The sequence below is a fragment of the Psychrobacter sp. ASPA161_6 genome (assembly GCF_051970285.1).
Lineage (GTDB): Bacteria > Pseudomonadota > Gammaproteobacteria > Pseudomonadales > Moraxellaceae > Psychrobacter > Psychrobacter glaciei.
Genome location: NZ_JBEFNJ010000004.1, coordinates 346,029 through 403,699 on the forward strand (window position 1 = coordinate 346,029; position 57,671 = coordinate 403,699).

The 57,671-nt window shown below is 43.9% G+C and carries 44 protein-coding genes (2 of these 44 cut by a window edge); 22 read left to right on the plus strand and 22 right to left on the minus strand.

From position 1 onward, the window contains the following. Positions 1-1,332 carry the 5' portion of an aminopeptidase N gene (gene pepN, locus ACTQ9T_RS12430; protein WP_440465317.1) on the minus strand. 1,269 nt of this gene lie to the left of the window's left edge, so the window shows 1,332 of its 2,601 coding nt (coding positions 1-1,332); it begins with the start codon at positions 1,330-1,332; its stop codon lies off the left edge, out of view. A 480-nt stretch (positions 1,333-1,812) separates the two neighbouring features. Here pepN and ACTQ9T_RS12435 point away from each other — a divergent pair, with 480 nt between their 5' ends. The 3 genes from ACTQ9T_RS12435 (at position 1,813) to ACTQ9T_RS12445 (ending at position 4,112) form a co-directional block, all read left to right on the plus strand. Further along, the gene (locus ACTQ9T_RS12435; protein ID WP_440465269.1) at positions 1,813-2,457 is read left to right on the plus strand and encodes a DUF6231 family protein; all 645 of its coding nucleotides are present in this window, start codon (positions 1,813-1,815) and stop codon (positions 2,455-2,457) included. A gap of 169 nt (positions 2,458-2,626) precedes the next feature. Then, on the plus strand, positions 2,627-3,145 hold the full coding sequence (pal, locus tag ACTQ9T_RS12440) for a peptidoglycan-associated lipoprotein Pal (RefSeq protein WP_194619911.1): 519 nt from the start codon (positions 2,627-2,629) through the stop codon (positions 3,143-3,145). 172 nt (positions 3,146-3,317) lie between these two features. Then, complete coding sequence (locus ACTQ9T_RS12445) at positions 3,318-4,112, plus strand: 4'-phosphopantetheinyl transferase family protein (RefSeq protein ID WP_440465270.1); 795 nt, start codon at positions 3,318-3,320, stop codon at positions 4,110-4,112. 121 nt (positions 4,113-4,233) lie between these two features. Here ACTQ9T_RS12445 and ACTQ9T_RS12450 read toward each other — a convergent pair whose 3' ends face one another. Further along, positions 4,234-5,106, minus strand: coding sequence for a hypothetical protein (locus ACTQ9T_RS12450; protein WP_194619913.1), 873 nt, complete (start codon positions 5,104-5,106; stop codon positions 4,234-4,236). A gap of 590 nt (positions 5,107-5,696) precedes the next feature. Between ACTQ9T_RS12450 and ACTQ9T_RS12455 the strand changes: the two genes are divergently transcribed. Beyond that, positions 5,697-6,455: an IclR family transcriptional regulator gene (locus tag ACTQ9T_RS12455; RefSeq protein ID WP_194619914.1), complete on the plus strand. Its 759-nt coding sequence runs from the start codon at positions 5,697-5,699 to the stop codon at positions 6,453-6,455. Positions 6,456-6,544: 89 nt separating this feature from the next. Here the strand turns inward: ACTQ9T_RS12455 and mmsB are convergent, their stop codons facing one another. From mmsB to ACTQ9T_RS12500, 9 genes are all read right to left on the minus strand, one after another. Further along, a complete protein-coding gene (mmsB, locus tag ACTQ9T_RS12460; RefSeq protein WP_440465271.1) occupies positions 6,545-7,480 on the minus strand; it encodes a 3-hydroxyisobutyrate dehydrogenase in 936 nt (311 codons plus the stop codon). Positions 7,481-7,616: 136 nt separating this feature from the next. Continuing rightward, positions 7,617-8,849, minus strand: coding sequence for an enoyl-CoA hydratase/isomerase family protein (locus ACTQ9T_RS12465; protein WP_440465272.1), 1,233 nt, complete (start codon positions 8,847-8,849; stop codon positions 7,617-7,619). 57 nt (positions 8,850-8,906) lie between these two features. Beyond that, positions 8,907-9,689 (minus strand): enoyl-CoA hydratase, encoded by a 783-nt coding sequence (locus ACTQ9T_RS12470; RefSeq protein WP_440465273.1) that lies wholly within the window; start codon positions 9,687-9,689, stop codon positions 8,907-8,909. A gap of 105 nt (positions 9,690-9,794) precedes the next feature. Then, positions 9,795-10,955: an acyl-CoA dehydrogenase family protein gene (locus ACTQ9T_RS12475; RefSeq protein ID WP_440465274.1), complete on the minus strand. Its 1,161-nt coding sequence runs from the start codon at positions 10,953-10,955 to the stop codon at positions 9,795-9,797. 176 nt (positions 10,956-11,131) lie between these two features. Continuing rightward, positions 11,132-12,616, minus strand: a complete 1,485-nt coding sequence (locus tag ACTQ9T_RS12480) for a CoA-acylating methylmalonate-semialdehyde dehydrogenase (RefSeq protein WP_189584786.1) — start codon at positions 12,614-12,616, stop codon at positions 11,132-11,134. A gap of 532 nt (positions 12,617-13,148) precedes the next feature. Next, positions 13,149-14,537 (minus strand): GntP family permease, encoded by a 1,389-nt coding sequence (locus tag ACTQ9T_RS12485; protein ID WP_440465275.1) that lies wholly within the window; start codon positions 14,535-14,537, stop codon positions 13,149-13,151. A 161-nt stretch (positions 14,538-14,698) separates the two neighbouring features. Then, the gene (locus ACTQ9T_RS12490; protein WP_440465276.1) at positions 14,699-16,744 is read right to left on the minus strand and encodes a propionate--CoA ligase; all 2,046 of its coding nucleotides are present in this window, start codon (positions 16,742-16,744) and stop codon (positions 14,699-14,701) included. A gap of 246 nt (positions 16,745-16,990) precedes the next feature. Beyond that, a complete protein-coding gene (locus ACTQ9T_RS12495; RefSeq protein WP_194619924.1) occupies positions 16,991-18,661 on the minus strand; it encodes a fatty acid--CoA ligase in 1,671 nt (556 codons plus the stop codon). Between the two features lie 209 nt (positions 18,662-18,870). Then, positions 18,871-20,004, minus strand: coding sequence for an MFS transporter (locus ACTQ9T_RS12500; RefSeq protein WP_440465318.1), 1,134 nt, complete (start codon positions 20,002-20,004; stop codon positions 18,871-18,873). Positions 20,005-20,621: 617 nt separating this feature from the next. Between ACTQ9T_RS12500 and ACTQ9T_RS12505 the strand changes: the two genes are divergently transcribed. The 3 genes from ACTQ9T_RS12505 to ACTQ9T_RS12515 all read left to right on the plus strand — a co-directional run bounded on the left by ACTQ9T_RS12505 (position 20,622) and on the right by ACTQ9T_RS12515 (position 23,605). Beyond that, on the plus strand, positions 20,622-21,608 hold the full coding sequence (locus ACTQ9T_RS12505; protein WP_440465277.1) for a dienelactone hydrolase family protein: 987 nt from the start codon (positions 20,622-20,624) through the stop codon (positions 21,606-21,608). A gap of 161 nt (positions 21,609-21,769) precedes the next feature. Beyond that, positions 21,770-22,525: a hypothetical protein gene (locus tag ACTQ9T_RS12510; RefSeq protein ID WP_440465278.1), complete on the plus strand. Its 756-nt coding sequence runs from the start codon at positions 21,770-21,772 to the stop codon at positions 22,523-22,525. Between the two features lie 333 nt (positions 22,526-22,858). Next, the gene (locus ACTQ9T_RS12515; RefSeq protein WP_440465279.1) at positions 22,859-23,605 is read left to right on the plus strand and encodes a hypothetical protein; all 747 of its coding nucleotides are present in this window, start codon (positions 22,859-22,861) and stop codon (positions 23,603-23,605) included. Positions 23,606-23,693: 88 nt separating this feature from the next. Here ACTQ9T_RS12515 and ACTQ9T_RS12520 read toward each other — a convergent pair whose 3' ends face one another. The 4 genes from ACTQ9T_RS12520 to ACTQ9T_RS12535 all read right to left on the minus strand — a co-directional run bounded on the left by ACTQ9T_RS12520 (position 23,694) and on the right by ACTQ9T_RS12535 (position 27,712). Next, a complete protein-coding gene (locus ACTQ9T_RS12520) occupies positions 23,694-24,206 on the minus strand; it encodes an Rrf2 family transcriptional regulator (RefSeq protein ID WP_440465280.1) in 513 nt (170 codons plus the stop codon). Positions 24,207-24,276: 70 nt separating this feature from the next. Next, complete coding sequence (locus ACTQ9T_RS12525; RefSeq protein ID WP_440465281.1) at positions 24,277-25,518, minus strand: NnrS family protein; 1,242 nt, start codon at positions 25,516-25,518, stop codon at positions 24,277-24,279. A gap of 304 nt (positions 25,519-25,822) precedes the next feature. After that, positions 25,823-26,260, minus strand: a complete 438-nt coding sequence (locus tag ACTQ9T_RS12530; RefSeq protein WP_440465282.1) for a DUF3429 domain-containing protein — start codon at positions 26,258-26,260, stop codon at positions 25,823-25,825. A 69-nt stretch (positions 26,261-26,329) separates the two neighbouring features. Continuing rightward, positions 26,330-27,712 carry a DASH family cryptochrome gene (locus ACTQ9T_RS12535; RefSeq protein ID WP_440465283.1) on the minus strand — a complete coding sequence of 461 codons (1,383 nt, stop codon included), beginning with the start codon at positions 27,710-27,712 and terminating at the stop codon, positions 26,330-26,332. 213 nt (positions 27,713-27,925) lie between these two features. Between ACTQ9T_RS12535 and ACTQ9T_RS12540 the strand changes: the two genes are divergently transcribed. Further along, positions 27,926-28,174 (plus strand): hypothetical protein, encoded by a 249-nt coding sequence (locus ACTQ9T_RS12540; RefSeq protein ID WP_010201084.1) that lies wholly within the window; start codon positions 27,926-27,928, stop codon positions 28,172-28,174. 125 nt (positions 28,175-28,299) lie between these two features. Here the strand turns inward: ACTQ9T_RS12540 and ACTQ9T_RS12545 are convergent, their stop codons facing one another. Next, entirely contained in the window at positions 28,300-29,784 is a 1,485-nt protein-coding gene (locus tag ACTQ9T_RS12545) for an aldehyde dehydrogenase family protein (RefSeq protein ID WP_415196396.1), read from the minus strand. Positions 29,785-30,159: 375 nt separating this feature from the next. Between ACTQ9T_RS12545 and ACTQ9T_RS12550 the strand changes: the two genes are divergently transcribed. The 7 genes from ACTQ9T_RS12550 to ACTQ9T_RS12580 all read left to right on the plus strand — a co-directional run bounded on the left by ACTQ9T_RS12550 (position 30,160) and on the right by ACTQ9T_RS12580 (position 38,370). Continuing rightward, positions 30,160-30,762 carry a TetR/AcrR family transcriptional regulator gene (locus tag ACTQ9T_RS12550; RefSeq protein ID WP_189584752.1) on the plus strand — a complete coding sequence of 201 codons (603 nt, stop codon included), beginning with the start codon at positions 30,160-30,162 and terminating at the stop codon, positions 30,760-30,762. Between the two features lie 271 nt (positions 30,763-31,033). Further along, positions 31,034-32,245 carry an iron-containing alcohol dehydrogenase gene (locus ACTQ9T_RS12555; protein ID WP_189584749.1) on the plus strand — a complete coding sequence of 404 codons (1,212 nt, stop codon included), beginning with the start codon at positions 31,034-31,036 and terminating at the stop codon, positions 32,243-32,245. 308 nt (positions 32,246-32,553) lie between these two features. After that, on the plus strand, positions 32,554-33,603 hold the full coding sequence (locus tag ACTQ9T_RS12560) for an NADP-dependent oxidoreductase (protein ID WP_440465284.1): 1,050 nt from the start codon (positions 32,554-32,556) through the stop codon (positions 33,601-33,603). A gap of 174 nt (positions 33,604-33,777) precedes the next feature. Then, positions 33,778-34,455 carry a type 1 glutamine amidotransferase domain-containing protein gene (locus tag ACTQ9T_RS12565; protein ID WP_010201076.1) on the plus strand — a complete coding sequence of 226 codons (678 nt, stop codon included), beginning with the start codon at positions 33,778-33,780 and terminating at the stop codon, positions 34,453-34,455. A gap of 30 nt (positions 34,456-34,485) precedes the next feature. Then, positions 34,486-35,121: a glutathione S-transferase family protein gene (locus ACTQ9T_RS12570; RefSeq protein ID WP_010201074.1), complete on the plus strand. Its 636-nt coding sequence runs from the start codon at positions 34,486-34,488 to the stop codon at positions 35,119-35,121. A gap of 193 nt (positions 35,122-35,314) precedes the next feature. Continuing rightward, positions 35,315-37,003 carry an MFS transporter gene (locus ACTQ9T_RS12575; RefSeq protein ID WP_440465285.1) on the plus strand — a complete coding sequence of 563 codons (1,689 nt, stop codon included), beginning with the start codon at positions 35,315-35,317 and terminating at the stop codon, positions 37,001-37,003. Positions 37,004-37,092: 89 nt separating this feature from the next. Continuing rightward, a complete protein-coding gene (locus ACTQ9T_RS12580; protein ID WP_440465286.1) occupies positions 37,093-38,370 on the plus strand; it encodes an HlyD family secretion protein in 1,278 nt (425 codons plus the stop codon). 225 nt (positions 38,371-38,595) lie between these two features. On the opposite strand, the gene pdxH is transcribed toward ACTQ9T_RS12580, so the two are convergent. The 5 genes from pdxH to cysS form a co-directional block, all read right to left on the minus strand. Then, complete coding sequence (gene pdxH, locus ACTQ9T_RS12585) at positions 38,596-39,249, minus strand: pyridoxamine 5'-phosphate oxidase (RefSeq protein ID WP_440465319.1); 654 nt, start codon at positions 39,247-39,249, stop codon at positions 38,596-38,598. Positions 39,250-39,316: 67 nt separating this feature from the next. Beyond that, positions 39,317-40,684 (minus strand): phosphoglucosamine mutase, encoded by a 1,368-nt coding sequence (gene glmM / locus ACTQ9T_RS12590; protein WP_440465287.1) that lies wholly within the window; start codon positions 40,682-40,684, stop codon positions 39,317-39,319. Positions 40,685-40,914: 230 nt separating this feature from the next. Next, positions 40,915-42,387: an IMP dehydrogenase gene (guaB, locus tag ACTQ9T_RS12595; protein WP_189584734.1), complete on the minus strand. Its 1,473-nt coding sequence runs from the start codon at positions 42,385-42,387 to the stop codon at positions 40,915-40,917. A 696-nt stretch (positions 42,388-43,083) separates the two neighbouring features. Next, positions 43,084-45,078, minus strand: coding sequence for a mechanosensitive ion channel family protein (locus ACTQ9T_RS12600; protein ID WP_440465288.1), 1,995 nt, complete (start codon positions 45,076-45,078; stop codon positions 43,084-43,086). A gap of 313 nt (positions 45,079-45,391) precedes the next feature. After that, complete coding sequence (cysS, locus tag ACTQ9T_RS12605; RefSeq protein ID WP_440465289.1) at positions 45,392-46,852, minus strand: cysteine--tRNA ligase; 1,461 nt, start codon at positions 46,850-46,852, stop codon at positions 45,392-45,394. A gap of 239 nt (positions 46,853-47,091) precedes the next feature. On the opposite strand from cysS, the gene ACTQ9T_RS12610 reads away from it, so the two are divergent. After that, positions 47,092-47,733 carry a cob(I)yrinic acid a,c-diamide adenosyltransferase gene (locus tag ACTQ9T_RS12610; RefSeq protein ID WP_440465290.1) on the plus strand — a complete coding sequence of 214 codons (642 nt, stop codon included), beginning with the start codon at positions 47,092-47,094 and terminating at the stop codon, positions 47,731-47,733. A 142-nt stretch (positions 47,734-47,875) separates the two neighbouring features. Here ACTQ9T_RS12610 and ACTQ9T_RS12615 read toward each other — a convergent pair whose 3' ends face one another. Next, positions 47,876-48,847: a hypothetical protein gene (locus tag ACTQ9T_RS12615; RefSeq protein ID WP_440465291.1), complete on the minus strand. Its 972-nt coding sequence runs from the start codon at positions 48,845-48,847 to the stop codon at positions 47,876-47,878. Positions 48,848-49,274: 427 nt separating this feature from the next. On the opposite strand from ACTQ9T_RS12615, the gene ACTQ9T_RS12620 reads away from it, so the two are divergent. The 6 genes from ACTQ9T_RS12620 to ACTQ9T_RS12645 form a co-directional block, all read left to right on the plus strand. Beyond that, positions 49,275-50,003: a glycerophosphodiester phosphodiesterase gene (locus ACTQ9T_RS12620; protein ID WP_440465292.1), complete on the plus strand. Its 729-nt coding sequence runs from the start codon at positions 49,275-49,277 to the stop codon at positions 50,001-50,003. 450 nt (positions 50,004-50,453) lie between these two features. After that, positions 50,454-51,632, plus strand: coding sequence for an acyl-CoA desaturase (locus ACTQ9T_RS12625; RefSeq protein WP_189585261.1), 1,179 nt, complete (start codon positions 50,454-50,456; stop codon positions 51,630-51,632). Positions 51,633-51,908: 276 nt separating this feature from the next. Continuing rightward, positions 51,909-53,375 (plus strand): protein adenylyltransferase SelO, encoded by a 1,467-nt coding sequence (locus tag ACTQ9T_RS12630; RefSeq protein WP_440465293.1) that lies wholly within the window; start codon positions 51,909-51,911, stop codon positions 53,373-53,375. A 352-nt stretch (positions 53,376-53,727) separates the two neighbouring features. Then, a complete protein-coding gene (locus ACTQ9T_RS12635; protein ID WP_240215910.1) occupies positions 53,728-56,052 on the plus strand; it encodes an NADP-dependent malic enzyme in 2,325 nt (774 codons plus the stop codon). Positions 56,053-56,216: 164 nt separating this feature from the next. After that, entirely contained in the window at positions 56,217-57,419 is a 1,203-nt protein-coding gene (locus tag ACTQ9T_RS12640; RefSeq protein WP_440465294.1) for a tRNA nucleotidyltransferase, read from the plus strand. A 33-nt stretch (positions 57,420-57,452) separates the two neighbouring features. Then, positions 57,453-57,671, plus strand: partial view of a pteridine reductase gene (locus ACTQ9T_RS12645; protein WP_440465295.1) — the start only. The gene runs 588 nt beyond the window's last position; only the first 219 of its 807 coding nucleotides appear in the window; it begins with the start codon at positions 57,453-57,455; the stop codon falls past the right edge of the window.

The following is a 57,671-nucleotide window of genomic DNA, read 5'->3' on the forward strand; positions in this document are numbered from 1 at the left end:
AAAGTCTTCAATTTTATCATCAGTAATACTGAGCGCAGACAAGAAGTCCTCAACGGTAACCGCTTGCCCATCGTAACGACGGAAATACTCATCCGTGCCTTTACGGAAGTTATCTGCCCCCAAGGTATTCGCAATCATACGGACGATTTCAGCGCCTTTTTCATAGACGGTCGTCGTGTAAAAATTATTAATCTCGACGAAACTTTCAGGGCGTACAGGATGTGCAAGTGGCCCTGCGTCCTCAGCAAACTGATGGGCACGCAAAGTCGCGACATCATCGATACGCTGTACGGCACTCGACTGCTGATCGGCTGAAAAGGATTGATCACGGTAGACGGTAAAGCCTTCCTTCAAGCACAGCTGGAACCAATCGCGGCATGTGATGCGATTGCCTGTCCAGTTATGAAAGTACTCATGCGCGATGATGGCTTTCACACTAAAGCTACGCGAGTCCGTCGTGGTCTCAGGGCTAGACAACACACAAGCAGTGTTAAAAATATTGAGACCCTTGTTTTCCATCGCGCCCATATTAAACTGACTAACGGCAACAATCATATAGCGGTCTAAATCATAAGCTCGACCATAATTGACCTCATCCCATTTCATTGAATCTTTTAGAGCTTGCATACCGACATCACACTTATCGATATCGGCAGACTTAGCGTATATTTCCAGCAAAACGTCTCGACCTTCGCTGGTAGTATAAGAATCCGTCAATACATCCAAATCAGCGACGACACAGGCAAACAGATAGCTTGGTTTATTAGTTGGATCGTGCCAGATCGCATAATGACGGTCTGGCGCATCTGCGACCTCGCCTGCTTCAACCAAATTACCATTGGCTAGTAGTATCGGATAGCGCTTATCCGCCTCAAGACGGGTGGTGAATATCGCGAGCACATCAGGGCGATCTGGATAAAAAGTAATCTTACGAAAGCCTTCTGGCTCGCATTGAGTCACAAACATGGTGTCGTCACCGCTACCCGCCATATAAAGTCCTTCTAGGGCGGTATTGGTCTGCGGGCAGATGCGTACTTGAATCTCTAAAACAACCTCATCAGGTACATTCGCAATCGTCAACGTGCCTGCTTGCTGTTGATAATCTTCAACCGTTAATGGCTTACCATTCATCGTAACGGCGATTAGATCCAACTCCTCACCGAATAATACGAGATCTCCTGCTGTTTGACGTACCATTTTTAGGGTGCTGTCTACCTGCGCATGATCTTCGAACAGCTTGATATCTAAATCAACCGTTTCAACATCAAAGCTTGGTTTTTTATAATCTTTTAAGTTGATTTTACTTGGTGCATGCGGTGGCACATCTGGCATGTCAGGATTGATAATTTGAGCATCGGTTTCAGCAGTAGACATAGAGATTCCTATTATTATTTATGGTAAAAAGCATGATAAATTACGTTGTAACGGGTAATCAACTAGCACAATTTTTATGATTGTTAGAATGATAGCGACATTTAGGGCCTATCATCAATTAGCACATTGATACATTTAGTGGTCTTAAAATAGCTAAATTTTGCCAAACATCGTCAGCAATCTTGTCAATATATTCATATTTATGGCAATTCCTTTCTTGTTTGACTGCAATTTTCCTCATTTTAAGCCTCACAATCTAAATGATGACACAACCTAGCTACATTGACCTAAACAGCCAAATTTCAAGAGCCACCCTTCAGGTTATTACGCCTATCATCCAAAACAAAGATCAAAAACGTCAATCATCAATTGGATAGTATCAATGAAAATGATTTAATAGAGGCACTGATCACCAACAATCGATAAACGGCCTATTTTATGACAACGCAACCTACTAGTCGCGCAACCATTACCTTACCACTTTTGATGGATTACATTGATGTACTATTGCCATCGTTAGCAATACAGGTAGACACACCAGAAACACCTGAGCAAACTACTGCTATTAAACAAACTAGTGCTAGCTCTGATGGTAGCTCCGATGATAGCTCCGAGCTGTTATGGGTTGTGCAAGATAAAGCTGAACGTTTAGCACTACAGACATCCCTAAAAAATCTCGATAATAAAAAAGGGAAAACACATTTATCAACGTTGTCAGAACTCACCCAGCAGCAACTCTCTGAACGTTATGAGCTCGCTTGCTTTTGGCTACCAACCTTATCAGCAGAGCTGCTACCCCAATATATCCCATTGCTCATGCGCTATCGTGATCTTTATGCCGCGCACCTACTGATTGCACTCGATAGCACCCTAGACTTAAAAGCTTATGGCTTTACGCCATTTGATATTTTAAGCGAACCTTCTTTGAAAGACGCTGGTAGACGTGCTATTCATACCTCTTCTACACCTGACTCATTGCCAACACTGTGGCAGTTTAATTTGTACGATTATAAGCAATTACCCAACTGGCTGAACGCTGACTACTGGGCCAATCCCGAAAACTGGGGCAAGCATCGCTGGTGATATAGGTAGGATTGTTAAAACCATATAAAAGCGCTCAGTAATTCATAGCCTATTTACAGTAATACTACTTACATAAAGTAACATTTAGTATATGATAGATGATAATTGCCTAATTTTTATCATTAGCAGTTCAAAAAAACAAATTTTATTAAAATTTCAGGAGCTCATCATGTCAATCAGTTTTTCTAAGATCGCTGTCCTCGCTGTACTCTCAAGCGCCGTTGCAATAACCACTGGTTGTGCGACTAAACGTACTACTTCTGAAGTCGTGGTTGCGCCATTAGGCATCCCAGGTGGCCAAGTCGGCTACAATGGTGCTGTTATTGTAGACAATTCAAGCGCGGTTATTACTGGTGCTGAGAATCTACAAGCGGTTGTTTACTTTGGCTTTGACAGCAGTGAAATCACCTCACAAGCGGCCAGCGTCTTGAACCAACACGCAGGCTTGTTGAGCTCAAACCCAGCCGCTGGTGTTGTTATCGCTGGTCATACCGATGAGCGCGGTAGCCGTGAATACAATATCGCCCTTGGTGAACGTCGTGCCCAAGCAGCACGTAACTACCTTGCTGCGCAAGGTGTTGCTGTTAACAATATCCGTGTCATCAGCTATGGTGAAGAGCGTCCTGCTGCTGCCGGCAATACTGAAGATGCCTATGCACAGAACCGTCGTGCTGAATTGTCTTACTAAGACCGGTACAACTGATAGTAATAGATAAAGCGTCATTCGCTTTATAAAAGCCCAGTAATATTAATATTGCTGGGCTTTTGAGTTTTTATTGCGCTAAGATAATGGAATCACTCATTTCCAAGCTTTTTATGCTAAAAATAGCTAACCCATTACTAATTATTAAATATAAACAATGCCAACCTTACCGTTAACTCATATTCAGTACACTCAGCTCGATCCGATGACATGGTGTGCAACCGCACAAGTGAGCGAACCGCTGTATGTAAACACTAAAGCTATATGGGGTAAACCAACACGCTTATCGGTTCCTCATGTCCTAGATACGGATTTTCATAAGATACCTCGTATTAACTGGTATTGCCGTCCATTGCAAAGCCAGTTATCCGTAAAAGAAGTTGCTCACAACCAACGTCAACGGCAGCGTAAAGGCGTTCGGTTACTGCTAAAAGCCTTACTCAATAAGTTAGAAATCACTGATATCTTAAATGAATCAAGCTTCCCCTATCGACTGGTTAAGAGTCAACATTATGTATGTTTCAGTCATACAGATTTGGGTAATCGAAGTGATAGCGGTAAAGATTCTGAGCATAACAACAGTAGAACCCCAAGCAATCATATCGCAGTAGTCATCAGTCGTCGCCATGCCGTGGGGATTGATATAGAGACCAATAAGGTTGCATGGCATGTGGCGCAGCGTTTTTATCATCCTCATGAAACTGCTGCATTACAAGCATTACCCACAAATGAACGTAGTGCTATCACTAAACTGCTATGGCAAATAAAAGAAAGTTTTATCAAGGTTTATCAGTATAAGTTGGCACAAGGCTTAGGAATAGATTATTCCTACTTAATACCTAGCCTGATCAACATCATCAATGAAAACGCTGCTTTATCTGTCATCAGCGATAATAAGGCTAACTATCACATTGTCGTTTTGCCCTCTCAGCAAACTGTTATTGTTTTTTAAATGATATTTGCCAATACTCTCCGTAGATAATCATTCCTCTTTATTTTAAACGAAAAAAAGCGACCCGAAGGTCGCCTTTTTTTACGCTTAATCTAAATACAGTGCTTAGACTGTGATTAGATTAGAAACGGTAAGTTGCACCAAGTTTAACAATTGGGAACCACTCTAACCAATCTTTATCTTCAAGTTCTTGCTCAGCGATATTAGCAACTTCGCTGCCTTTGATGGTTTGAGTAACGCCTTGCTCATCTGTGTAATTTACGTCTGCATCTGGGTTAGTTGAACGAACCTTAGCATCTGTTTTACCCATATATGCTGCACCGATTTCGCCGAATACACCCCAGTTGTTGCCGATGTTAGGACGGAAGCCGATAGTACCATAAGGTGCTAGCTTGTTACGATGCTCTAAGCTACCTTCTAAGTTACCAGTTTGAGCAGCATTGTATTGAATACCGTCAAGCTCGAAGAAGTCACCATCAGCATTAGCAGTTACGTCGATATCGTTGTCAGGAACGATGATACCAGCACCCATAGTGAACCAGTTAGCTACAGGACGGTATTGAACACCTAGGTACGGGTTGCTGAAATCTGCATCAACTTCATAGTTTACGTCGTCAGCGTCAAAATCACCGCCGAAAAGGTCAGCTACATCACCACCTGCCCAACCGGCTTGTAGTTCAGTTTTGTCATTCATTGCCCAAGCAACGTTAGCGCCATAACCTAGTGTACCAACTTCAGCACTAACAGCGGCTGGATTAACAGCTGTTTGAAAGAAAGTTTTAGTACCACCAACAACTGCACCAGTCGTGTTACGTACTATGCCAGCATCAGCGTTGTATGCATAAGCAGGCTCAGCTTGGTAAGCAACAGCTACAGGCTCAGCTTCGTATACGACGGCATCAGCACTATCAACAACGATAACAGGTTCAGCAGCTAAAGCCGCAGTTGATGCTAAGATAGCAGCAGAGATTGCAGATAATTTAATAAGTTTCATAATTACTCTCCTAAAGTGTGAAATAACTCGCCCGTAAAAAATGATAATTTAGCTTTTTTTAAACCACCATTTTGTTGAGCAGATTAAAACAATTTTGACTCAAAAAGTCACCCCTATTGACGCGCTTTTTATTTGCCATTATGTAAAGATTGCATAGAAATTGTAATAATTACTACACTAACCCGCAAAACTTCATGTTCCTGTTACACAACGCTCTCAAAGTAACTCAAGAGCACAGACATGAATATCAGCTGGCTTAATATTCATGTGATGGTATTACAAAATATGTCATTATGATGAATGAGCCGCTGAACCAACTCAATAGTAGTTAGTTAGCTTATTACTACCGTTTGTTGTGATTTGTGAGTTGACGTATCTTTTATTACTTATATAAAAATTCACGCTAACAAATAAAACGATATAAATGATCTCATATAACGAGACTAGCGCTTGCCTCAACCGAATATTATGCTAAATTAGTTGTTATGATAGATTTGTTATAGAACGTCAGTAATGTCACTATTTATCTTATTTATGAAAATCTTGTGATGCTGTCTGCTTTATTTCTTTACTCCTACTGAGCCATACATATGCCTAAAGTATCGTCGATTACCCGTGTACTAGAAATTATAGAAGCGGTGTCCTATGCTTCAAAACCGCTTTCTCCACTTGAGCTCTCACAGGAACTAGACATTCCTAAACCGACCATCCATAGATTAATTCAAAACTTAGTTGATGATGGTTTTTTGACCGTTGATATTGGTGGCGGTATTATTCCTGGTAAGCGGGTACGTAATCTGAGTGTTGAGCTCTGGCAACAACGACTGTTCTTTAATGAAAGGCAGATGATCCTGCAAAAGCTGGTTAACGAAATTAAAGAAAGTTGCGGGATTGGTATTCCCTATCATATGGATATGATTTATACCAACCGTGCACAAACGACCTTACCATTGCAGATTTATCTCCCTGTAGGGGCAAAATCACCCATGTGGTGTACAGCGACAGGTAAGCTATATTTGAGCCAGTTGTCTCATACTAGCCGTCATAAAATATTGCAAGGTTTGCCACTAGATAAGTTCACCAAAAACACTATCACCGATATTGATGCATTGAATGCTGAGCTTGATCGTATCGCTGATACTGGTATCGGCATCGACAATGAGGAGTTTATCTCTGAGATGGTGGCAGTCGCTGTGCCTATATTGGACAAGAAGTCACGCTATCTGGCTTCATTATATCTGCACGCACCAACCATACGCGTGTCGCTAGACGAGCTGTTGACCCATGTACCACGACTGCGAAAAGCCGCGCAGGACGTACAGACGCTAGTATATGACCTACAAAGTTAACAACATTGACAATCAAAACCAAACTAAAAAAAAGGTCTGCGCTAATATCATAGCGTAGACCTTTTTTTTATCTATAAGTCTTTGTATTTCTAAGACAGCAACGATGCGTCATGACGACCCATGATGCTAGAAAAGTCCCTATCACCATTCTCTACTGTGTGAGCTTCATACAGCTCTGTTGCCTTGGCACCCATTGGTGTCTCAACATTGGTGTCCTGAGCGGTTTGCATCGCAAGATTCAGATCTTTTTGCATCAGCTTACTCATAAAGCCGCCTTGGTAACCATTACTGGATGGCACATTTTCCATCACTTGCGGATAAGGGTTATAGACCTCTAGTGTCCAGTTACGACCTGAGCTTTGTAGCATAATATCTGACAGCACTTTTGGATCTAAGCCGTTTTTGACACCCAAATTGATCGCCTCTGCTGTCCCTGCCATGAGAATACCTAACAACATGTTATTACAGATTTTTGCGACTTGTCCGGCACCGTGGTCGCCTGCATGAAAGATGTTTTTGCCCATAACGGCTAGTATCGGCTCTGCTTTGGCAAATGCATCGTCGCTGCCACCAACTATGAAAGTCAAACTGCCTGCAATAGCGCCGCCCGTACCACCGGAGACTGGCGCATCTAGGAAGTCGATGCCAAGCTCACTTGCCGCCTCTGCTACCGTCCTTGCATCAGCTGCGGCTATCGTACTGCTATCGATGACCAAGGTGCCTTTTGGTAAATTCGCCAGCAGACCACTATCTCCAAGATAGACAGAATGGACGTGCTTGCCAGCTGGTAACATACTAATGACGACTTGGGCATTGTTTGCAGCATCTTTCGGGCTATCCGCCACGCTAGCACCCGCTTGCTGTAAGCGCTGCGTCGCGTCCTCAGACAAATCGTAGACAGATAACGCATAACCTGCTTTTAACAAGTTTTCTGCCATTGGTGCGCCCATATTACCAAGCCCAATAAAGGCGATATTTGGCTTAGTAGTATTGCTACCGGTGGCATTTACATCCTTTGTATTCATCTCATCATTCCTTGATGGTTAAGTATTGATCATACGTGCAGGCATTGCTATATATAATGCTACATATATAGTTGTACGCTGTTCATTTGAGTTTGATTTATATTTAATATTTATATTGAATTGACACATCCAGTCTTTAACGCACCAGCTGATTGCCTGCTGCCTCATCACCCAACCAATCGCCCAAGGGATGCTCACCTTTAGAATAAGGGTTCACAAAGTGCTGATGAATGTAATTCTGACCTTCGGTACTGAGACAGTCGGCTAATGAACGCGACCATTGCGGATTGCGATCTTTATCAATCAATAGCGCACGTACGCCTTCTTTAAAGTCAGGATTGGCCGCACAATGTACCGCCACATTGGTTTCTAAATATAGAACCTGCTCTATCGATAAATCTGTGACTTTATGATAAAGCGCATAGGTCAAAGCAACGGTCACTGGGCAACCTTGGCGATAAGTAGTCACTGCTCGCTGCGTCCAGCTATCATCAGCAAAATCTGCATCTAGATTTGCCAATGCCTCGTCGCTTTGTAGGAGCGCATCAATATCGCCTAGGCCACCGCTATTCATCAACTGCTGGATAGGCTGCCAGTATGTTGCTAGCTTACTAGCAGGAAAATCGGCAACAGGCTGTGCTGCCAGTGCACGGCTAACGATACTGTAGGCGCTATTGTTATCACATTTATCCGTACTACTAGCTGCAACCTGCCAATCGCTCTGCTTTAAACTTTGTATGACGGCATCATAATCACTACTGGCGACGGCATACTCTGCAAGGTTAGCCAACATTGCGTCGTTACCATTGCACATCGCACCCGTTAGCCCCAAAAATAAACCTGCTTTGGCTGGCATACGCTGTAAAAACCAGCTACCAGAAGCATCGGGGAACAGTCCAATAGTCACTTCTGGCATCGCAAAGCGGGTACGCTCGGTGACCAGACGATGGCTGCAACCTGACATCAATCCCATGCCACCGCCCATAATAATGCCGTCACCCCATAGTATTAATGGCTTAGTATAAAAGTGCATTTGGCGGTATAGACGATATTCATGGCTGAAAAACTCAGTCGCATAAGGGTTTGGCATTGGCGCAGTTTCCGACATACTGTCATAAAGCTTGCGGATATCCCCGCCAGCACAAAACGCCTTATCGCCTGCTCCTTTTAATAGTATCGCCACTACTTGCTCATCACTTTTCCATTGCTCTAACTGTTGTGATAACAATTGACACATCTCAACACTTAAGGCATTGAGTGATTTGGGAGTATTTAACGTCATGATACCAATAAGATGGCCACACTCTGTCGGCTCAGTATTGAACAATACAGGCGCTGCTTGTTCTGTGCTTTCTGTTGCTACTGTCATAAAAGAGACCTACCAAAATTAAAATGAGTAAAGTAAATATCAGGACATGCCTACAGACTATTTATTTTGCCACGTAGGTTTACGCTTCTCTAAAAATGCTTGTACACCTTCGCGCTGATCATTGGTGTCGAACAATTTCACGAAAGCTTCGCGCTCATGGATAAGGTTTTGCGCAGGCGGGGTATTTCTAGCGGCTTGAATAAGTGTTTTAGAATAACTAACGGCAACGGGTGATTGCTTAGCGACTTTTTGCGCCAATGCTTGTGCTGCTTGTAGTCCTTTTCCTTTAGCAGCGACTTCTTCAACCAAGCCGATACGTAATGCTGTCTCTGCATCAACGCGCTCGCCGCACAATATCATGCGCTTTGCCCAACCTTCACCTACTAGAGCTGTTAGATTTTGGGTGCCACCCGCGCATGGCAATAAACCAACACCAGCTTCTGGTAAGGCCATCTGTGCATGTGCTTCTGCGATACGGATATCGCATGCCAATGCACACTCAAGTCCGCCTCCCATGGCATAGCCGTTGATAACCGCGATACTGACACCGCGATAAGCCGACAACGCTTCAAACGCGTCGCCAAAAGCGATGGCCATGCTTATTGCTCGACCCTTGTCACCGTCCGAGAAATTATTTAAATCTGCACCCGCTGAAAAGAACTTCTCACCATCGCCATGAATAATCAAGGCATAAACATCATCATTGGCGTTAAGATCAGTCACCAGCTGCTTTAGCGCCGGCAGACTGTCCATTGTCCATGTATGGGCTGGCGGGTTATTCAATGTCACAGTAGCAGTATGACCGTCAATCGATAACTTGAGATTGGTATAATCCGTCATAAATAGTCCTTTATTTTATCTGAATTTGGTATGGTTTATTGGTTGGGCGCTAGGTACAAAAGCTGCAGCTAATCATAGCTAAGCCAGATTAGCCGACTAATGCAGTTAACGTAATTGATCCAACGCATCGTCCTGTAATAGCTGACGCGAGACAATCACTCGCATAATCTCATTGGTACCTTCCAAAATCTGATGGACACGCAAATCTCGCACATGGCGCTCAAGTGGATATTCATTTAGATAGCCATAGCCACCGTGTAGCTGTAGCGCTTCATTGGCGACATCAAAACACAAATCCGTGGAGAGACGCTTTGCCATCGCGCAATAAGTAGAGGCTTGCGCATCCTTATTATCGACTTTACTGGCCGCTAAATAGAGCATTTGCCGCGCCGTGATAGTTTGAGTCAGCATATCAGCAAGCTTAAACTGTACCGACTGTAAGCTGGCAATCGGGCTGCCAAACTGACTACGCTCCTGCACATAATTGGTTGCGGTCTCTAGCGCTGACTGTGCCGTACCAACTGCACAGATACCGATATTGATACGTCCACCATCTAAGCCTTTCATAGCGATACGAAAGCCTTGACCTTCCTCGCCTATTAAGTTTTCTGCTGGCACTTTGACGTCTTTAAAGCTAATGGTTCGCGTTGGCTGAGCTTTCCAGCCCATCTTATGCTCGTTTTTACCATATTCAATACCAGCGCTATGCGCATCGATAACGAATGCTGAGATGCCTTTTGGCCCTGCACCACCTGTCCGTGCCATTACTACCAAGACATCAGTCTCACCAGCACCGGAGATAAAAGCTTTTTCCCCATTAAGCACATAATGGTCGCCTTGCTTATCAGCTTTGGTACGCAATGAGGCTGCATCAGAACCAGCATTAGCTTCCGTTAAGCAGTAGCTGCCAAGCCATTCACCGCTGACCATCTTCGGCAAATATTTTTTGCATAGGACATCGCTACCATATTCACCGATCATCCAGCCTGCCATATTATGAATGCTCATATAAGCCGCCACAGACGTATCACCCCATGCCAACTCTTCAAAAACCATAGCAGAATCTAAGCGCGGTAATCCTAAACCGTCATAGTCTGGATTGGTATACAGCCCCAAAAACCCAAGCTCACCTGATTTTTTGATAACATCGACTGGGAAATGTGAGGTGCGATCCCACTCAGCGGCATTTGGCTTTAGCTCTTTTTGCGCAAACTGTCTGGCAGTTTGGCGAAAGGCAATTTGGTCGTCTGTCAATGAGAAATCCATAAGATCATCCTTGTGCTTGCAAAGCAAATATGGTGACTCAGGTTTGATGAGTCATTCGTTTAATATCGTTTATACAGTATAGCAGTGGCATAACGACCATCACAAAATTATGCTTTGATATTAAAAAACATATTAAACATGAGTGGCGCTATACCACACGTATAGCGGATTAACGATTAAATTGAAATAGTGGTATTGACGCCGCGGCTTGCCTCATCATCAAACCAACGCGCAGTTACCGTCTTGGTCTGAGTATAAAACTGAACGGCTTGCTTACCATAAGGACCGAGATCACCAAGTTTACTGGCACGTGAGCCTGAGAATGAGAACATCGGTAGCGGCACAGGAATCGGCAAGTTGATACCGATTTGACCGACCTGAATGTCTTGCTGGAATTTATGTGCAGCAGCGCCTGACTGGGTAAAGATAGCCGTACCATTACCATGTGGATTGGCATTCAGCAGCTCAATCGCTTCATCAAGGCTGGCGGCACGCATAATACAAAGCACTGGACCAAAAATTTCTTCTTTATAAATCTGCATATCGCTTGTGACATTATCAAAGATAGTTGGCCCGACGAAGTTGCCTTTTTCATAGCCTTCGACGGTGATACCGCGACCATCAAGCAACAGACTAGCGCCTTCTTCTACGCCCGTACCAATCAAATGCTCAACACGAGCCTTGGCGGCAGGAGAAATCAGCGGGCCTAAGTCTTTATCATGCTTACCAGCTGAGACGATTAAGCCTTCTGCTTTGGCTTTAATGTCATCAATCCACTCACCAGCAGCACCGACTAACACCACGACTGACAGCGCCATACAACGTTGACCAGCAGCACCAAAGGCGGCACCCGCTAGTTGATTGAGCGTTTGCTCTTTATTGGCATCAGGTAAGATAACACCATGGTTTTTGGCACCCATCATACACTGGGCACGCTTGCCTGATTTGCTGGCACGCTCGTAGACGTGTTTGCCAACGTTGGTTGATCCAACAAAAGAAACCGCCTTGATATCGGGATGGTCACAAATAGCATCAACGGTCGCTTTGCCGCCATGTACCACGTTTAGTACGCCTTCGGGTACGCCCGCTTCGACTGCCAACTCTACCAAACGCATGGTGACCATTGGATCTTGCTCAGAAGGCTTTAAAATAAAAGTATTGCCCGTAGCAATCGCCATCGGGAACATCCAAAGCGGAATCATCGCTGGGAAGTTAAAGGGTGTAATGCCTGCACAAACGCCAAGTGGCTGCCAAATACTGTAGGTATCCACATCTGAGGCCACGTTTTCAACGAAATCGCCAACCTGTAAATTTGCAATACCTGCGGCATGCTCGACCACTTCTAGGCCACGGAATACATCACCACGAGCGTCTGCAATCGTTTTGCCTTGTTCAGCGGTCAAGATTGCTGCCAGTTCATCCATATGCTCACGGATCAACGCTTGGTATCTTAAAAAGATACGAGCACGAGTGGTAATCGGTGTTTTGCGCCAAGTCTGAAAAGCCGCTTGGGCAGCAGCAACGGCTTGATTGATTTCATCATCTGTGGTCTGTGGAACTTTGGCAATGACTTCTTGGGTGGCAGGATCGGTGATATCAATCCATTCGCTGGTATTAGAATCAACAAACTGGCCATTGATGAGCTGCTGAACGTGGTGCATAAGATATCCTTATCTTGTTTGCGAGACTACCGCGTAACGGTATCTTTATAGTTATGAGGAGGATTAAAAATTCATAGGTTGCTACAAATCATATTAATTATAAAATGATTTATTACGTATCGTTATTGACTATAACAATAAAACAATTTTAGGGTCAAGGGCTTTGTTGAAGTTTTAGTAAAGGAGTTCCTTCTAAAGAAAAATATCCTTGTTAGTATGGGCGCTGGTAAAAGCCAATTAGCCTCCCGAGTCGTATTTTTGACGGTAAATATGGACGCTAGACCTGAATGTTAAAGCTGAACTTTAAACCTGAACGTTAAACATAGACATCATAAATTTATATCAGCCATTATTTATCGCTAACTTAAACACGCAGAGTAAAATTTAAGAACAAAAAAAGCCCATGAGAGTCCATGAGCTCAAAGGTGAAATATGAGTAAAAAACAACATAAGTAGCAATATAAACAAGTTTTATATATAAATTAAAGCGTTTACCTTGTTTCTAGGTAACAAACTATCATTCTACAAAGGATTAAAACGACCCAAACATTGTTCCTAAGGTAATCACTGTGATTAGTGCTATCAACGGGACTAAGACAGCCGTCACAAAGATATCTCTATAGGACTCTCTATGGGTGAGCCCACAAATAGCGAGCATGGTTATGATGGCCCCGTTATGTGGTAATGAGTCCAGCCCACCTGCCGCTAAAGAAGCGATACGATGCATCAGTTCAGGGTCAATATTATACTGCTCTGCCAATTGCATATAACTTGCACCCATAATTTCTAGGGCAATACCCAAACCACCAGACGCTGATCCTGTGATACCCGCTAAAACATTAATCATGATCGCTTCAGATATCAATGGATTGCCTGGCGCAAACCCCATAAGGTACTGTTTGATAATGGCAAAGCCTGCAAGCGTCGCAATAACAGACCCATAGCCCACCTCTGATGCCGTATTAAAAATCGGCAGTAAAGATCCCATAGCGCCTTTGTTTAAACTTTCTTTTACACTGTCCATTTTTCTAAAATTAAATGCCATAACAAAAATACAAGCCAAAACCAACGATAGAATTATGGACCAAATACCAATGACCGAGCTTAGTTCTACCCCTCCAAATTTTTCATCAGCTAAGTAGCTGTTGCTCCACAAAGGTATTATGATCTTTGAAAAGACATAATTGCCTGATATGACGATGACAATGGGCAATAGTGCTAGCCAGAAATTGGGTATATCATTGTTCGAAGGGCTGTCTTGTTCATTTAAAGTATGATTGCCATACCCTTCATTATTCACATGGGCAATACGAAGTTGGCGACTCATCCATAACATACCGCCACCCAGCATAATTATTGCGGCAATAATGCCTAATCCAGGCGCTGCAAACGCATCTGTCTCAAAGTAAGGCATGGGAATAGCGTTATGAATTGAAGGGGTACCCGGTAATGCGGTCATGGTCAGTGTTAAGGCACCAATACAAATCGCACCCGGTATCAATCTTTTGGGAATATTGACGTGTCTGAACAAAGCAGCGGCAATCGGGTATATGGCAAAAGTAACCACAAAAGCGGATACCCCGCCATAAGTAAGAATAGCGCAAGCCAATACCACCGATAGCATGGCATGCTTGTCTCCTAATCTTGTCACTAAAGTTTTGGCAATGGCATAAGCATAGCCTGAATCTTGCATCAGCTTGCCAAAAATAGCCCCGAGTAAAAATAAGGGAAAATACTTAACCGCAAAGCTGCCCATCCCTTCCATAAATATCTGGGTATACATTCCCATGCTTTGACTGCCAACGCCGCTTAGAACAACAGCTAGAATGGCAAGAGCAGGGGCTAGTATTAAAACACTCACTCCTCGATAAGCAAAATACATTAACAATACCAAAGACAATACAATGGCAAAAATATCCATAACAGCAACTTCCTTTAACGCAAACGAATAAGTCGTAGAAATGCACTGGGTAAAATTGGGTATTCTCTTAAAGTGTGCCAGATATTCGACCATAGCTCCGACAGAGACTATTTTTGAAGATCTAGCACACTTTAACCAATAAAACCTAGGCTGATTATTTTCTAATAATCTTTCATAGACTGCTTAATCGCATCAATCGCTGCTGGATTGTCGAGTGTTGACATATCTCCTGTGGGCTTGTTTTCGGCCAGCGCACGTATGGCGCGGCGTAGTATTTTACCAGAACGGGTCTTTGGTACTGATTGCGGAAAATAAACCGCTGCTGGACGCGCAATGCCGCCAAGCGACTTGACGACTGCGCCAATGATTTGTTGCTCAAGGCGAAAGCGGTTTTCGGTTGTGGCCACTTGGGTGTGGTCTCTTAGCACACAAAACGCGATGGGTAACTCACCTTTCAGCTCATCATGAATACCCACAACGGCACACTCAGCCATCTCAGGATGGGTGCTAATCGCCTCCTCAATCTCTTGAGTACCAATCCGATGACCAGCGACATTGATGACATCATCGGTACGGCCGAGTATATAAAAGCAACCATCTTCGTCAGTTACGGCATAGTCTGATGTAGAGTACTCATTGCCATCAGCTAAACTAAAGTAGCTACTAATAAAGCGCTCATCGTTACGCCATACGGTTGTCAGGCAGCCAGGTGGTAGAGGCGCAGTAATTGCCAGCAAGCCTTTTTCGCCCGCAGCACAACGCTCGCCTGTTTTTTCATTGATCACATGCGCATCATAGCCATACATCGGATAACCAGGTGAGCCTTGCTTGTGCGGTTTATCATCAAATTTTGGGGTATTGCTTAGGATGGGCCAGCCGGACTCGGTTTGCCAGTAATGATCTAAAATAGGCACGCCCAGATGTCTCTTTAACCAATCCGCTGTAGACTGATCAAGTGGCTCACCAGCTAAAAAGAAAGATTTAAGACTGGAAACATCATAGCGTGTCATCCAAGTTTCATCTTGCTTTTTGAGCATACGCACACCTGTAGGCGCGGTGAAAAGAATATTCACCTTGTTGGCCTCAACGATACGCCACCAGATGCCCGGATTGGGACGATGCGGTAGACCTTCGTACATAACGCTGGTCATACCTGCCAGCAATGGCGCATAAATAGTATAAGAGTGCCCCACTGCCCAGCCAATATCGGATATCGCCCAAAAGGTCTCACCGGCTTTACCGTCATAAATATAGTCCATCGAGGTCGTTAACGCCACGGCATGACCGCCCGTGTCACGCTGCACCCCTTTAGGAGTGCCGGTCGTACCAGAAGTATAAAGTAAATACGATGGGGTATTAGACTCTAACCATACTGGATCAACGATGGCATTGGCCTCGCAGCTGATGCGGCGCTCAGTCGCATAATCGATATCTATCGCTTGCGCTTCAAAAGGTAAAATGCCACGATCAACGACCAATACATGCTCAGGCTTGGCTGTCGCTTGCTCTACCCCTTGATTGACTAGGTTTTTGTAGTTGATAACTTTACCACCGCGCAGACCAGCATCGACCGTGATGACCATTTTTGCCTCGGCATCATCCATACGAATGGCTAAATTGTGCGCGGCAAACCCACCAAATACCACCGAATGAATCGCACCAATACGTGCGCAAGCCAACATGGCATAAGCGGCCTCTAAAATCATCGGCATATAAATGATGACTCGATCACCTTCTCCAACGCCATGACGTTGTAGCACATCTGCGAAATAGTTGACCTCTTTATACAAGTCATTATAGGTTAGGCGACGCTTGGTATAGTCTGTATAAAACTCAACGTTATTGCCCAAATCGCTAAAAGTATCAGCCACGGTGGGGAAGGTTTCTATTAGCTCTTGATTAATCTCTGAGGACAGCCAAATAAAAGCATCTTGCTCAGCACGATCAGGCAGATGGCGATCGACGCAGTTATAGCAGAGATTGGTCTCACCGCCGACGAACCATTTAGCAAACGGCAAATTACTGTCATCAAGGATTTGTTCTGGCTCTTTATGCCAGTAGATACGTTTCGCTTGCTCTGCCCAAAATTGCTCGCGATCGTTGATAGAGCTGTGGTAAATATCAGCAAAGCTCGGGGTCTGAGTGGCTTGAGTTTGGCCGTTTTCAGAAAGTTTGGGTGCTACTTGGTTGTTGATTGGGTCGCTCATAATAGCTGTCCTTAGCATAAACAAGATATGATGCAATATAGTTTTGAATATAGTTGTGATAAACAATATCGTAATGAGGTACTGGTCATCCGTGCCAGAACTGAAAAAACCGATACATAATGTATCGGTTTAAAATGTAGCAGAGCTAACAATAAAGGTCAACTGTTAAGCGTTTAATCTGTTCGATCATAATGAACATTTGAATAGTTTAACAGCTAACGACTTTAGATAATGAGACACGTAAAGTTATACTTCGGTCTGATCGGCATACATCTCACGCATGACTTTTTTGTCATGCTTGCCTACAGAAGTTTTGGGCAATTCATCAACGAACTTGAACTGACTGGGCACACCATACTTAGGGATGATACCGCGCTCTACCGCTTTCTCAGCAATGGCTTTGATATCTTCGACCTTGGTCTCTTGAGCATTAGGCTTGAGCACCACTAACGCCAATGGACGCTCGCCCCACTGCTTATCACGAACGCCAATGACCGACACATCAGCCACTGATGGATGTAGCGACAAAATCGTCTCAATCTCTAATGATGAAATCCACTCGCCACCTGATTTAATCACATCTTTTAGACGGTCCGTGATTCTAATATAGCCATCAGGGCGTACATAGGCAATATCCTGAGTATGCATATAGCCGTTTTCCCACAGCTCTTTGCCAGCATCGTCATTTTTTAGATAGCTTTGGGTCAACCACGGTGCGCGCAGTACCAGCTCGCCCGTATTTTCTTCACCTGTACCAACTGGCTCATTATTCGTACTCCATATCTGGGCGTCCACCATAACCACTGGCTTACCAGTCATACAACGGCGAGCGATGTCTTCTTCTTCCGTCATTTCTGGCTCGTTGAGACTAAATTCTGTCAGGCTAATGAGCGGCGCTGTTTCCGACATACCGTAGCCCGTATAGACTTCGATATCTTGTGCCAATGCAGATTTTGCTAACCCTTCGGTCAATCTTGAACCACCAATGATCATTTTTAGACCATTAAAACTGGCACCTCGATCTTGCGCTTCTTTGAGTACCATTTGCAAAATCGTCGGCACACAATGGGTGATGCTAACTTTTTCGTTGATGATTAAATCCAGCAAAGTATCAGGCGCATAACGTCCCGGATAGACTTGCTTGAGACCAACCATGGTCGCGGTAAACGGGAAACCCCATGCATGCACATGGAACATCGGCGTCATCGGCATATAAACGTCGCCGTTACTCACGCCTTGTTTGTTCGGCAACATACCCAGTGTGGCGGCCTCTGCCATACTATGTAGTACCAACTGACGATGACTAAAAAACACGCCTTTTGGATCGCCTGTGGTGCCTGAGGTATAAAAAGTCGTCGCAATCGTGTTTTCATCAAAATCTGGAAACTCAAAAGTATCATCAGCGGCTTCTAGCAATGCCTCATACTCACCCGTTACGCGACTTTGGTTATCACCAAAAACGCCTTCTACCGTCATACCGTTATCATCTAGCCAAATGATATGCTCGATACTGGAGTTTTCAAACTGATAGTCCTTCACCAGTGCGGCAAACTCAGAGTTAAGCATCAGCACTTTTGGTTTTGCATGATTGATGGTGTACAGCACCTTTTCTGGTGATAAACGGATATTGACGGTCTGCAAAATATACTGCGACATCGGCACTGCAAAGTAGGATTCTAAATAGCGATGGCTATCCCAATCCATGACGGCAACCACATCACCAGTATCAAGATTTAGGTCGGCTAAAACATTGGCCAAGCGATTGATACGATTAAACAGATCTTTATAAGTGAAGCGCTTTTTATCTGCATAAACGATTTCTTGATCTTGTGAGACAGTTTTGGCACGGTTTAACAATTGCTTAATCAGTAATGGGAACTCATAAGCAGCTGGCGCACTGTGATAGATATTTGACATAAATCTGACGTCCTTGTTAATTATTTACAGTAATTTTAATGGCTATTAAAGGGTTTGAGGCGAACTGAAATTATTATTTTAATAAAAAATATGCTCGACAAACCTTGTAATGATAGTAAGAAAAAACCTCAACCATGTAAAGGCTGCTTACGTAAGTATTAGGATAGTAGCTGTGATTTTTATGCCATATTTGACGAGCTATATATAGGTTAAGTGGTTCGGGGTTTGGTTTTTATCATGCCAAAACTGGCGACCGATAATGCCAGTACTTGCACGAATAATAGCAACCATACGGTAAGTGACCATTGACCGCGCGCGTACGCTATCCCGCATAGCCATGCCCCTAGAGTGCCACCTGCATAATAGCCCATATAGTATAAGCCAGAAGCCAGTGAGCGACCTTTTTTGACATTGACCGCGATATAGCTAATCGTTGCCGCCTGAGTGACAAACACGCCAGAGGACATAATCGCGAGCCCTACAACAATACCCCAAAGTGGCGTCACCAGCGTCAATAACATCCCAAATATCGACACAATAACGGCCACCCGAACGGTTCGTGCTGAACCAAATCGACGTAGCAATGTAGAGGACAATGGCGTAATGACTACCCCAATTAAGTACACCGCAAAAATATTGGCCAGCGCACCCGTACCGAGCTCATATGGCGTGCCTGTTAGGTGCAAATTAATAAAGGTAAAACAGCCAACTAATGAGAATAATACACAAGCACCAAGCAAACAGGCTGTCACGACGTAACGATTGGTCAAATGCTCACCCAGCGTCTGTATCGCTGAGTGAAAGTTCGGATTGGCCTCAAAGTGACGCGATGAGGGTAGCATTTTACCGACCCAAAGCGCACCGATCAGCGTCATCGCTGCCATCACATAATAGCCGGCACGCCAGCCAATAAGCTCGTGTAAATGCCCAAGCAAAAACCGCCCCATAAAGCCGCCAAATACCGAACCTGAGACATAAAATGACATCAACTCAGTGACCGCGCGTCCCTCAAACTCTTCTCCGATATAGGCAATGGTCACCACGGTAATACCGGGCACAGAGAGTCCTTGTATGAAGCGCCATATACCCATCCAACCAATGCTAGGGCTTTGCGCAATGAGCGCCGTCGGTATCGCTAAAAATAGCAAAGCACCAACGATAAATGACTTACGCCCGACCGCATCAGAGAGCATGCCCAAAAACGGTGACATGATGGCGATTGCCAACACGGTTGCCCCAACGATCATACCGGCTTGCACTTCAGTCGCCGCAAAATCTACCATCAGGACGGGTAGCACCGCTTGAATAGAATACACTTGTAAAAAAGCGAACATGCCAATCAAGCCAAAAGTGAGCTTTAAAACCCATGACGTTGAATGATTTGGTGAGACAGAAGGCTGTGGGACGGTATTTTGGGTCTGGTCGGTAGAATGATTCACAAGGAGGCTGACTTTATTGGTTATGCCACGACAGTGATACACACCTGTTATTGGCTTGGATGAGAGACGGGTGACAGAGCTATGTTCTAAACACGCTGCACAATAAATCTAGTTGCACGATAAATCTAGAAGGTAAGTAAATCCAGAAGGTAAGACAGTCTCTTTAAATGATACATTCATATCGTAAAGACAAGCGGTTTATGTTATCACATCAAGCCATATACTCAGTTCTAGATGTGTTATTGGCACCACATTAGCTTTGTTATTTAACCATTAATTACCAACGATTTTATGTCTATGATGCCCACGTCATCTATAGAAATTCACTTCTTTAAAGCAGCCTCGCTTTACCTTTAAATTTGCACTGCTACCTAGTCGCATTCGATACCGTGCAGGCAGTGCACAACTTTGACAATGACAAGATTAATGTCTACTATTGTTTTGCCTTAAGTATAAGATAAAACAATATAACTAAGCCGCTCAGCACAAGTACACGACTTTCACTTAAAAGAATATTTATCATGATAAAAAATGCTTGGCTTAAAAAAGCCACTATCGCCATGGGCGCACTGATTTTTTCTGTGCCAACTTTGGCTGAAGTCAGCTTATCAGAAACCACGACTATTTCAGCAAACGAAGCATTACCAACAGTGCCAACAGTGCCAACAGTGCCAACAGTGCCAACAGTGCCATCAGTGCCATCAGTGCCATCAGTGCCATCAGACTGTATTGCTGATAGCGCGATCACAGCAGCGGCGCTTTCTGATACTCGTGATAACGGCCCCTTCTCTGTCAGTACCAAACACGTTGCGCGCCAATCAGCAAAGGGCTTCGGTGGTGGCACGATTCACTACCCAACCGATGCTATCGGTTGCGGCTTGTTAGGTGCTATCGCTGTGGTTCCGGGTTACGTGTCTTACGAGGCTGCTATCAAATGGTGGGGACCGCGTTTGGCTTCTTGGGGATTCGTCGTTATCACTATCGATACCAACTCTATCTATGACGATCCGAATAGTAGAGCGACCCAATTGAATGCCGCACTAGACCACATAATCGCTGATGATACCGTTGGCAATAAGATAGATCCTAAGCGATTGGGCGCTATCGGCTGGTCTATGGGCGGTGGCGGTGCGCTTAAGCTAGCAAAGGAGCGCAGCACAGTACGAGCCATCATGCCACTCGCACCCTATCATGACAAAAGCTATGGCGAGGTAAAGACACCAACTTTAGTCATCGCCTGCGAGCGTGACCGTATTGCCACCAATGAGAAATATACCAATGTTTTTTATCATAATGCCACCGGCCCCAAGATGAAAATTGAGGTGGACAATGGCAGTCATTTTTGTCCAACCTACCGCTTTAACGAGATACTGCTGAGTAAGCCTGGTATCGCGTGGATGCAACGCTATATCAATAATGACACACGCTTCGATAAATTTTTATGTGCCAACGAAAACTACAGCAAAAGCCCACGTATCTCTGCTTATGATTATAAAGACTGTTCGTAAAGCGGTGTATAGGAATGGTGACATTTGCTTTAATTACTCCTTTATTTGCGTACTATTATGGCTTAAGAAAACTTAATATGGCTTAAGAAAATTTAAATTTAGCGATGACTTTTAAATTGGCTATGACTTAATTGGCTATGACTTAAAGGAGACTGTCTACAATGAAAGACCAGATACATGATTTAGGTGCAGGTTTTTGGAATATTCGCGGCTCGTTCGTGAGACAAGGCATGATTGATATAGGCAATCAATCAGCATTGGTAAAATTATCCTCTGGAAAGTTTGTGCTGCTGGACAGCTATACACTCACTGGCGAGGTCCGCGCGCAAGTGATGGCACTGACCAATAATGGGCAGGACATAGAAGCGGTACTCAACGTGCATCCTTTTCATACGGTGCACTGTGCGCGAGTAGCAAAAGACTTTCCAAATGCTCTATTTTATGGTAGTGCACGTCACCATAAGGAAGTGCCAGAAGTGAATTGGAGTGCAGATTACGTTGAAAGTACAGCGGTCGCCGAGCGTTATCCTGAGCTTGAATTTTCACTGCCAAAAGGCATTCACTATATTGCCCCTGATGACTCTGTGCACTCAAGCTCGCTCTTGGTATTTCATCCTGCTAGCCAAAGTCTGTATGTCGACGATACCATCGAGACGCCACCTTCGAAGCGATTTAATGCGGTACAAGCAGGTATAAACTTACATGCTACAACCATAGAAGCACTCAAAGATGAGTCAAATGCTGGCAAAGATTATTGTGATTGGGCCATCAACTTGGCGCATGACTGGCGTGACGTGCGTAACTTTTGTAGTGCGCATTCAGGTTTGGTAGTGTTTGAAGAAGGTGAATTTGAAGCAGCGCTATTAGCAACTATTGACAGCGCCCGTCCTGAGCTTGAAAAAGCTTGCATGACTTAAAAAAATCCAAGAAACCATAATAAATAACAAGCGTAAAAAAGCTATCAACATCAAAAAACGCTGAAAAAATATGGGTGGTTCATCACAATTTCTATTGAACTCATGGTGTCGATGGGATATTGCCGTCTTTGACATCTTTTTTATAACAGACTTTACGCCTGTCATACGTCATTATCCATATCTTGGTATTTATAGTTGCTTATATTTAGTGACCTATATTTAATTGCTTATATTTAATTGCTTACATTTAGTGATTTACTATTTTTATAGTCACCCATAACTGCCCTATTAAATTGCTACACCTCATCATTGATCAATTAAGGAAAAATATTTATGACAGACAAAATTATAGATTTAGGCTCAGGATTTTGGAACATACGCGGAACATTCCGTATTGGTGGCGTGCTAAATATCGGCACTCAGTGCTCACTGGTCAAGTTGGCATCGGGACGCTTTATATTTTTGGACAGTTACGCCTTGACGGGTGACGTTCGAGATGAAGTCATGGCACTAACCAATAATGGTCAAGATGTCGAAGCGGTACTTAACGTTCATCCTTTCCACACGGTGAGCTGTGTACAAATGGCAAAAGACTTTCCGCAAGCCACTATGTATGGCAGCAGCCGTCATCATAAAAAAATGCCAGAGATTAAGTGGGCAGAGGATTTGGTTGAGAGCGAAGCGGTGGCACAGCGCTACCCTGAATTAAAATTTTCGTTATCTGAAGGTGTCCACTATATCTCGCCTAACGAGATGATCCATGCAGGTTCTTTATTGGCTTATCACCCTGCCAGCCAGAGCTTACACGTTGATGACACTTTTATGAGTCCCCCAATGAAATTACTAGAGGCAGTATTACCTGAGCTGATATTGCACCCTACTACCAAAAAAGCACTCAAAGATGAGCCAAATGCTGGTGCACAGTATTGTGACTGGGCGACCAACTTGGCACACGAATGGCGCGAGGTACGCAATTTCTGTGCAGCGCATTCTTATCTGGTTCGATTTAAAGAAGGTGAGTTTGAAAAAACACTGCTAAAAGCCATTGATAAAGCACGTCCAAAGCTAGAAAAAGCATAGCTTGTACCGTATTTTGACCGACGTATTTTGTGAAAAAAAGGGCTGCCATTTTGGTAGCCCTTTTTTAGGTTTTGAGGTGGCTACAACCTTATCTAAATAACAAGGTCGCCAGCTCGTCCTCATTATTGATGATATCTGCCAACGTATAGCGTTCAAGTACGGTGATAAAAGCAGTGAGCGCTTCAAAAAACACCCCTTTTAATTGGCAGACTGGACTAATTACACAGCCCAAAGTAGGCGGCGGCGCTGATTCCGCTATCAAGGTGATGGGTAAGCCTGTTGAATGAGGTTTTGTCTCGGTATTGGGCAACTGCGCGGCAAAACATTCTACCAACGCAAAATCTGGTTCGATTTGTTTAATCAGTACGCCTAAGTTGATATCTTTTGGGGCGTAAGCCAATCGAATACCGCCATTTTTGCCACGGACGCTATCAATGTACCCAAGCTGACCGAGCTGATGAATAATCTTGGTTAAGTGGCTCTTAGAAATATGATAGCTGTCTGCAATGTCACTGATATTAGACAGTGAGTGTGGGTCTGGCTTCACTGCTAAGTAAATTAATGAGCGCAGTGCGTAGTCACTATAATTGGTTAATCGCATTGATTCACGCTCCTGTCTGATTTGAGAGTATTAAAATTTTACGGTTTCAACATTGATGAGCTAAAGCACATTACCCCAATAAGCCGTCTGGTCTCGGTCGTGTCAGCATCGGCAAATAACTGATGCAAAATAATACAAAGCAAGCAATCCACGCGCTTTGAGCCACCATAATCCATGCTAGATAATGACTCATATCGACCAGCGGTAATAACACTCGGCTGATAAATACTAAGACCATCAAACCGTACATAACGTTTACCGTTTTTGGTGGCTGATGAATACTGCGACTCGTATGTCCAAGCGATACTCTAGTCATCATCGCCACGGTCATCATACCAACACCAGCAATTGCCAGTCCATGCATAGCGATGCTGTGCGGATAACCTAGCCAAGGCTGTAATGCATACAATAAGAAACTCAGACACATTCCTAAAAACGCAATATACAATGACCACAACAATGGCTTTTGCCAAATACCGCGATTATACCATCCTAGTAAACGAATGATATTGACCACGGCTACGCCAAGTGCTGTGATCGTCAGCAAGTACTTATTAGGATAAAACAAATCAGCCAAAAAGAAAGCGAACAAAAAAGCCAAGCTGGCAATATCTTGAGTCTTACTATTTCGTAGCGTTACATTGTCTGTACCACCCCCACTTAATCCGCGCTCAATAAAGAAAGGAACTACCCGTCGCCCGATGGTCAATACCAGACCAATGATTAAGTAAAAGCCTAGATATATACCTACTCTGGTAATGGCCATATCAGCACTAATAATGCCCCAATAGCACAGCCCGTTGCCCAGTGTTAATAGCGCCAGCTTTGCCAAAATTCCCATTTGTTTGTATTGCTTAACTTGTAGCACTGCACGACATATGACAAAGGCCATCGCTCCGATGAACAACATATCAAATAGTGCCGCTGCATATAGTAACCACACACTACTCCCCGCAATAGCGACACCAAGCCCAAAAGCCAACCATCCTAAACGCGCCAGCAACCAACAAGTAAAGATTGCCAGTAGCGAATAACCATGCGGCATCATCACCCCTGTCCAAGTCTTCACCGCGGTTAGCAAAAACCCAGCAATCACTGCGAGTGCATAACCATAAATCATCTCGTGACCATGCCAATACAAAGGATTCAATACCTGTGCATCGATTTCCGTGTGACCAGTGAACACAAACGCCCATAGCAGCATCGTTACTACGGCAAATAGCGCAGCTGCACTAAAAAATATGCGAAAGCTCAAATTAAGGATAGGATGCGGAGAGCTTGGTGGTTTGCTAGGTAACTTGATAGATTGCATAACCATGTTCTTAGAGAAATATAGATGGCTTTAATTATAACATTCATTTTAAATGAACTTTATTAATCTTTAGTCTAACTATCAAATACTTTACTCACAGAAGTGCGGCGCCTACGGAAATCTCTAGAAGCAAAATCTCAAGTATAGTTAAATTCAAATAATTTCGATACAAGGAAACCGAGCGCAAGTTATACATTAGTATGCTTAGCGAGGGTGATGATGTAGCGGATTTATATGGATTTGACTATATAAAAATAGAGAAAGCCAACTGACTATTATTTGGCCATGACTCAGTTAATACCACTTACAACTGTAATGCTGCAACGACTAACGATATGACCACTATCGCCGTGACATACTGCCTAACTTTAAAGTAAGCATGACTGATAATCTGCGCTCGATGCAGACTATAATCGATAACCAACAGACTTATAAACCCAATCACTAATAGCCAAATGAAATCAACAGCTGATAAGATCAAAAAACCAAGCCAAAGGCCAAGCGCAATGACATTGCTATACAGTGGAAGCCTAATAGCCCACTTATTGTCATCAGCCAAGCTCAAATGATTACCCCAATGCGTGCCTACCATAAATGATGCAATCACTAGCCCATAAGCACTTAATATATTGGCTACTGAGCCAAGTATAGGCACGGTAACAACGTCTACCATCAATAAAAATGCACAGGCTATAAATGGAATCGTACCTGCAAAAGTTAGATAAGGACTGGGCTTTTTCATCGTTTAAACCTATCTTATGATTAGTCTAATAATAGTTGTCACCCGTTGAGTGGAAGTTTTCAACATACATTAATTGCTCTTTTGAGTGTTGCCTTGCCACTGGCGAATAAACTCACCGTTTGGATCGTATTGCTGGGTTTGTTTGCCGAGATTAAACTGTCGGCATCCTCTTGGGTCAGCCCCAACACCAGCTAAGTACTGCCAATTTCCCCAATTACTGCCGACATCATAATCAATAAGATGTTGCTCAAAGTAAGTCGCGCCGTAACGCCAATCGAGACCCAACTCATGAATAAAGCAGCTAGCAACCAGTTGTCGCCCGCGATTCGACATATAACCTGTCGTGCGCAATTGGTTCATACACGCATTAACAATAGGATATTGTGTTGTACCGTTTTTCCATTGCGCTAACAAACTTTCGTCCAACTGAGTTGATGGCGCGTGCTGAGCGATGCCCTTAAACCAAAATAACTTTTCCTGATGGGTGACAGCATACCAATAGAAATACTCACGCCATAGCAGCTCAAACCAAATCCAGTAGGTAGAGTCATTTGCGATAATATCGCGCTCATAGCGACGTAGACGATTCAATATTGTGTTTACAGATAGTGAGCCGTTTGCCAGCCATGCGGAGAACTTCGTAGAATGTGTCCAGTCATCTAACGCGTTTCGGGTTGTTTTATAAGTGCTGGGTGCATCGGAATCGAAATAGGTATGTAAGTGCTTGAGGCCATTTAACTCCCCACCTCTAAAACTGGATAGCTGCTGTGATGGCTTATCATGCCCTGCCTCATTAGACAACTGAGATTCAAAAAAGTACTCGTCCCTACTCTGCATATTTTCAGGCAATGGAGCAAGTGATTCTGGCGTTAGATAAATAGCTATATCTTTTTCTGCATGCAGCAAATCATAATCAGTTTCTATTTGTTTACGAAACTGCGTAAAACTTTTGGGCAGGCTCTCTAGCGGTAACTCGTCAAACAAAGTCGCTGTTGTCTGGATATGCCAATGTATCTCGGGATGCTTCGCCTGTATAAGGTCATATACTTTGTTTTTATTATAATCTGCCGTCTGACTGATGCAGATATCTGTCACTTGTTGCTGCGCTATTAGATCATTCAACTGCGTAAAGACGTCCAATGCTTCATCGTCTTTCTGTAAATACAGCAACCTATTACCACGCTGCATCAGTGACGCATTTAAATCAGCTAGGCTCTCATGCAAAAACTGCTGACGGGCTTGGCCAATACTGTCGTAACGATAGGCATCGTAATGGTCTTTACTATCTAATACATCTGTCAATGACGACGCATAAACCAGTAGCAGCTTTCCATTAATGGAGATTTCAGATGCTTTTAATAGAGTGGCATTGTCCGCTACTCTCAAGTCATTGTGAAATAGTACTAATGTGACATTGTTGTTCTCTGAGTTGTTCGCTGCTTGATTTGACATACCCTATCCTTCTTGCTGTTTAGCGCTTATTTATTATTTTTAATATTTAGTCTTTAATCTTGAAATATCATATACGATGTAAAACATACTTAGCATTCAACCATGATGCTAACCTAATACTTGTAAGGCACTGCGCTCAGCCCCAGAAACCACTTATAAGCATTGACTCTCATGTTTCTGACTGCTTAAATGGCTTACCTCTAGGAGAACATCATGACTCAAAATAATACTACGACTGAAGAAAATAAATCAGATGAAAAGCGTAAACTTATTAATCGATTTTTGATGAGACTGACAAAAGAGCAGCCTCAAATGTATTACGCGACCACCTCTGAGATATCGCGGAGTATTCATACGATGATAAAAGAACATACCAATCGCTTGTCAGTAGAAGAACAAGCACTGGTGAGACGTATGACTATTGAAGAGATTGAAGGATTACTAGGCTTTCATGCGAGATAAGAGATTGACTAACTCTCAGATATACCGCTTTCCATAAACTTCCTGATGTCACACAAAAAAAGACCGCTATCAAAGCGGTCTTTTTTATTAGCTATCAGCTAGATTTAATAGCTAATTTAAGACAATTAGAATGGATATTCACGTGGCTCATTTTGCATTGAGATCCAATGTGTTCTGGTGAACTCTTCAAGTACCCACTCGCCATTAAAGCGGCCAATCCCTGAGTTTTTCTCACCACCAAACGGCGTATTGCTCTCATCATTGACTGAAATGTCATTGATATGGGTCATGCCTGCTCTGATACCGCGAGCGAAACGCAGACCTTTTTGCATATCAGTAGTGAACACCGCGCTAGACAGACCATACATAGAGTCATTAGCGATCGATAGTGCATCGTCTTCGTCTTTAGCACGAATGATACCGACCAGTGGTCCAAACACTTCATTACGTGATAGATCCATTTCGCGAGTGACTTCGGTAAAGATATGCGGCGGTACGACTTGGCCTTCAATCTCGCCACTTAGTATCATTTTTGCGCCTTCTTCCTGCGCTTTAGCAATTTTTTCTTTGAGCGATTTAACTTGTTTTTCGTTGATGATTGGACCAACAGCGGTATCTTGCTTATTAGGATCACCGACGTTCAATGTTTTGACGTGTGCTAAGAAACGCTCTACGAAATCATCATATATCTCGTCTTCAACAATCACTCTGTTGATGGCAATACAGATTTGACCTTGATGCAAGAACTTACCGAAGGCAGCCGCTTTTACTGCTTGTTCGATATCAGCATCTTTTAATACAACAAATGGGCTGTTACCGCCAAGCTCAAGCGCCACTTGTTTGATGTACTCACCGCCGTTCGCTAACTCACCGATATGTTTACCCACTGAGGTCGAACCTGTGAACGACACTAGGCTTGGTGCTTTGTGTTCAACGATGGCATCGCCTATCTCGCTACCTGAGCCAACTACCACGTTTAACAGACCTTTTGGCAGACCCGCTTCTTCAAACACTTTTGCTAGCAGTAGACCACCTGTCACTGGCGTATCGCTAGCAGGCTTAAGTACCACTGCGTTGCCAAGTGCTAGGGCTGGTGCGATAGAGCGCTGGGTTAAATGTAGTGGAAAGTTCCATGGGCTAATGACTGCGACAACACCAATTGGCTCACGATAGATGAAGTTTTCTTTACCAGGCGTGTTCGATGGGCGAATCTCACCATGTACACGGTTAGGGAACGTCGCTGCTTCAAGGGTAATCGCACGCGTCGCACTGAATTCGACCATCGCTTTGATACGTGTGCTGCCCGACTCTTTGATTAGCCAATCAACGATTTCTTCTTGGCGCTGATCCAGTATGTTGACCACTTTATATAACACTGCGGCTCGCGTTGCAGGCGTTTGCTTAGCCCATGCTTCTTGAGTTTGGCTCGCAGCATCATAGGCTTCATTAAGCTGATCTTTGGTCGCTTGCTGAATTTCTACGAGCGTATCGCCATTGTAGGGATTGGTATTAGTATTGCTGCTGTCGTCCTTACCTGTTTGCCATTCACCAGCGATGAACTGCAAATGGAAGTCAGTATATGCACTGGTAGTTGTATTGTTGGTTGACATAATTAGCCTTATTTTTGGTTTGTTGTGCTGAATGTTTATTTTCGATTATTTAAATAAAATTATTAAGTCGGAGATATCTTAATTAAAAGCATATCTTATAAGTAGTAAGTGTGAAGTTATGGTTAAGCCATTAGTTAAAAGCCATCAATTAGAATAGAGACGCTGTGATAACGGATAACAACAAAGCCTACCTTGCTAGACGACTGGTCTAATGCTACCATAGCTATCAATAAAACAAGACTACTTTGTCAGTAAATATTGTTGATAAAACGTAACACCTATAAATATATCCTATTACAATACGCTATCAACATGACGTTCAAATGAACGCTGACTATCTTATATATACTGCCACTAAAGGAGAAAATCCTACCTATGTCTAACATAACAGACACTACTACACCTGATACAAAAGCTCATTTACTTGCGACTGGCTACCAATTAATAGCCAAAAAAGGCTTTACCGCTGTTGGTATCAAGCAAATACTGGATACTGCAGGGGTGCCCAAAGGCTCGTTTTATCATTATTTTGCCTCAAAGGAAGCCTTTGGCGAGTCGATTATCAGTCACTATTTTGTCAATTATAAGAATCGTCTAGAAGCGATCGGTGGGCAAGATGTGAGTGCGCAGCAAAAACTGTATAACTATTTTCAGAATTGGTACGACACCCAACAGAATGGCTGTGACCACGAGAAATGCTTGGTCGTCAAGCTCAGCGCCGAGGTGGCAGACATGTCAGAGACGATGCGTGAGGCGTTAAATGCTGGCTATCAGCAGACTGTCACTTGGCTAGCCACACAAATAAAAGCGGGCTGGGTCGATGGGTCTGTACCACAGCCTGACAATATCGCTGCTGAGAGTATGGCTAAGCGCTGGTATTTTGCATGGCTCGGAGCCAGCTTAATTGCTAAGACGAGTCAAACCAATACGCCGCTTGCGGAAGTTTGGCAAATGACGACTTCGCAAATGGGGCGCTAACGGCCGTTATCTATTCTCAGTCGCTAGTCTAAATCACCACTCTCATCACTAGGTGTTTTCAATGTAAAGCGCCTTAAGTGAAAAGTACCTTAATAGTAAATAACGGTTCATTGGATTCATATCATTTGGTTTACGATACTTTTGTAATTATTTACAGAAAATACTAGACGACCGGTCTAATTAATGTACAATGCCTGCAGATGTTTAAAACAAGCATCACGAATTTTAGCTTTTAATTTCAGACATACACTCTATAACTTTTAGGAAAATTATGAATAACTTTCAATATTACAACCCAGTACGTATCGTTTTTGGTGAAGGTCAAATCGAGCAATTATCAGATCTAGTTCCTACTGATGCCCGTGTTCTTATTACTTATGGTGGCGGTTCAGCACAGCGCACTGGTACATTAGACGAAGTAAAAGACGCTTTGTCTGCGAGCGGAAACCGCACTGTCTTTGAGTTTGGTGGTATTGAGCCAAACCCAGAATTTGTCACATTATTAAAAGCCGCTGACATGGTTAACGAGCACAATATTGATTTCTTATTAGCAGTCGGTGGCGGTTCGGTCATTGATGGCAGTAAGTTTGTGGCGCTTGTGGCTTCATTAACAGAAGAAGACGGTACTGTCTCACGCGATCAAGCATGGGATGCCTTGACAAGCTATTGCAGAAATATCGACTCTGCCGTTGATCTAGGTGCAGTCTTAACGATTCCAGCGACTGGTTCAGAGATGAACTCTGGCGGCGTTGTCAACTATAGCGAACGCCAAGCAAAACTACCGTTTGGTAACCCACTTGCCTTCCCTAAGTTCTCAATCTTAGATCCTACTAAGACATTGACTTTGCCTGAGCGTCAAGTAATGAACGGCGTTGCCGATGCCTTCGTCCATGTGATGGAGCAATACTTAACGTATCCAGTCAATGCAAAAGTGCAAGATGCCTTTGCTGAAAGCTTACTAAAAATCCTTATTGAAGAAGGTCCAGCAGTCAAAAAAGACCCAGAAAACATGGAAACGCGTAAAAATATTATGTGGACAGCGACCATGGCACTGAACGGTCTGATTGGTACTGGTGTGCCACAGGATTGGACGACGCATATGGTTGGTCATGAATTGACTTCATTGCACGCTATCGATCATGCACGTACATTAACCATCGTTTTACCATCAGTAATGCGCGAGCTAAAAGAAAGCAAAAAAGAGAAATTGCTTCAGTATGCACGTAATGTATGGAACCTCACCGATACTGACCAAGATGATGACACCATCATTGAGACAGCGATTGTCAACACTGAAAACTTCTTCCGCGAGCTTGGCTTGCCAGTAAGTTTAGAAGATGTTGATTTAGACAATGCTGCCATTGATCCTATTATCAAACAACTTGAAGCTCATAACATGGTCAAGCTGGGTGAGCACGGCAAAAATGATCTTGACGTATCACGTCGTATCTTGGACCGTGCGGTTACTAGCAAGGCTTCGTAACCAATGAATACAGCAAACAAATGCGATGTTAGGTTAAATAGTATTTGTTTGTGATTGTCCTCCTTTAAATGACACTATCCGAAATGATATTGTCATGAAAATAAAAGTACCATCAAAATAAAATTATCATGAAAATAACAGTAACTATTCAACAGTGAGTAGTTACTGCCCTCTCAATCAGTAACTAGCCAATAACTATTAAAAAACGGCTATGCAATACCCAATGATTAAACAGTTAACTTTCTAAGTATTAGTCATTAACTGACAATCAACATCTAACACTCAATAAATAAAAAAGGGGCTTTACTATGAGCTTTGAAAAACAACAAAACCAACAACAAAATCGTCAAGTCAAACTGGCCAGTCGTCCTACTGGTGAGCCAAAAGCTGAAAATTTTGACATGGCTACTAGCGACATCCCAACACCCAATAACAGTGAGATGCTACTGCGTACGGTCTATCTATCATTAGACCCGTATATGCGCGGACGTATGAGCGATGCCAAAAGCTACGCTGATCCCTTAGAAGTTGGTGATGTCATTATGGGCGGCACAGTCGCTCAAGTCGTTGAATCCAATGTCGATGGTTTCTCTAAAGGCGATTTAGTGGTCTCAAACTCAGGCTGGCAGGATTACAGCGTCAGTAATGGCGAAGGCATCCTCAAATTAGACAAAGACATGCCGAACCCTTCTTATGGTTTAGGTGTCCTTGGTATGCCAGGCTTTACTGGTTATATGGGTTTGACCGATATCGGCAAACCACAAAAAGGCGAAACTTTGGTTGTCGCAGCGGCTACTGGTCCTGTCGGTGCAACGGTTGGTCAAGTGGGTAATCAATATGGTCTGCGCACTGTCGGTGTCGCAGGCGGCAAAGAAAAATGTGATTTTGCGGTCAACGAGCTTGGCTTTGATGTCTGTATCGATCACAAAGCCGATGACTTCGCTGAGCAATTAAAAGCAGCGTGCCCAGATGGTATCGACATCTATTACGAAAACGTTGGCGGTAAAGTGTTCGATGCAGTATTACCACTATTGAACGCGCATGCTCGTATTCCAGTATGTGGTCTAGTATCACAATATAACGCCACTGACTTACCTGATGGCAAAGACCGCTTGGGTATGCTAATGGGTCAAGTATTGGCCAACCGTTTAACCGTCAAAGGCTTCATTATCTTTGAAGAGTATGGCGATCACTTCCCAGAATTTTTAGAAACCATGAGCAAATGGGTAGAATCAGGTGATGTCAAAACCAAAGAATACATTGCAGATGGCTTGGATGACGCACCGAACGCCTTCGTTGACATGCTCAATGGTGATAACTTTGGCAAGACCGTCGTAAAAGTATCTGATGTCGAATAAATCGGTTAGATAACGAGTTAACAACATAATTTGTTAAGAAAACCACTGAAAATGACATCTTAACCATGAATACTGTTGGCAGTCATCGCTATTATTGACTAAGTACGATTGGTTAAAGATGGCTGCTAACCATCAATCATTTAAAAACAACGTTAATAATAAATAAGGACAATCATGAATATTTTAATGGTACTAACTTCACACGATAAATTGGGCGATACTGGTAAGAAAACAGGTTTTTGGCTAGAAGAATTTGCCGCACCTTACTATGCTTTTCTTGATGCTGGCGCCAATGTCACGATCGCCTCTCCTGCTGGTGGTCAGCCACCACTAGATCCTAGTAGCGACACACCAGATGCGCAAACAAAAGATACCACCCGTTTTAAAGATGATAAAGACGCTCAAGAGCATTTAGCTAACACCAAAAAACTGGCTGATATGAAAGCAGAAGACTTTGACTCAGTCTTTTACCCTGGTGGTCACGGCCCATTGTGGGATTTGGCAGTTGATGAAAACTCTATCAATCTGATCGAGACCTTTGTAAAACAAGATAAGCCTGTTGCTTTTGTTTGTCACTCTCCTGCCGCGCTTAAAAACGTCAAAGTTGATGGTGAGTACCTAGTGAAAGGCAAAACTGTTACTGGTTTTACCAATTCAGAAGAAGACGCAGTTGGCCTTACGGATGTAGTGCCTTTCTTAGTAGAAGATGCGCTTAAAGCCAATGGCGGTAATTACGAAAAAGCGGCTGATTGGGAATCGTTTGTGGTAGAAGACGGCTTGTTAATCACAGGTCAAAACCCAGCATCGTCAGAAGAAGCAGCTAAGCGTCTAATGGCAAAGCTTAACGGTTGATCCAATTAACAAAGTAAAAAGGCTACTATTATGATTCGTTTACACCATCTCAACCAATCACGGTCGCTACGTACTTTATGGCTTTTAGAAGAGCTTGGCGTCCCTTATGAGATCGTCAGTCATCAGCGTGATGCTAAAACGCATCTGGCACCTGATAGCTTAAAAGCTGTACATCCTCTTGGTAAATCACCGGTCATTGAAATGGATGGTGAAATATACTCGGAGTCAGGGGCCATTACTGAGCTATTGATCGAACGCTTTGCGCCAGATCGTCTACGCCCTGCTCCTGATAGCGCCGATTATGGGCATTATCTACAGTGGATTGACTTTGCTGAAAGCTCGCTGATGTTGCCATTGATGCTTGAATTGTTTACCAAAAAAGCAGGTATCAACGACAATGAGTTTTTGAACGGTTATATAGAGATAGAAAAAACCAGACTGTTCAAATACCTAGACACCTCAGTTGAGGGTAAGTCGTTTATTGTGGGTGATAAATTGAGCGGTGCTGATTTTATGCTGTCGTTTGACTTGATCATTCTTGCTCAACGTCAAAAACTAGATGCTTATCCACATATTAAACAATATGCTGAAAAGCTGGCCAGTCTTGATAGCTATCAACGTGCGATGAATCTTGAAGCTGAGCATGACGAGTCAAAGCAAGCGTAAACACGCTTCATAATAAATGCTCAATAAAAAATATGATAAAATAGCCCAAGTCTATCTTGGGCTATTTTTGTTGTTTTATTCCATTAATAACTGTACTAAGATCAGTTACTGACACGCGCAGCTAGCGCCGCCAATCATAGGGGAGCTGTACCATGTCCTTACTCTATTCATTCACACAAATCATCATACGACCATGAGTACTGAATACCAGTTCAAACCCCACGAACAACCAATGATGGTGGGCTCTCCAGCCAACCCTGACCATCCTGCACGCCGTAAAGTATTTTATTTGCTGATTGGCATTTTCGTTGGTCTCACAGCCAGCTTCCAAAATGGTCTACTTGTCGCAAATCTCACTCAAATTCAAGGCCAATTGGGGTTAACGCCCGCTGAAGGGGGTTGGATATCTGTCAGCTACAATATGACCAATGCCTGTATCACCGTTCTACTGTACAAAATCCGCCAACAATTTGGCATGTCACTGTTTAGTAAAATCACTCTATTTTTTCTGTTAGCCGCCACGAGTCTACAGTGGCTGATCAGTAGTCACTTATTAGATACGCCCAACATTGGCATCGAGCCCTATTACCTAGAGATTGTCGCAAGGGGACTTAGCGGTATGGTGGCCAGTGGCATGACCATATTGGGCTTATTTTATTGCTTGCAAGGTATGCCAACCGTCAAACGTACTAGTGGCCTCATATTGGGCTTTGGCTTGGTACAGTTCGGTATTCCACTATCACGCATCATCTCGCCCTACCTCACCATCGATGGTCAGCTTGAAAACTTGTTTTTATTCCAATTTGGTTTGGCACTGATTTGCTTTGGACTGATTAACATCTTAGAGCTACCACCAGGTAATACAGAAAAAGTGTTTGAGAAACTCGATTTTCTCAGCTTTGGGTTTTTTGCGAGCGGTCTGGCTGCATTAGCGGTGATTTTGGTGCAAGGTAGGATTTTATGGTGGACGACGCCTTGGCTGGTCTATCCACTGATGATTGCCGTCGTTGGCATTAGCATCGCCTTATGGATTGAAACGCATCGCAAAAACCCAATGCTACAAGTTCGCTGGATGCGTAGCCGCAATATCATCGCTTTTATGATTACGGGCGCGGTCATGCGAATTTTGCTGTCTGAGCAAAATGTCGGTGCGGCAGGATTACTTGCCAACTTAGGATATGGTAATGATCAGCTCATTACTTTTTATGCAGTCATATTGGCTGCCAGTGTGTTGGCTTTAGTGATTAGTATTTTTAGCACCAATCCGATGGATTTACGTCGACCCGTTATTTTTGCCGTGGCATTGATTGCATTAGGCTCTTGGATGGATGTGGGTGTGTCTATTAATTCTGCGCCCTACATGTTTTATCTCAGCCAATTTTTGATTGCATTTGCCGCGGTATATTTTATGGGGCCGCTGGTCTTTGAAGGATTTTTGCGTGCGATTGCCAGTGGTCCTGCCTATATTATTAGTTTTTCCGTTATTTTTGGTATTTCACAAACAGTGGGCGGCTTGGCAGGTGCAGCGGCAATTCAGGCATTTACAACCATTCGTACGCAAGTGCATTATGCCGATATGGTCAGCTCACTGAATTTGGGTGATCCTACGTTCAGCGCTCAAATTGCTGGTACTCATAGTGTATTGTCAAACCAAACGACGGACGCAGCGCAAGCGAATGTAGCTGCAATGAGCCAAGTGTTGCAAGGGATTCAGCGCCAAGCAACGGTCTCCGCTTATGGTGATTTGTTTTTTATCATGGCCATTCTATCAACTGTGGCTACTGCTATGTTATTACTCAATTATTTTTACTATCGTTATCACAAACGCAATCCTCTGGCCAAAGAGCTTGCTGTTATTGCAAAAATGCGTGAACCAAAATAACGCCTTTTATTGCATGAGTGATTTTTCACTTTATTGATTTATCGCCACACCGTTTAAGTATTTGCTAATTAAACATTTAGGAGCGCGTCATGAGCCAAAAGAAACCCAGTGAACTGAATCAAACACCTCAGACGTCAACTGATGCTCCCATAACAGACGCACGTATTGCGTCAAATACCGATACCAATCAGGCCGAAAATCCTACAATAGAGCAAACGGATACCTCTGAGACCAATCCAGTTACTGACATACAAAAAGGCTCACGTGATGAGACGCCTATGCCACCAAAAGAACCTATCGCAGCGGCTACTGGCTGGTCGCCAAAGAAAAAATCCTATCTGAATTTAGGATTATTGGTTGTAATGATCGTCATTGGTGTGGCATTGATTTTATATGCATGGAAGCTGCCACCCTTCACGCCTACTGTGCAGCAAACCAACAACGCTTTTGTAAAAGGACAAACCACCATTATTAGCCCGCAAGTATCCGGCTACGTGACCGAAGTAGCCGTACAGGATTTTGCCAACGTAAAAGCGGGTGATTTATTAGTAAAAATTGATGATCGTAGTTTCCGTCAACAGCTTGAGCAAGCGCAGGCCAATATAGAAGTGGCCGTTACCAACCGCTCTAGCAACACTCAAGATACTCAATCAAGCCAAGCACAAATTGAAGCACGTGAAGCCGATTTATATAGTGCCAAAGTGAGTGTTGAAAGTGCTCGTGAAGATGTCAATCGATATCAAGGTTTGGATGCTATCGGCGCAGTATCAAAGGCAGAAGTTGCTCATACAAAAGCACAACTTGCGCAAGCACAGGCAGGCGTCCAGCAAGCTGAAGCTAACTTACAAGCAGCTCGTGAAAACCGCAAAAAAACCAGTGGCAGCCGCTCCTCTTTGGACGCGAACATAAAAAATGCTGAAGCAGGTCTCAAGCAAGCAAAAATTAATGTAGATAACACCATCATCACCGCGCCTGAAGCGGGACAGTTGAGTCAGGTCAGTGTCAAAGAAGGTCAATACGTTAGTGCTGGCACCCAGCTGATGTATATCGTTCCTAAAGGCGTTTGGATTATCGCGAATTTTAAGGAAACGCAAGTCACTAATATGGCAGTTGGTGAACCTGCAACCATCCATGTTGACGCGCTTGGTGGTGCCAAATTCCACGGGCGTGTCAGCAATATCTCACCAGCGACTGGTAGTGAATTTAGCGCAGGCGCGGCAAACCCTGCGACTGGCAACTATATTAAAATAGCCCAGCGTATCCCCGTGCGCATTGACCTAGACCAAAATCAGGCTGAGCTTGCTCAATTACGTCCTGGTATGTCGGTCTCTGTCGATGTAGATACTAATATCAAAGCGAAAAGCTAGATTAAAGCGAAAAACTATAGGGTCTGTTGAACATTCAAATATCAGCAGTATCGTCGCATTTTTGGGGTATCTTGACTATAGATTAAAGCAAAAAACTGGGGCATATTAAGTACGCTCTAGCATAAAAAAACCCTTTAAATACCAGCAAAAATGGATTTAAAGGGGTTTTTGTTTAGCGTTAAAACAAGCTGACATCTATCAGCCTTATACCTATTGATTTAACATCTAAGGTAATAAGCGCTTAGTTGTCCAACCTGCCTTGTCCTCGTTGCTGTTTTGGGTGTACACAATACGGTCATGCATGCGGTTGGCACGACCTTGCCAAAATTCAATCTCATTGATCGTAATCTCATAACCACCCCAAAACGCTGGTGTTGGCACTTGGCTGTTTTCGGGATAATCAGCTTGTAGCTGGTCAAAGGTCTGTTCCATAACTTCTCGGTTAGCAACTTCACCGCTTTGTGGTTGGCTGACCCATGCGCCTACTTGACTATCGTGTGGACGCTTTTGGAAGTACGTAGCTGACTTGTTGGCATCTATTTTAGCAATACTACCGCTGATACGGACTTGCCGCTCAAGCTCATGCCAAAAGAACAGCACTTCTGCATTGGGGTTTTCAGCGATATCTTGACCTTTAGCACTTTCATAGTTAGTATAAAACACCACACCAGTCTCAGTAATCTCACGCATTAATACAATACGCACACTGGGTTTATTATCTGCCCCGCAAGTAGCAAGACTCATCGCATAAGGCTCTTGCACTTTTTGCTCGGTCGCATCGCTAATCCAACCTTTTAATAGCTCAAATGGTGATGTAGGAATCGACTGCTGGTCAAGAGCGCCTTTTTCGTACGATAAACGTTGATCGGTAAAGTCCATGCTCATAACTATTCCTTGATTGCGTTATATTATTAAGCCCTTTTTAATGACCTATTCATCGAGATTATTAGCCCAATACTGCCTTAATCTGCTCAGCCAAATCATTGGCCATCACATCACACTCTATCTCATCATCTGACTCGACCATCACTCGAATCATCGGCTCAGTGCCCGATTGACGAATCAACAGACGACCACGACCTTCTAGAGTAGCACGTGCTTTATCAAAAGCGGTGACTAACTCTTTATGCTCAAAAGGATCTTGCATGGTAGATAAGCGTACATTGACCAGCTTCTGTGGCAGTACTTCAAAGCCCTCTGTAAGGTCACTTAGGGCTTTATTTTGCGCTTGCATAACGGCCAATACTTGTAAGCTCGCAATGATCGCATCGCCCGTACGGCTCTTGTCTAAGCATAGTATATGGCCAGATGGTTCGCCACCTAGTATCCAGTCGTGAGCGGCAAGCTCTTGCATGACATAACGATCGCCTACTTTTGCACGAGTAAAGGCAATACCTGTCTCCTTCAATGCCAACTCTAGACCCATGTTAGTCATGAGCGTACCAACCACTCCTACCGCAGGCGTTTTGCCTTGGGTGGCAAGCACATATAAAATGCCGTCGCCATCGACCAGTTTACCCATCTCATCGACCATCACGATACGATCACCGTCACCATCTAAGGCAATACCGACATCCGCTTCGTGCTCGAGTACGGCTTTTTGCAAGCTCTCTGGATGGGTCGAGCCGCAGTCAGCGTTTATATTGATACCATCTGGCGTATTATTAATAGCAATCACGTTGGCACCAAGCTCACGCATGACTCTTGGGGCAACGCTATAGCCTGCGCCATTGGCACAATCGACAACAATAGTTAGATGAGCTAAGTCGTACTGATAAGGGAAGCTGCCTTTACAGAATTCAATATAGCGACCTTTAGCATCATTAATTCGGTTATTTTTACCCAATTGTGCTGGATCAAGAATAGGCATGAGCACATCGCTGCCATTAGAGTCGCTCATAATGGCTTTTAATTTGTCATTAATCGCCGTTTGCATCTCATCGGTCAACTTTTTACCGTCAGCTGAGAAGAACTTAATGCCGTTGTCATAGTATGGATTATGAGATGCTGAGATAACGACGCCTGCATCTGCATGAAAGCTGCGGGTTAAGTGAGCGATAGCTGGCGTTGGTAATGGGCCAAGCATGTTTACATCGACCCCTGCTGCGTTAAAACCGGCCTGTAGCGCCCCTTCGATCACATAGCCTGAGAGACGAGTGTCTTTGCCGATGACCACGCTCGGCTTACGGCTAGGATTGTCATTGTTTTCTATGAGCACCAGTCCCGTCACATAACCTAATTTTAGAATAAAATCAGGGGTGATCGGTAACTCACCAAATTTTCCGCGAATACCATCAGTGCCAAAGTAGCTCATTACAAATGTTCCTCAAGTCTAAAAATGAAACGCCAGACGTACGCGCAGGCAAGGCAATAGTTATTATAATCTATTGGTGTATTTTACAAAAAAAACAGCCAACAATGACGGGGCATTGTTGACTGTTTGTATCCTGATGTCACTGTCATGCTGTCTGTCAGTGACTATCGACGTTCTTAGGACTAAAAAGTTATTAGGATTAAGAAGTTATTAGGACTAAAGTGTTTTAATTAATCCACTCGATAGTTCGGTGCTTCTTTGGTGATTTGCACATCATGCACATGCGACTCTTTCATGCCCGCAGACGTCACCTTGATGAACTGTGGTTTGGTACGCATATCTTCAATAGTTGCACAGCCAGTATAGCCCATTGATGAACGTAAACCGCCTACCAATTGATTCACGATACCTGCCACTGGTCCTTTATAAGGAACGCGACCTTCGATGCCTTCTGGAACCAGTTTTTCTACGCCATCTTTGGCATCTTGGAAATAACGATCTGATGAGCCATTCTGACCTGACATCGCACCTAAGCTACCCATACCGCGATATGCTTTATAATAACGACCTTGGAACAGCTCAACTTCGCCTGGGGCTTCTTCAGTACCGGCCATTAATGAGCCGACCATGATACAAGAAGCACCAGCTGCGATGGCTTTTGCCATGTCACCTGAGAAGCGAATACCACCATCAGCAATCAATGGGATACTGTCTTTTAGGGCGCTGGCCACATTATCAATGGCTGAGATTTGTGGTACACCAATACCCGCGATGATACGTGTAGTACAAATAGAGCCAGGACCGATACCAACTTTTACCGCATCAGCGCCCGCATCACGTAACGCTAGAGCTGCATCACCGGTAGCGATGTTGCCACCGATAACTTGTACATGAGGGAAATTTTTCTTGATCCAAGAGACTTTTTCAATCACGCCCTTTGAATGACCGTGTGCCGTATCGACCACGATAATATCGACGTCAGCTGCAATCAATGCTTCAACGCGCGCTTGCGTATCTGCACCCGTACCGACAGCAGCGCCGACACGTAAGCGGCCTTGCTCATCTTTACAAGCATTTGGGTTGTTTTCAGCTTTGGCAAAGTCATTGACCGTAATCAGACCGCGCAGACGAAAGTCTTCATCAATCACGATCACTTTTTCGATACGGTGCTCATGCAGCAATTTTTTGATATTTTCATTGCTCTCACCTTCTTGCACGGTGACTAGCTGCTCTTTTGGCGTCATGATATAGCTAACTGGTAACGACAGATTGGTCTCAAAACGCCAGTCACGATGTGTGACGATACCGACGACTTTATCCGTGCCCTTCTCTACCACAGGTACACCTGAGATATTGTTGTTTTGGGTCAATCTTAATAATTCACCAATCGTCATTTCAGGATGCACAGTGATAGGATCGACTACCGTTCCTGCTTCGAATTTTTTGACGCGGCGTACTTGTGTGGCCTGCTTATCGATATCCATGCTCTTATGCAAGATACCCAAACCACCCAGCTGTGCCATGGTGATAGCCATTTCAGATTCGGTGACGGTATCCATAGCAGCCGAGATTAGCGGCAGATTCAGTGTGATACTTTTGGTCAAACGCGTGGACAGATCGGCAGATTTTGGCAAGATTTCAGAGTAGGCTGGTAACAATAAAACGTCATCAAAGGTGAAGGCTTCATCGACAATTCGTAACATACAGACCCCTAGTGGTGGTTATTTTGATGGGTGGGATTTTCGCATTAAGACAATCAATCAAGATCACCATTATGACTTTACGACGTTCAACCCTTGTTTGTTAAAGGCTTTGAATCATAGAGCTTTAGATAATAAGCAATGTACCAGTCGTTATTTATAATCAAACATTATTTGTCATCAAATAAAGACACTAGAAAACTGCTATTGATTTATCAGTGGTAAGAAAACGCAAATACTGCGCAGCCTTATCTTTAATCGCTCAGTTATCCCTTAAAAATAACGCCATATTATAACAAATAAGCAAGCAAATCGCATGCTATATTTGTCAGTGGGTTTTACTCACAGCTGTCTATCGATAGTGAGGCTGTACATTCAATTTTTTGAGCGTCAAACTAGGGTCTGTTGAACATCAAAATGTGGAACTGGCAGTGGCTATTTTTTAGACAATACGCAGTGAAATTTTTGACGCCTAGTCATTCTAGGGTAGACAATTTCGCCATGTATTGGCAAAAAATAGCCCTGCCCCTGCTTGTATACTTGGGGCTGATACTAAAATCACCCCAAACGTTGTTATAAACCTAGCTAAGGTCTAGACATTATCGTCGGTTTGCGCCTGATTTGATAAAAGGTTTGGGGCAATTTTAGCGATCAGCAGTCCTAATATTTGAAGGTTCAATAGACCCTAATAGACATTGACTACTTTTGTCTCAATACAAGGTGCTCAGCTGGTAAATAATGCTTTTGTTCACGGTATAAATAATCAAGCATCTGCTCACGTATCTCACAGGCCAATGTCCATGCTTCTACAGGGCCTACCGCTGAAACAGCGCCGCGCAGTTGAATGGTCTTTTCAGTCACCTCAACGACAAATATTTCAGGCTCAGTTTTGTTGTCCCAAAGCTTGTTGTCTTTCACCACCGAGATAAACTGCTGGCGAATGGCATCAATATCTGCGCCGTAATCGATATATAAGAACACAGGACAGGTCTGATGCACTTCTGTATGCGACCAATTCTCTACCATTTCGGTGATCAATTCGCGCATCGGCACGATTAATCGACGTTCATCCCATGTTTTTAGTACCGCATAAGTGTAACGCAGGTCTTCAACGGTACTAAAGTTGCCATCCATTATCACACTGTCGCCAATTCGTACGGGCTGGGTCACTGCTACCTGTACTCCAGCAATGATGTTACCCAATATTGGTTGAGCGGCGATACCAATGACCACGCCAGCAATGCCAGCCGAAGTCAGTAAGGTTTTGCCAAAGCCTTCCATGTTGGCAAACTCACTCAGACCTATCCAAATACTGCCCAACACCATGACAAATACGAAGACGCGGCGAAATATCGAGACATAAGTGCGACGACGGCGCACTTTGTCAAACTGCTCCTCTCCTAGGTTTTCAATCTGCATATCTTGATAGCGGTTAGCAAAAAAGTTGATAACGCGTATACCGAGCCACATGGCGCTAAAGACCAATCCAATCCAAATAATCGGACGTATAGAGGAAGCGACTGCATCCAAGTAAGGAAAGCCACCCGACACCAAAGTAAATACCGATGAGAAGCTGATGGTAAAGGTTAGCGGTACTGTCAGCTTATTGACCAAATCTTCCACGCTATTATGGTGGAGCGTACTCAGCCGATTGCCGGCTTTATCTTTGACATACCAATTGAGAAGCTTGCCAGCACCTTTACTGAGTAACCAGCCTACGCCCATGGTAAAAGAGAAGAAAACAAGTAATGCTAAAAACTCCCAGATGGCGATACTAAATAACTGTAATTTTGTCCACGCTGGTAAATAACGCTCAAACTTTGCAGGATGATATTGCTCATAGAGGTTATCAATATTACCAACCGTTTGGGCAGAAAATATCCAAAAAGGCGCACTATCATTAATGCGCACACGCTCTAGATGTATGGGTACACGGCGCTCACGATAATCAATATAACCAAGCTGAATAGAGCGTCTAGGAATGCCTTGAATACTGTTCGTGCTACCAAGCGGTGGCTCAATCAAACCGTCAGGGCGATCTGGCAACTCATCAAAAACATAGAGCTTTTTTTCAATCAACAAAAAATCAAGTTGTTTGGCCAGATCTATCGCCCGACTACGCTGTAACTTACCATCAATCAAATTCATATTGAGCGCATAAGCAGCCAAATCATACTGCTGCTTCATGACGGCTGACTGAAAAAACTCCAAGGTGGCAAGCGGCGTGGATAAATTTGGTGGTTCAGCGAGCGGTGGCAATCCTGCATTTAGTTTGTTTAAAGAATAATAGCTTTCGTTATAATCACCAGTGAGACCCGTATCTCCTTGCAGTACGCCTGCTTGCTGCACTGCATCCTTGTCTAAGGGATTGACAACTTCATCTGCAATCTCCGAGACACTAATGCCTTCTTTTTTGATCTGTTCAATTTTCTGTGCCGTGTAATCCGCCAAGTTTTCTGGCTTCGCAAGCACAGTATTTAGTGCATTACTTTGATTTTCGACGACCGTATTGTTGTTGGTAGCCGCTGTCGCAGGAAGATAAAACACACTACATACCATGATCAGCATGCTGAGTAAAAGTGTCAGTCTACTATGATGGCGCACAGCACTGCCACCAACATCATAAATAGCGTTAGGTCTATCATTGACGTTGTTAACGTGTGTAGTGTCTAGAGAATGTAGGAAATTTTGCATAAGAAAAATCTTGGCCTCAGTATATTCTTAACCTAATGCAGTCTACAAAAAAAAGCCAGCGCAATGCTGACTTAATTTATTAGGGCGTGTCCTCATTTTAAAAATGAGGATAAAAGTGAGGTAAATGGCAGTCAAACAAGGAAAATAGCGCAGATAATATCGAGATATTACCTAGCTAATTGACGATGTTTGGCAAGATTTAACCACTTTTAGCCCATTTAGATCGCTATCGGTTAAATTGAGGACATGCCCTAGTTGACGTATTTTATGGTTGATACCATCTATGTTGAGCAAAGCACTATTAAGCACAGCATTAGGCACGGCGCCAAGTCGTACCAGCACGGCTATCTTCAAGCTCAATGCCTGCCGCTTTTAATTGCTCACGCACCTCATCGGCACGCGTAAAATCTTTATTGGCTTTAGCCTCTGCTCGCTCAATGATTAGACCATCAATAACCGCATCAGTTAACCCGTCATCTGCTTGATCACCGACGACTGCTTGTAAGAACTGTGATACTGGTTGCTGTAGTACATTTAATACCTGTGCCAAGGCTTTGAGCTGCTGCGCCCATTGCCAAACACTCGCCACGTCTTCAGCTTTGATGGCTTTATTGATATCGCGTGCCAGCCCAAACAACACGCTAATGGCCGTCGAGCTATTAAAATCATCATTCATGGCTTTAATGAAGTCTTGCCCAGCAGCGCTATTGTAAGCGTCATTTATTAACGCCTCATTGATTATTAATTCTTCACCTTTTTGCTGTTCAGCCAGCTTTAAGGTATTGTATAATCTGCTTAGGCTATTATGGGCTTCTTCCAAGGCACTATCAGAGAAATTCACCTGACTGCGGTAATGGCTTGATAATAAGAAAAAGCGCAACGTTTCAGGATGGAAATGCGCAATGACATCACGAATGGTGGAAAAGTTATCCAATGACTTAGACATTTTTTCGCCATCGACATTAATAAAACCAACATGCATCCAATTGCGTGCATACTCACAGCCAGTCGCTGCTTCAGACTGCGCAATCTCGTTTTCATGATGCGGGAACTGTAAGTCATGACCACCGCCATGAATGTCAAAAGTATTGCCCAAGCACTTGGTCGACATCGCCGAACATTCGATATGCCAGCCTGGACGCCCTTGACCCCATGGTGACGCCCATTGTGGCTCATCAGGTTTTGCAGCTTTCCATAATACAAAATCAAACGGATTGCGCTTATCGTTCTCCACATCGACGCGCGAGCCTGCCTGCATATCATCAAGATTACGTTTGGACAATTTGCCATAGTCAGCAAAACTATCGACGGCATAGTAAACATCGCCATTGTCGCCAGCATACGCGTAGTCACCAGTGACCAACGTCTCAATCATTTGCTGCATCTCGTCGATGTGGTCAGTTGCCCGCGGTTCGGCATCAGGCGTCAAGCAGCCAAGCGCTGAGAAGTCTTCGTGCATCGCTTTAATAAAACGCTCAGTCAATACACCAATGTCTTCGCCATTTTCGGCAGCGCGCGTGATAATTTTGTCGTCGATATCGGTAATATTACGCACATAATTGACGTCATAGCCCAATTGCGTCAGCCAGCGTACGGCCATATCAAAGCCTATCATCATGCGCGCATGACCAATATGACAATAATCATAAACAGTCATGCCACACACATACATACCTACTTGCCCGGCTTTGAGTGGTACAAACTGACGTTTACCGCCAGTCAGTGAATCATAAATGGCAAGCTGAGACATCGCATCGGCAAGAGGTGTGGTCATGGTATAAAAGCCTTTTAATTAGAACAAGATAGATAAATTGAGATGACGATAAAATATGAGTACCGTACTATTAGCCACTAACCGCGACTAATGAGATGATAAATTTAAAAGTTAACGCTTTATAAAAAATAATCACTTTATAAAACTTAACCCATTATCTTAGCGAAATCAGCCGGAAAATACTACAATGAGCGCACAACTAACCCTATTCAATGATAAAAACCGTTAAGGATGTAGAAATGGGCAATCGATTAAGCAAAATATATACACGCACCGGAGATGATGGCAGCACCGGTATGGCAGATGGCAGCCGCGTGAGTAAAGCCGACAACCTATTTAGCGTGATGGGTGATATCGATGAGCTCAACTCACACATCGGTCTGGTACGCGCGCACTTGGCACAAGCTACCCATAATAATGAAAACGCAAACCAACAGCAGTTGCCTGAACGCTTACAGCAGCAAAAAGAACTAGACTTTGCTCAAGCCTTAGTCATTATTCAGCACTTATTATTTAATATCGGTGGCGAGTTGGCCATGCCAGAATATGAAGGTGTCAATGCCACTCATATCGAATGGTTGGAGCAACAGATTGACGCGATGAACACGACCTTACCACCGTTAAAAGACTTTATTCTACCGACAGGCTCACTATTGGTCAGTCAATTGCATATAGCGCGTACCGTTTGTCGCCGTGCTGAGCGCCAAGCGGTACTCTTACAGCAACAACGTCCACCAGCCATTCGCGGTACTGCGATTAGCTTTATAAATCGCTTGTCTGATTGGTTATTCGTCGCGGCGCGTTTTTGCACCGATCCTGCCCAAGTCTCTGAAGTGCTGTGGGACAGTCAAGTCTTGCAAAATTTCACTAATGATAAATAATCACTCATAGCACAGCACAGCACAGCGATATGAGGCTATATGCCAGCCTATCGATCAGCCAATAGCTCATACAGAAAAGCCCGCAGCGTAAAAGTTGCGGGCTTTTTGAAGGTGCTATTAGCAACTGCTGCGTCTTGACGACTTAATATGTAGCGCTATCATCTTCGACGATGACCATATCAATGCTGTCATCATTAGGCACTAACTTTGGCGTTGTTTGTGTTGCTGGCTTTTTGGCGTCAGCACTTGCCGCGGCGGCTTGGTTGTTTTCTGTAGCGCTACTCTGACTGTTGCTGCTTGGATTATTAATGGTCGGCGGCGTAGCAGGCTCTACTGGACGAACAGGGGCGGTTGGCGTCACTATTCTTGGCTGACGGGTTGGCGCTGATTGATCGTTGTTATTGTTCTGTGCAGCGTCACGGCGACTTTCAGCCTGTTGAGCGGCACGTTGGGCGCGCTGCTCATCAACCGCTGACTTAAACACCGAGCCTGCCATCACATCTGCCACTACAGTCAGTAGTGCTGGCTGTCCAGCAATACGGGTACGAACTTGACCACCTTGAGTACCGACGACATACGTAAAAGCGTCGTCAACGAGCATATTATTATTGATACGAATATTGTTTTGCGCTAATCGAGACTGCAAGCTTGGTTGGTTACCAGCCGCTTGTACTTGACTTGCTTGATATAAGTCTTCGCTTGGCAAAGTCATACTAACGCTTGCCTGACAAGTCGTCATACCATTGTTATTGGCTTCTTGTAAGATTGCAGCATTTTGCACATCGATAATAATGCCATTGATTTTGTCAGTGACAACACCACCGTTTAGACTGATTTCTGCCTCATTGGCATAATTGGCAGCCAACGTTTGGGCTTGCTGATTGAGCGTGTTTTTCAGCGTGGATTTCAAGCGATCTTGTACCAGCGGATCATCACAACTGACGGCAGGAGCGATTACGTTATCGTCAGTCGCTGGTTGATCTGCCGTTGCTGCTGTCGTTTCAGCGCTATCGTCCTTGTCTGAGCGATCACAACCTGTCACGGCCAAACCACATATCAGACTAATACCCGCGACGTGCTGCCATTTGATCCACTTGCTTTTTGCTACGCTCATACTCAATTTACTCCCAATTTACTAATGCTTACCGCCAGCGATGGACGGTATTTGACATTCAGATCGCAACATTTGCCGCGATAGATTTGAAAATCAGATTATTATACGGTGTTTGAATAGGATGGTCATTAGTGTAACTCCCTACTGTACAAATAATGTCCAACATTCTGCCCAAAACCTATGTTTGGTTGCAAAAACATAACAAATACATACTTATATCATCGCTAATAATTTTTAAACAACAGTTTATTTCTAGCGGAAAATTACAACAAACCTTTTTTGAAACGACTTTCAAATATCAACTTACTTTTTTATATTACCACTCTCTACGGCAACGCCTGAGCAAAAAATATTTTGCGAATTTTATTAGATTCTGTTGGTTGGACGCTATATCATTACTCGTAAAAATAGCCGACAGTTCCTCATTATGATAAATCTTAACAACACGCTTTTGCTCGGTCATCGCGGTGCACGCGGTGAAGAAGTCGAGAACACCTTGGCAGGTTTTGAGCATGCGCAGCATTTACAGGCACGGGGTTTAGCGGGGGTTGAGTTTGATGTTCAGCTAAGTGCTGATGGACAATTGGTTGTGTTCCATGACGATAACTTAGAACGCATGTGTGGTCAGCAATCGCATATCGACCAGTTAACGCTCGCTGAGATTAAACGCTATCGGCAGTATGGATATCCAGTCATGACTTTAGCGTGCACTTATGATGTACTGACCAATTTTCGCTATATCGAACTTGAGATAAAGACCCATGAGCGCACCAATTATACGCAGTTGGTTAACGCGCTAGCACACAACCTCAATGATACGCCACTTGCCAGCTTACCTATGGTGATGACCAGCTTTGATGTCGAGCTGCATGCTCGCTTGCAACGTCATCCGCTATTGATGCATACCCCACGCGGCTTGCTTATTCGCACACCTGACGCCTTGGCAACGGCGCCCAATACCGCATTGCAACTGGGCTGTAGTCGACTGGGCATCCACTACCCGCTCCTAACTCAGTCCGTCATTAAAAACAGCCATCGTTATGGTTTGCCTGTTAGTGCGTGGACGGTCAACGACATCGATACCATTAAATCACTAATAACGTGGCAGGTTGATGTGATTATTACGGATTTTCCGACCCACCTATTGGTACACTAACGGTCCGACACCCCTCTTGAAAAAACCTCACACCCCCTACATATCTATCGTGCTACTTACACTTTTACGCTATGCCTGATAAGTCACCGGTTATTTACAGCAATGAATACTATAATTGATACAAGTTATTGTTATTTAGCAATATTTTTATAGTGTATAAGTGTTCACTTTACTTAGTTTTTAAGGTACTATGGTGTCTTAAATTAATACCGTTAGGGATATTATATGATTGCAAAAAAAGCACTTGGCTTACCGCTTAAAGGCTTACGTTTCGCTATCAAATCTGGCGACACGCTTGTAAAAACTGCCAGCACTCAAGTAACGCGTTTTAAAACTCGTTTTGACGAAAAAAAGGCGCAAGCTGCTTTTGATGAGCAACCTGTAGCAAAACGCAACTATGCGACAGATTCTGCAAAAACTGACGTTTCTACACAAGAGCAAAGCATTGATATGCGTGAGTTTGAGTTCACAAAAGCGCCGATCAACTGGATTCCAGCGACTATCTTGGTAGCCACACCAATTGCTGCCGCCATTATTACGCCATGGTATTTATTTACGCATGACGTGAGCGCGCCTGTTTGGGGCGTATTTGGTGCCTTTATGGTATGGACGGGCATGAGCATCACAACCGGTTACCATCGTCTATTGGCGCATCGTGCTTATAAAGCGCATCCGATTGTTAAAAACTTCCTATTGCTTGGTTCTACTTTAGCGGTGCAAGGCTCTGCGTTTGACTGGGTATCAGGTCACCGTACTCATCATCGTCATGTAGATGACCGTTTGGATGATCCATATTCAGCAAAACGCGGTTTTTGGTTCAGTCATATTGGTTGGATGCTACGCAACTACCCTAGCGGCAAGTTTGACTACAAAAATATTCCTGACTTGACCAAAGACAGAACGTTACAGATTCAGCATAAATACTACGGTCTATGGGTCGTTGCCTTGAATGTTGGTATGGTCGCTGCTATTGGTTGGTTATTGGGTGATGTCTGGGGTACGCTGGTTATAGCTGGTTTGCTACGCTTAGTATTGACGCATCACTTTACGTTCTTTATCAACTCGTTATGCCATATGTTTGGTAGCCGTCCTTATACGGACACTAATACAGCCCGTGATAACTTCTTCTTGGCCATATTTACGTGGGGTGAGGGTTACCATAATTACCATCACTTCTTCCAATATGACTATCGTAATGGCGTGAAATGGTGGCAGTATGATCCAACCAAATGGTTGATTGTAGGTTTATCGAAGCTGGGTCTGACAACAGATCTACGTACAGTAGATGACACGACCATCAAGCATGCTGAAGTGCAAATGCAGTTTAAGGCAGCACAACAGAAAATTGATACAGCAACCGTTGGCGGCATTGATCTACCTCATGCAATGAAGAGCTTCCAAGATCGTATTAAGTTTGAATTTGATGCGTTCACCCAGACAGTAGAAGAATGGCAGGCACTAAAAGCCAAGACTATTGAGATGAAAAAGACAGAGTTTGCAGATCGCTTGCATGAAGCTGAAGACATACTGAAAAATGACTATGCCAAGATTGAACAAAAAATCCTTGAGCATAATAGCAATTTAAAGACGGCATTTCGCTCTATTGGTCATAACGCCAAAGCGGCTTAAACGTTAACAGTAATCTGACTTTTCTATTTTGACTTTTTTCCTTCCCTTTATCTGTAATAGATAGAGGGATTTTTTTATCTAACGTTTATTCATAGCACTTATTTATGAGGTTTATAAAATCCAACAGGATTCATTAGACAGTCTTGAGAGGCGCAGATTACAAGAGATGGACAGAGTGAAACGCTGCAATGGTAAGGCTATGCTATAGTAAGCAAGTCACTCAAATAAGTCACTTAATTTATAATTCGATTATATTATTCGATGGGAAAGCCTTGCATGCGCTATCAAAACACCTACGTCAATCTAGACACGCGTCTCTATCATAAACAGCCTCCTACGCCACTAGACAATCCACGGATTGGTCACTTCAATATGCAGGTGGCACAGCAACTGGGCTGGGCAGACGATGAGGACTTAATGGCACGCTGGGTTGAGATACTCGGTGGTCAATACCTGCCAGCAGATTTTAAACCGTTAGCCATGGCTTATGCGGGTCATCAGTTCGGGCAATGGGCTGGTCAATTGGGTGATGGGCGCGGATTATTGATGGCGCAAGTGCTCGATAATAACGACCAACCACAAGACTTACATCTTAAGGGTGCTGGCCTGACGCCCTACTCGCGGATGGGAGATGGACGGGCAGTGTTGCGCAGTACCATTCGTGAGTATTTATGCGGTCATGCATTAACGCAGCTTGGCATCGCCTCCTCCAACGCCTTGGGCTTTGTGGTCTCTGATACAAGGGTACGCCGTGAGCGCATAGAAGCTGGTGCGGCATTGATGCGCGTGGCTGACAGTCATATTCGATTGGGTCATGTCGAGTGGATTGCCAGCTTCGCCCCTGATGTACTCAGTGAATTTACTGACTATATGATTGACACTTACTACCCAGAGTGCCGCCAAAGTGAGACACCAGTATTGGCGTTTTTGACCGCAGTGGTTGAGCGTACCGCACGGATGATTGCCGACTGGCAGCTGATTGGCTTCGCTCATGGCGTGATGAATACAGATAACTTATCGATCACGGGCAGTACCTTGGACTTTGGGCCGTTTGGCTTTATGGAGCGCTTCAATCCTGCATGGATTAACAATCATTCTGACCACACTGGGCGTTACGCTTATCAGAATCAGCCCGCTATCGGACATTGGAATCTAAATACTTGGCTACCACACTTCATGCGCTTAGAGGGAGTAACGCGTGAGACGCTGGCTGACTGTTTGGCACCTTACGAGGCGACCTTTATGCAGCACTATCAGCAGGGGCTATGCCGTAAACTTGGATTGCCGCATGCAAAAGAAAGCTTAATGTTGGCCTTTGAATGGCTCACTTTTCTCGAAGACAATTTACTCGACTATACCAATAGCTTTCGGGCGTTATTGGCTCTCGTAGCGCCAAACGATTATCCTTATGAGCAGCAGCTACTGTCTACCATGACGGCAGAGCTCACCGACGAAGCAAATAAAGTTTGGCAAGACTGGTCAGCACGTTATCTGGCGCAATTACAGCCGTTGTCTATTGAACAAGCACTCAATGACATGCAAGCGAACAATCCTGCTTATATATTGCGTAATAGCATGGCTCAGCGTGCCATTACCGCCGCTGAACAAGGTCAATTCGAGGAAGTTAATCGTGTATTCGAGCTACTTGCCAATCCTTATGATGTCCAAGCTATCGCTACCGATTTAGATAGTGCGCCGCCTGCACCTCACGCACCGCAAATGCCCATTAGCTGCTCGTCTTAATACATCTACTGTTCGATAGTATTTTAAAACATTGTAAAATTAAGGTTGATATTTGCCTCTGTTCTTTGGCATTATCAACCAGCTAAATAATGAATATCATTTTATTATATTGTTCGGACAATTCACGGCTATTGACTAGGCGCGAATTGTCAATAGTGCTAGAATAACTATTTTGCAAAATTGCTTTTTTCGCTGCAATCTAAGCGCCAATCATTACCTTTTTATCGATCATTACCTTTTTTAGTGTAACTGTGCCCTCTTCTTATCATATCTTATGGTTTTTTGAGGGTTCGGCGTTAGTTTTTTATCACCATTTAATCTATTCCAATTTATTCCAACCATGGCAATTATTATGAATGACGATATCACTTTGAATACGGATAACCCTAATACGGAAAAAGAGCAGTTTGAACAAGCTGCCCTCCATTATCATGAGTTTCCAAGACCAGGTAAAATCTCAGTTACCCCTATCAAGCAATTGGCCAACCAACGAGATCTAGCACTTGCCTACTCTCCAGGTGTTGCTGTACCGTGTCTTGAAATTCAAAGAGACCCAGCATTAGCGGCCAAATATACAGCGCGTAGCAACTTGGTCGGTGTCATCACCAATGGTACTGCCGTACTAGGTTTAGGTAATATCGGCCCGTTGGCGTCAAAACCAGTGATGGAAGGTAAAGGGGTTCTGTTCAAAAAGTTTGCGGGTATTGATGTTTTTGATATTGAAATTGCCCAAAACGATCCAGACAAATTCATTGAAGCCGTCGCTTCTCTTGAGCCAACATTTGGCGGTATCAACCTAGAAGATATCAAAGCACCAGAATGTTTCAAAATCGAACGTGAATTGCGTAAGCGCATGAACATTCCCGTATTCCATGACGATCAACATGGTACCTCAATCATTGTTGCCGCAGCCATGCTAAACGCTCTGTTGATTACTGGCAAAAAAATTGAAGAGATTAAAATTGTTTGTTCAGGCGCAGGCGCAGCAGCCATTTCTTGCTTAGATATCATTTGCGCCCTTGGTGTTAATAAGAACAACATTATTGTTTCAGATTCACGTGGTATTATCAGTACTAGCCGTGAAAACCTTGACGAAACCAAACAGCGCTATGCTCGTGATATCACGGCTACTTCTATCGAAGAAGTCATGGACGATGTCGATATGTTCCTAGGTCTATCAATGCCAGGTACACTATCAGAAGATATGGTACGCCGTATGGCAAAAGACCCTATCGTCTTTGCACTTGCCAACCCAACACCTGAAATCATGCCAGAATTGGCACATGCGGTACGTCCAGACGTCATCATGGCAACTGGTCGTTCAGACTATCCAAACCAAGTAAACAACGCGCTATGCTTCCCGTACATCTTCCGCGGTGCATTGGATGTTGGCGCAACGACCGTCAACGAAGAGATGAAAGTCGCTTGCGTAAAAGCAATCGCTGCGATGGCACACGTCGAAGCTACTCCAACTACCAGCGCTAGAAACATCGAAAAGATGCAGAGTTTTGGTCGTGACTACTTAATCCCAGGCCCTCTAGAGCCAAATCTAATCATTGAGATTGCCTCTGCTGTTGCCAAAGCAGCAATGGATTCAGGCGTTGCCACGCTACCTATCGATGACATGCAAGCATATCGTCAGCGTCTGTCTGAGTTTGTTTATAACTCAGCGTTTGTGATGAAGCCAATCTTTGCTCGTGCTAAAGCTGATCCAAAACGTATTGTGTATTGTGAAGGTGAAGACAACAATATCTTGCTCGCTGTGCAAGTCGTCGTGGATGAGAAGCTAGCACAACCTATCTTGGTTGGTCGCCCTTCAGTTATCGAAGCCAATATCAAAAAACTGGGCCTACGTCTAAAAGATGGCGAGAATATTACCATCGTCAACGTTGATGACGATCCTCGCTACAAAGACTACTGGCAGGGCTACTACGAGAAGAACAAACGCCGCGGTGTAAGCATTGAGCTTGCTCGTCGTGATGTTCGCCGTAAGACGACTCTGATTGGTTCTTTGCTAGTCGAAAATGGTGCGGCAGATGGCATGGTATGTGGTACATTTGGCCATTATCAATTGCATCTAAAATACGTTGAAAGCGTCATTGGTAAAAAAGAAGGTATGAACGACTTTTATGCGATGAATGCCGTATTGATGCAAGATCGTAACATTTTCATCGCGGATACCTATATCCACGAAGATCCAACGGCTGAACAGTTGGCTGAAATGACGGTCTTGGCAACTGATCAGTTACGTCGTTTTGGTATCACGCCACGTGTCGCGCTAGTTTCTCATGCTAACTTTGGTGCTTCAAACCGTGCCAGCGCTGTCAAAATGCGTAAGGTTCATGAGCTACTAACCAATATGAATGTCGACTTTGAATTCGAAGGCGAAATGCAAGGTGACGCCGCGCTGAATGAGCATATCCGTCTAAACGACATGCCATCAAGTCCGTTAAAAGGTGCAGCGAACTTGCTCATCTTGCCAACACTTGATGCATCAAACATCGCTTTCAACCTGCTTAAAACCGCAACTGGCAGTGCTTCTATTGGCCCTATCCTATTAGGTACTAATAAGCCAGTGCATATTTTGACGCCATCAGCGACAGCACGTGGTATCGTCAACATGACTGCACTGACCGTTACTGAAGCTCAGGATTTAGAGAACGAAGCTCAGAAATAGCTCAACGATAGTATAAGTGTGTTATTAGCACCATCACTGTAATTTATTTATGGAGATGGTCTGCTATACTAAAACCAGTCAGTGCTTTATTAAAAGCGCTGACTGGTTTTTTTTGTCAATCACCCTTTCATTAGTGTCAATTAAGTCAATAAATAGGAACTATTATGCAAGTTTATCTCGTCGGCGGCGCAGTACGTGATCGATTGCTAGATCGTCCTATTAAAGACAAAGACTTCGTTGTCGTTGGGGCGACAGTAGCAGAGATGATTGCTGCTGGATTTCAACAAGTGGGCGCAGATTTCCCTGTGTTTTTGCATCCGACCAGTCATGAAGAGTATGCGCTAGCACGTACCGAACGCAAGCAAGGACGAGGCTATCAGGGCTTTAGTGTCCATGCCAGCCCTGAAGTGACGCTGTTGGAAGATTTGCAACGACGCGACTTAACCGTCAATGCCATGGCAATCGAAGTCACGAGCCTCACTGACGACACTCCTATCAGTGGCGAAGTAGTCGATTATTATGGTGGACTGAGTGACATAAAAAGCAAAACCCTACGCCATGTCTCCAGCGCTTTTAACGAAGATCCATTACGGGTGCTTAGAACGGCGCGCTTTTATGGGCGTTATTATGACTTAGGCTTTACGATTGCTGATGAGACCTTGGCATTAATGCGCCAGTTGGTCAGCTCGGGCGAACTGTCACATTTGAGTAGTGAGCGTATTTGGCAAGAATCGAGCCGCGCAATGATGCAGGTCTCTCCTCAGGTATACTGGCAGCAATTGTTCGAAATCGATGCTTTAACAGAATACTTTGCGCCCTTACATCAGACGTGGAGCGCTAATGGTCACATACGAGAGACGGTACAGACCGCGCTGTATTTCGCGGGTCAAATGCAATTGAACTTATCACAACGCTGGGCGTTATTACTGTCCAGTCTTAATCCAGCGTTATTTGGTTTAACACCCTGTGAAACGATGCCTGCCACAAAAGCTATTATTGAAATAGGCAATACCGCCAAAGCACCAAAAGCTCAAACTCAGTTTGCGACTTTATTCGTGCAGCAAGGCGAAAAATTAAAGCGTATAAATGAGCTTAGTGCGAGTGAAAAAATAGACCTTATCCAAGCCTGTAGCGCCCATAAAGAGCCTGATAAGCTCTCGCAACTGCTAGTGACCAGCCACGTGTTGCAACTCGCCTCTCAGCACCGTGAGATGATGCTAGCCTTAGGCAGCTTCCATGCTATCGGTGTCAAAGATATCGAGTCAGACCTTAAAGGCCCAGTGATTGGTGCGGCATTGCGACAAGCCAGAATTGAACACTTACAAGCGCACGATATGTCTTTAACACCCTCTGAAAAGATGGCTTAAAAATCACTCTCAAATGTCTACTAAAACTTAACTATGAATCAAAAAATTAACACCTCTTTAACAGAAAATACCGTTGCACCAGTGATGCTGGTGACTGGCAGCGCTAAGCGTATCGGTGCCGCCATTATCACAGCCGCACACCGTCAAGGCTACCGTGTCATTATCCATTGTCATCATAGTGAGCAAGAAGCCAATGCCCTAGCCGATGAGCTCAATGAAAATCGAGCCGATAGTGCCTTGGTAATCGTCGCT

Excerpts from the sequence above, each read along its gene's own strand:
- ACTQ9T_RS12580 (WP_440465286.1), top strand. The coding sequence starts at position 37,093 with ATGAGCCAAAAGAAACCCAGTGAACTGAATCAAACACCTCAGACGTCA.
- ACTQ9T_RS12435 (WP_440465269.1), top strand. The coding sequence starts at position 1,813 with ATGACAACGCAACCTACTAGTCGCGCAACCATTACCTTACCACTTTTG.
- ACTQ9T_RS12615 (WP_440465291.1), bottom strand. The coding sequence starts at position 48,847 with ATGAGCGTAGCAAAAAGCAAGTGGATCAAATGGCAGCACGTCGCGGGT.
- ACTQ9T_RS12515 (WP_440465279.1), top strand. The coding sequence starts at position 22,859 with ATGACAGACAAAATTATAGATTTAGGCTCAGGATTTTGGAACATACGC.
- ACTQ9T_RS12545 (WP_415196396.1), bottom strand. The coding sequence starts at position 29,784 with ATGTCAACCAACAATACAACTACCAGTGCATATACTGACTTCCATTTG.
- cysS (WP_440465289.1), bottom strand. The coding sequence starts at position 46,852 with ATGACCACACCTCTTGCCGATGCGATGTCTCAGCTTGCCATTTATGAT.
- ACTQ9T_RS12520 (WP_440465280.1), bottom strand. The coding sequence starts at position 24,206 with ATGCGATTAACCAATTATAGTGACTACGCACTGCGCTCATTAATTTAC.
- ACTQ9T_RS12560 (WP_440465284.1), top strand. The coding sequence starts at position 32,554 with ATGAGCTTTGAAAAACAACAAAACCAACAACAAAATCGTCAAGTCAAA.
- ACTQ9T_RS12635 (WP_240215910.1), top strand. The coding sequence starts at position 53,728 with ATGAATGACGATATCACTTTGAATACGGATAACCCTAATACGGAAAAA.
- ACTQ9T_RS12625 (WP_189585261.1), top strand. The coding sequence starts at position 50,454 with ATGCGTGAGTTTGAGTTCACAAAAGCGCCGATCAACTGGATTCCAGCG.
- ACTQ9T_RS12600 (WP_440465288.1), bottom strand. The coding sequence starts at position 45,078 with ATGCAAAATTTCCTACATTCTCTAGACACTACACACGTTAACAACGTC.
- ACTQ9T_RS12535 (WP_440465283.1), bottom strand. The coding sequence starts at position 27,712 with ATGTCAAATCAAGCAGCGAACAACTCAGAGAACAACAATGTCACATTA.
- ACTQ9T_RS12565 (WP_010201076.1), top strand. The coding sequence starts at position 33,778 with ATGAATATTTTAATGGTACTAACTTCACACGATAAATTGGGCGATACT.
- ACTQ9T_RS12485 (WP_440465275.1), bottom strand. The coding sequence starts at position 14,537 with ATGGATATTTTTGCCATTGTATTGTCTTTGGTATTGTTAATGTATTTT.
- ACTQ9T_RS12510 (WP_440465278.1), top strand. The coding sequence starts at position 21,770 with ATGAAAGACCAGATACATGATTTAGGTGCAGGTTTTTGGAATATTCGC.
- mmsB (WP_440465271.1), bottom strand. The coding sequence starts at position 7,480 with ATGAATACAAAGGATGTAAATGCCACCGGTAGCAATACTACTAAGCCA.
- ACTQ9T_RS12525 (WP_440465281.1), bottom strand. The coding sequence starts at position 25,518 with ATGCAATCTATCAAGTTACCTAGCAAACCACCAAGCTCTCCGCATCCT.
- ACTQ9T_RS12550 (WP_189584752.1), top strand. The coding sequence starts at position 30,160 with ATGTCTAACATAACAGACACTACTACACCTGATACAAAAGCTCATTTA.
- pdxH (WP_440465319.1), bottom strand. The coding sequence starts at position 39,249 with ATGGACTTTACCGATCAACGTTTATCGTACGAAAAAGGCGCTCTTGAC.
- ACTQ9T_RS12555 (WP_189584749.1), top strand. The coding sequence starts at position 31,034 with ATGAATAACTTTCAATATTACAACCCAGTACGTATCGTTTTTGGTGAA.
- ACTQ9T_RS12495 (WP_194619924.1), bottom strand. The coding sequence starts at position 18,661 with ATGTCAAATATCTATCACAGTGCGCCAGCTGCTTATGAGTTCCCATTA.
- ACTQ9T_RS12445 (WP_440465270.1), top strand. The coding sequence starts at position 3,318 with ATGCCAACCTTACCGTTAACTCATATTCAGTACACTCAGCTCGATCCG.
- ACTQ9T_RS12620 (WP_440465292.1), top strand. The coding sequence starts at position 49,275 with ATGATAAATCTTAACAACACGCTTTTGCTCGGTCATCGCGGTGCACGC.
- ACTQ9T_RS12505 (WP_440465277.1), top strand. The coding sequence starts at position 20,622 with ATGATAAAAAATGCTTGGCTTAAAAAAGCCACTATCGCCATGGGCGCA.
- ACTQ9T_RS12480 (WP_189584786.1), bottom strand. The coding sequence starts at position 12,616 with ATGCACCACGTTCAGCAGCTCATCAATGGCCAGTTTGTTGATTCTAAT.
- ACTQ9T_RS12570 (WP_010201074.1), top strand. The coding sequence starts at position 34,486 with ATGATTCGTTTACACCATCTCAACCAATCACGGTCGCTACGTACTTTA.
- ACTQ9T_RS12450 (WP_194619913.1), bottom strand. The coding sequence starts at position 5,106 with ATGAAACTTATTAAATTATCTGCAATCTCTGCTGCTATCTTAGCATCA.
- ACTQ9T_RS12475 (WP_440465274.1), bottom strand. The coding sequence starts at position 10,955 with ATGGATTTCTCATTGACAGACGACCAAATTGCCTTTCGCCAAACTGCC.
- ACTQ9T_RS12490 (WP_440465276.1), bottom strand. The coding sequence starts at position 16,744 with ATGAGCGACCCAATCAACAACCAAGTAGCACCCAAACTTTCTGAAAAC.
- ACTQ9T_RS12540 (WP_010201084.1), top strand. The coding sequence starts at position 27,926 with ATGACTCAAAATAATACTACGACTGAAGAAAATAAATCAGATGAAAAG.
- glmM (WP_440465287.1), bottom strand. The coding sequence starts at position 40,684 with ATGAGCTACTTTGGCACTGATGGTATTCGCGGAAAATTTGGTGAGTTA.
- ACTQ9T_RS12575 (WP_440465285.1), top strand. The coding sequence starts at position 35,315 with ATGAGTACTGAATACCAGTTCAAACCCCACGAACAACCAATGATGGTG.
- ACTQ9T_RS12465 (WP_440465272.1), bottom strand. The coding sequence starts at position 8,849 with ATGACAGTAGCAACAGAAAGCACAGAACAAGCAGCGCCTGTATTGTTC.
- ACTQ9T_RS12640 (WP_440465294.1), top strand. The coding sequence starts at position 56,217 with ATGCAAGTTTATCTCGTCGGCGGCGCAGTACGTGATCGATTGCTAGAT.
- pal (WP_194619911.1), top strand. The coding sequence starts at position 2,627 with ATGTCAATCAGTTTTTCTAAGATCGCTGTCCTCGCTGTACTCTCAAGC.
- ACTQ9T_RS12630 (WP_440465293.1), top strand. The coding sequence starts at position 51,909 with ATGCGCTATCAAAACACCTACGTCAATCTAGACACGCGTCTCTATCAT.
- ACTQ9T_RS12470 (WP_440465273.1), bottom strand. The coding sequence starts at position 9,689 with ATGACGGATTATACCAATCTCAAGTTATCGATTGACGGTCATACTGCT.
- ACTQ9T_RS12610 (WP_440465290.1), top strand. The coding sequence starts at position 47,092 with ATGGGCAATCGATTAAGCAAAATATATACACGCACCGGAGATGATGGC.
- guaB (WP_189584734.1), bottom strand. The coding sequence starts at position 42,387 with ATGTTACGAATTGTCGATGAAGCCTTCACCTTTGATGACGTTTTATTG.
- ACTQ9T_RS12530 (WP_440465282.1), bottom strand. The coding sequence starts at position 26,260 with ATGAAAAAGCCCAGTCCTTATCTAACTTTTGCAGGTACGATTCCATTT.
- ACTQ9T_RS12455 (WP_194619914.1), top strand. The coding sequence starts at position 5,697 with ATGCCTAAAGTATCGTCGATTACCCGTGTACTAGAAATTATAGAAGCG.